Annotated in this window: 65 protein-coding genes (1 of these 65 cut by a window edge); 49 read left to right on the forward strand and 16 right to left on the reverse strand. The window is 61.9% G+C overall.

Going from position 1 to position 53,614, the window contains the following annotated elements; genetic code table 11:
• Positions 1–13 precede the first annotated feature (13 nt).
• Positions 14–1,204 (forward strand): elongation factor Tu, encoded by a 1,191-nt coding sequence (gene tuf / locus HY17_RS08410; RefSeq protein WP_034765806.1) that lies wholly within the window; start codon positions 14–16, stop codon positions 1,202–1,204.
• A gap of 88 nt (positions 1,205–1,292) precedes the next feature.
• Here the strand turns inward: tuf and HY17_RS08415 are convergent, their stop codons facing one another.
• Entirely contained in the window at positions 1,293–2,567 is a 1,275-nt protein-coding gene (locus HY17_RS08415) for a glycosyltransferase family 2 protein (protein ID WP_081813054.1), read from the reverse strand.
• Between the two features lie 416 nt (positions 2,568–2,983).
• Between HY17_RS08415 and rpsJ the strand changes: the two genes are divergently transcribed.
• The 31 genes from rpsJ (at position 2,984) to HY17_RS08570 (ending at position 22,262) form a co-directional block, all read left to right on the forward strand.
• On the forward strand, positions 2,984–3,304 hold the full coding sequence (gene rpsJ, locus HY17_RS08420; protein WP_034765807.1) for a 30S ribosomal protein S10: 321 nt from the start codon (positions 2,984–2,986) through the stop codon (positions 3,302–3,304).
• Positions 3,304–4,065, forward strand: coding sequence for a 50S ribosomal protein L3 (gene rplC, locus HY17_RS08425; RefSeq protein ID WP_034765808.1), 762 nt, complete (start codon positions 3,304–3,306; stop codon positions 4,063–4,065). The genes rpsJ and rplC overlap by 1 nt, the downstream gene beginning before the upstream one ends.
• Positions 4,065–4,703 carry a 50S ribosomal protein L4 gene (rplD, locus tag HY17_RS08430; RefSeq protein WP_034765809.1) on the forward strand — a complete coding sequence of 213 codons (639 nt, stop codon included), beginning with the start codon at positions 4,065–4,067 and terminating at the stop codon, positions 4,701–4,703. The genes rplC and rplD overlap by 1 nt, the downstream gene beginning before the upstream one ends.
• 5 nt (positions 4,704–4,708) lie before the next feature.
• Positions 4,709–5,008: a 50S ribosomal protein L23 gene (locus tag HY17_RS08435; RefSeq protein ID WP_034765810.1), complete on the forward strand. Its 300-nt coding sequence runs from the start codon at positions 4,709–4,711 to the stop codon at positions 5,006–5,008.
• 18 nt (positions 5,009–5,026) lie between these two features.
• On the forward strand, positions 5,027–5,857 hold the full coding sequence (rplB, locus tag HY17_RS08440; RefSeq protein ID WP_034765811.1) for a 50S ribosomal protein L2: 831 nt from the start codon (positions 5,027–5,029) through the stop codon (positions 5,855–5,857).
• A gap of 15 nt (positions 5,858–5,872) precedes the next feature.
• Positions 5,873–6,151, forward strand: coding sequence for a 30S ribosomal protein S19 (rpsS, locus tag HY17_RS08445; protein WP_034765812.1), 279 nt, complete (start codon positions 5,873–5,875; stop codon positions 6,149–6,151).
• 3 nt (positions 6,152–6,154) lie between these two features.
• A complete protein-coding gene (gene rplV, locus HY17_RS08450) occupies positions 6,155–6,544 on the forward strand; it encodes a 50S ribosomal protein L22 (protein WP_034765813.1) in 390 nt (129 codons plus the stop codon).
• Entirely contained in the window at positions 6,544–7,281 is a 738-nt protein-coding gene (gene rpsC, locus HY17_RS08455) for a 30S ribosomal protein S3 (protein WP_034765814.1), read from the forward strand. Before rplV ends, rpsC begins: the two co-directional genes overlap by 1 nt.
• 2 nt (positions 7,282–7,283) lie before the next feature.
• Positions 7,284–7,700, forward strand: a complete 417-nt coding sequence (rplP, locus tag HY17_RS08460) for a 50S ribosomal protein L16 (protein ID WP_034765815.1) — start codon at positions 7,284–7,286, stop codon at positions 7,698–7,700.
• A 2-nt stretch (positions 7,701–7,702) separates the two neighbouring features.
• Entirely contained in the window at positions 7,703–7,921 is a 219-nt protein-coding gene (rpmC, locus tag HY17_RS08465; RefSeq protein WP_034765816.1) for a 50S ribosomal protein L29, read from the forward strand.
• Between the two features lie 11 nt (positions 7,922–7,932).
• On the forward strand, positions 7,933–8,178 hold the full coding sequence (gene rpsQ, locus HY17_RS08470; protein WP_034765817.1) for a 30S ribosomal protein S17: 246 nt from the start codon (positions 7,933–7,935) through the stop codon (positions 8,176–8,178).
• Complete coding sequence (gene rplN / locus HY17_RS08475) at positions 8,175–8,543, forward strand: 50S ribosomal protein L14 (RefSeq protein WP_034765820.1); 369 nt, start codon at positions 8,175–8,177, stop codon at positions 8,541–8,543. Before rpsQ ends, rplN begins: the two co-directional genes overlap by 4 nt.
• Position 8,544: 1 nt before the next feature.
• Positions 8,545–8,862 carry a 50S ribosomal protein L24 gene (gene rplX / locus HY17_RS08480; protein ID WP_034765822.1) on the forward strand — a complete coding sequence of 106 codons (318 nt, stop codon included), beginning with the start codon at positions 8,545–8,547 and terminating at the stop codon, positions 8,860–8,862.
• Entirely contained in the window at positions 8,855–9,409 is a 555-nt protein-coding gene (gene rplE, locus HY17_RS08485; protein WP_034765825.1) for a 50S ribosomal protein L5, read from the forward strand. The genes rplX and rplE overlap by 8 nt, the downstream gene beginning before the upstream one ends.
• A gap of 19 nt (positions 9,410–9,428) precedes the next feature.
• Positions 9,429–9,734 carry a 30S ribosomal protein S14 gene (rpsN, locus tag HY17_RS08490; RefSeq protein WP_034765827.1) on the forward strand — a complete coding sequence of 102 codons (306 nt, stop codon included), beginning with the start codon at positions 9,429–9,431 and terminating at the stop codon, positions 9,732–9,734.
• A 15-nt stretch (positions 9,735–9,749) separates the two neighbouring features.
• Positions 9,750–10,145, forward strand: coding sequence for a 30S ribosomal protein S8 (rpsH, locus tag HY17_RS08495; RefSeq protein WP_034765830.1), 396 nt, complete (start codon positions 9,750–9,752; stop codon positions 10,143–10,145).
• A 9-nt stretch (positions 10,146–10,154) separates the two neighbouring features.
• Positions 10,155–10,766, forward strand: a complete 612-nt coding sequence (rplF, locus tag HY17_RS08500; protein ID WP_034765833.1) for a 50S ribosomal protein L6 — start codon at positions 10,155–10,157, stop codon at positions 10,764–10,766.
• A 4-nt stretch (positions 10,767–10,770) separates the two neighbouring features.
• Complete coding sequence (gene rplR, locus HY17_RS08505) at positions 10,771–11,133, forward strand: 50S ribosomal protein L18 (RefSeq protein WP_034765836.1); 363 nt, start codon at positions 10,771–10,773, stop codon at positions 11,131–11,133.
• An 11-nt stretch (positions 11,134–11,144) separates the two neighbouring features.
• A complete protein-coding gene (gene rpsE / locus HY17_RS08510) occupies positions 11,145–11,720 on the forward strand; it encodes a 30S ribosomal protein S5 (RefSeq protein ID WP_034765838.1) in 576 nt (191 codons plus the stop codon).
• A gap of 20 nt (positions 11,721–11,740) precedes the next feature.
• Positions 11,741–11,926 carry a 50S ribosomal protein L30 gene (rpmD, locus tag HY17_RS08515; RefSeq protein WP_034765840.1) on the forward strand — a complete coding sequence of 62 codons (186 nt, stop codon included), beginning with the start codon at positions 11,741–11,743 and terminating at the stop codon, positions 11,924–11,926.
• Positions 11,927–11,984: 58 nt separating this feature from the next.
• Positions 11,985–12,464 (forward strand): 50S ribosomal protein L15, encoded by a 480-nt coding sequence (rplO, locus tag HY17_RS08520; protein WP_034765841.1) that lies wholly within the window; start codon positions 11,985–11,987, stop codon positions 12,462–12,464.
• An 88-nt stretch (positions 12,465–12,552) separates the two neighbouring features.
• Entirely contained in the window at positions 12,553–13,911 is a 1,359-nt protein-coding gene (gene secY, locus HY17_RS08525) for a preprotein translocase subunit SecY (RefSeq protein WP_034765843.1), read from the forward strand.
• Complete coding sequence (locus HY17_RS08530) at positions 13,908–14,477, forward strand: adenylate kinase (RefSeq protein ID WP_034765846.1); 570 nt, start codon at positions 13,908–13,910, stop codon at positions 14,475–14,477. The genes secY and HY17_RS08530 overlap by 4 nt, the downstream gene beginning before the upstream one ends.
• 148 nt (positions 14,478–14,625) lie before the next feature.
• Positions 14,626–14,994, forward strand: coding sequence for a 30S ribosomal protein S13 (rpsM, locus tag HY17_RS08535; protein ID WP_034765849.1), 369 nt, complete (start codon positions 14,626–14,628; stop codon positions 14,992–14,994).
• A gap of 13 nt (positions 14,995–15,007) precedes the next feature.
• A complete protein-coding gene (rpsK, locus tag HY17_RS08540; protein WP_034765851.1) occupies positions 15,008–15,397 on the forward strand; it encodes a 30S ribosomal protein S11 in 390 nt (129 codons plus the stop codon).
• A gap of 67 nt (positions 15,398–15,464) precedes the next feature.
• A complete protein-coding gene (locus HY17_RS08545) occupies positions 15,465–16,502 on the forward strand; it encodes a DNA-directed RNA polymerase subunit alpha (RefSeq protein WP_034765854.1) in 1,038 nt (345 codons plus the stop codon).
• Positions 16,503–16,551: 49 nt separating this feature from the next.
• Positions 16,552–16,971, forward strand: a complete 420-nt coding sequence (gene rplQ / locus HY17_RS08550; RefSeq protein ID WP_034765855.1) for a 50S ribosomal protein L17 — start codon at positions 16,552–16,554, stop codon at positions 16,969–16,971.
• 361 nt (positions 16,972–17,332) lie between these two features.
• Positions 17,333–18,544: an RtcB family protein gene (locus HY17_RS08555; protein WP_034765856.1), complete on the forward strand. Its 1,212-nt coding sequence runs from the start codon at positions 17,333–17,335 to the stop codon at positions 18,542–18,544.
• A 282-nt stretch (positions 18,545–18,826) separates the two neighbouring features.
• On the forward strand, positions 18,827–19,888 hold the full coding sequence (locus HY17_RS08560) for a hypothetical protein (protein ID WP_034765857.1): 1,062 nt from the start codon (positions 18,827–18,829) through the stop codon (positions 19,886–19,888).
• Between the two features lie 117 nt (positions 19,889–20,005).
• Positions 20,006–21,586 (forward strand): amino acid permease, encoded by a 1,581-nt coding sequence (locus HY17_RS08565; protein WP_034765858.1) that lies wholly within the window; start codon positions 20,006–20,008, stop codon positions 21,584–21,586.
• 73 nt (positions 21,587–21,659) lie between these two features.
• Positions 21,660–22,262: an HD domain-containing protein gene (locus HY17_RS08570; protein WP_034765861.1), complete on the forward strand. Its 603-nt coding sequence runs from the start codon at positions 21,660–21,662 to the stop codon at positions 22,260–22,262.
• Between the two features lie 75 nt (positions 22,263–22,337).
• Here HY17_RS08570 and HY17_RS08575 read toward each other — a convergent pair whose 3' ends face one another.
• Positions 22,338–22,733, reverse strand: a complete 396-nt coding sequence (locus tag HY17_RS08575) for a Kazal-type serine protease inhibitor (protein WP_034765864.1) — start codon at positions 22,731–22,733, stop codon at positions 22,338–22,340.
• Between the two features lie 66 nt (positions 22,734–22,799).
• Positions 22,800–23,723, reverse strand: coding sequence for an SDR family NAD(P)-dependent oxidoreductase (locus tag HY17_RS08580; protein WP_034765866.1), 924 nt, complete (start codon positions 23,721–23,723; stop codon positions 22,800–22,802).
• 139 nt (positions 23,724–23,862) lie between these two features.
• On the opposite strand from HY17_RS08580, the gene HY17_RS08585 reads away from it, so the two are divergent.
• A complete protein-coding gene (locus HY17_RS08585) occupies positions 23,863–24,231 on the forward strand; it encodes a VOC family protein (RefSeq protein ID WP_034765869.1) in 369 nt (122 codons plus the stop codon).
• A 34-nt stretch (positions 24,232–24,265) separates the two neighbouring features.
• Here the strand turns inward: HY17_RS08585 and HY17_RS08590 are convergent, their stop codons facing one another.
• The gene (locus HY17_RS08590; RefSeq protein ID WP_051599850.1) at positions 24,266–25,768 is read right to left on the reverse strand and encodes a serine hydrolase domain-containing protein; all 1,503 of its coding nucleotides are present in this window, start codon (positions 25,766–25,768) and stop codon (positions 24,266–24,268) included.
• Between the two features lie 30 nt (positions 25,769–25,798).
• Positions 25,799–27,349, reverse strand: coding sequence for a S10 family peptidase (locus HY17_RS08595; RefSeq protein WP_034765872.1), 1,551 nt, complete (start codon positions 27,347–27,349; stop codon positions 25,799–25,801).
• Positions 27,350–27,611: 262 nt separating this feature from the next.
• Here HY17_RS08595 and HY17_RS08600 point away from each other — a divergent pair, with 262 nt between their 5' ends.
• From HY17_RS08600 to HY17_RS08615, 4 genes are all read left to right on the forward strand, one after another.
• Positions 27,612–28,910, forward strand: a complete 1,299-nt coding sequence (locus HY17_RS08600) for a NupC/NupG family nucleoside CNT transporter (protein ID WP_233348719.1) — start codon at positions 27,612–27,614, stop codon at positions 28,908–28,910.
• 95 nt (positions 28,911–29,005) lie between these two features.
• Positions 29,006–29,755 (forward strand): sulfite exporter TauE/SafE family protein, encoded by a 750-nt coding sequence (locus tag HY17_RS08605; RefSeq protein ID WP_034765875.1) that lies wholly within the window; start codon positions 29,006–29,008, stop codon positions 29,753–29,755.
• Between the two features lie 109 nt (positions 29,756–29,864).
• The gene (locus tag HY17_RS08610; RefSeq protein ID WP_081813055.1) at positions 29,865–31,952 is read left to right on the forward strand and encodes a TonB-dependent receptor; all 2,088 of its coding nucleotides are present in this window, start codon (positions 29,865–29,867) and stop codon (positions 31,950–31,952) included.
• Positions 31,953–31,974: 22 nt separating this feature from the next.
• Positions 31,975–32,589: a glutathione S-transferase family protein gene (locus HY17_RS08615; protein WP_034765880.1), complete on the forward strand. Its 615-nt coding sequence runs from the start codon at positions 31,975–31,977 to the stop codon at positions 32,587–32,589.
• Here HY17_RS08615 and HY17_RS08620 read toward each other — a convergent pair.
• Entirely contained in the window at positions 32,586–33,584 is a 999-nt protein-coding gene (locus tag HY17_RS08620; RefSeq protein ID WP_034765881.1) for an MsnO8 family LLM class oxidoreductase, read from the reverse strand. The genes HY17_RS08615 and HY17_RS08620 overlap by 4 nt on opposite strands.
• A 52-nt stretch (positions 33,585–33,636) precedes the next feature.
• On the opposite strand from HY17_RS08620, the gene HY17_RS08625 reads away from it, so the two are divergent.
• On the forward strand, positions 33,637–36,312 hold the full coding sequence (locus HY17_RS08625; RefSeq protein ID WP_051599851.1) for a M1 family metallopeptidase: 2,676 nt from the start codon (positions 33,637–33,639) through the stop codon (positions 36,310–36,312).
• A 12-nt stretch (positions 36,313–36,324) separates the two neighbouring features.
• Here the strand turns inward: HY17_RS08625 and HY17_RS08630 are convergent, their stop codons facing one another.
• Entirely contained in the window at positions 36,325–37,113 is a 789-nt protein-coding gene (locus tag HY17_RS08630) for an SDR family NAD(P)-dependent oxidoreductase (protein ID WP_034765882.1), read from the reverse strand.
• On the reverse strand, positions 37,110–37,556 hold the full coding sequence (locus HY17_RS08635) for a PaaI family thioesterase (RefSeq protein WP_034765883.1): 447 nt from the start codon (positions 37,554–37,556) through the stop codon (positions 37,110–37,112). The genes HY17_RS08630 and HY17_RS08635 overlap by 4 nt, the downstream gene beginning before the upstream one ends.
• A 102-nt stretch (positions 37,557–37,658) precedes the next feature.
• Here HY17_RS08635 and HY17_RS08640 point away from each other — a divergent pair, with 102 nt between their 5' ends.
• The 5 genes from HY17_RS08640 (at position 37,659) to HY17_RS08660 (ending at position 41,221) form a co-directional block, all read left to right on the forward strand.
• Positions 37,659–38,819: an acyl-CoA dehydrogenase family protein gene (locus HY17_RS08640; RefSeq protein WP_034765884.1), complete on the forward strand. Its 1,161-nt coding sequence runs from the start codon at positions 37,659–37,661 to the stop codon at positions 38,817–38,819.
• Between the two features lie 94 nt (positions 38,820–38,913).
• Positions 38,914–40,149: a serine hydrolase gene (locus HY17_RS08645; RefSeq protein ID WP_034765886.1), complete on the forward strand. Its 1,236-nt coding sequence runs from the start codon at positions 38,914–38,916 to the stop codon at positions 40,147–40,149.
• Positions 40,150–40,152: 3 nt separating this feature from the next.
• On the forward strand, positions 40,153–40,611 hold the full coding sequence (locus tag HY17_RS08650) for an NUDIX hydrolase (protein ID WP_034765888.1): 459 nt from the start codon (positions 40,153–40,155) through the stop codon (positions 40,609–40,611).
• Positions 40,608–40,868, forward strand: a complete 261-nt coding sequence (locus HY17_RS08655; RefSeq protein WP_034765891.1) for a DUF3253 domain-containing protein — start codon at positions 40,608–40,610, stop codon at positions 40,866–40,868. Before HY17_RS08650 ends, HY17_RS08655 begins: the two co-directional genes overlap by 4 nt.
• Entirely contained in the window at positions 40,868–41,221 is a 354-nt protein-coding gene (locus tag HY17_RS08660; RefSeq protein WP_034765893.1) for a TfoX/Sxy family protein, read from the forward strand. Before HY17_RS08655 ends, HY17_RS08660 begins: the two co-directional genes overlap by 1 nt.
• 99 nt (positions 41,222–41,320) lie before the next feature.
• On the opposite strand, the gene HY17_RS08665 is transcribed toward HY17_RS08660, so the two are convergent.
• From HY17_RS08665 to HY17_RS08675, 3 genes are all read right to left on the reverse strand, one after another.
• Positions 41,321–41,824, reverse strand: coding sequence for a histidine phosphatase family protein (locus HY17_RS08665; RefSeq protein ID WP_051599853.1), 504 nt, complete (start codon positions 41,822–41,824; stop codon positions 41,321–41,323).
• Positions 41,821–42,309 carry a DUF3291 domain-containing protein gene (locus tag HY17_RS19330; protein ID WP_051599854.1) on the reverse strand — a complete coding sequence of 163 codons (489 nt, stop codon included), beginning with the start codon at positions 42,307–42,309 and terminating at the stop codon, positions 41,821–41,823. The genes HY17_RS08665 and HY17_RS19330 overlap by 4 nt, the downstream gene beginning before the upstream one ends.
• Positions 42,310–42,394: 85 nt before the next feature.
• Positions 42,395–43,189, reverse strand: a complete 795-nt coding sequence (locus tag HY17_RS08675; protein ID WP_034765896.1) for an enoyl-CoA hydratase/isomerase — start codon at positions 43,187–43,189, stop codon at positions 42,395–42,397.
• A 160-nt stretch (positions 43,190–43,349) separates the two neighbouring features.
• Between HY17_RS08675 and HY17_RS08680 the strand changes: the two genes are divergently transcribed.
• Positions 43,350–44,786 (forward strand): coniferyl aldehyde dehydrogenase, encoded by a 1,437-nt coding sequence (locus HY17_RS08680; protein ID WP_034765898.1) that lies wholly within the window; start codon positions 43,350–43,352, stop codon positions 44,784–44,786.
• Between the two features lie 74 nt (positions 44,787–44,860).
• On the opposite strand, the gene HY17_RS08685 is transcribed toward HY17_RS08680, so the two are convergent.
• From HY17_RS08685 to HY17_RS08695, 3 genes are all read right to left on the reverse strand, one after another.
• Positions 44,861–46,459: a DEAD/DEAH box helicase gene (locus tag HY17_RS08685; RefSeq protein WP_034765901.1), complete on the reverse strand. Its 1,599-nt coding sequence runs from the start codon at positions 46,457–46,459 to the stop codon at positions 44,861–44,863.
• A gap of 182 nt (positions 46,460–46,641) precedes the next feature.
• Entirely contained in the window at positions 46,642–47,325 is a 684-nt protein-coding gene (locus HY17_RS08690; protein ID WP_034765904.1) for a zinc ribbon domain-containing protein, read from the reverse strand.
• A 42-nt stretch (positions 47,326–47,367) separates the two neighbouring features.
• Positions 47,368–47,976, reverse strand: a complete 609-nt coding sequence (locus HY17_RS08695; RefSeq protein WP_034765907.1) for a superoxide dismutase — start codon at positions 47,974–47,976, stop codon at positions 47,368–47,370.
• Positions 47,977–48,040: 64 nt separating this feature from the next.
• Between HY17_RS08695 and HY17_RS19335 the strand changes: the two genes are divergently transcribed.
• Entirely contained in the window at positions 48,041–48,691 is a 651-nt protein-coding gene (locus HY17_RS19335; RefSeq protein WP_158531468.1) for a squalene/phytoene synthase family protein, read from the forward strand.
• Here HY17_RS19335 and HY17_RS08705 read toward each other — a convergent pair.
• Positions 48,688–49,083: a MerR family DNA-binding protein gene (locus HY17_RS08705; protein WP_034766332.1), complete on the reverse strand. Its 396-nt coding sequence runs from the start codon at positions 49,081–49,083 to the stop codon at positions 48,688–48,690. The two genes, HY17_RS19335 and HY17_RS08705, sit on opposite strands and share 4 nt — an antisense overlap.
• Positions 49,084–49,160: 77 nt before the next feature.
• Here HY17_RS08705 and HY17_RS08710 point away from each other — a divergent pair, with 77 nt between their 5' ends.
• A complete protein-coding gene (locus HY17_RS08710; protein ID WP_034765909.1) occupies positions 49,161–49,901 on the forward strand; it encodes a MauE/DoxX family redox-associated membrane protein in 741 nt (246 codons plus the stop codon).
• A 9-nt stretch (positions 49,902–49,910) separates the two neighbouring features.
• Here HY17_RS08710 and trmFO read toward each other — a convergent pair whose 3' ends face one another.
• Positions 49,911–51,314 (reverse strand): methylenetetrahydrofolate--tRNA-(uracil(54)-C(5))-methyltransferase (FADH(2)-oxidizing) TrmFO, encoded by a 1,404-nt coding sequence (trmFO, locus tag HY17_RS08715; protein ID WP_034765919.1) that lies wholly within the window; start codon positions 51,312–51,314, stop codon positions 49,911–49,913.
• A gap of 78 nt (positions 51,315–51,392) precedes the next feature.
• Here trmFO and HY17_RS08720 point away from each other — a divergent pair, with 78 nt between their 5' ends.
• The 3 genes in view from HY17_RS08720 to HY17_RS08730 are tightly spaced (at most 54 nt apart) and all read left to right on the forward strand, a layout consistent with a single transcriptional unit that may run on beyond the window.
• Positions 51,393–52,211, forward strand: a complete 819-nt coding sequence (locus tag HY17_RS08720; protein WP_139068903.1) for a hypothetical protein — start codon at positions 51,393–51,395, stop codon at positions 52,209–52,211.
• 54 nt (positions 52,212–52,265) lie between these two features.
• Positions 52,266–53,240, forward strand: a complete 975-nt coding sequence (locus tag HY17_RS08725; RefSeq protein WP_034765922.1) for a hypothetical protein — start codon at positions 52,266–52,268, stop codon at positions 53,238–53,240.
• A gap of 11 nt (positions 53,241–53,251) precedes the next feature.
• A protein-coding gene (locus tag HY17_RS08730) for a hypothetical protein (RefSeq protein WP_034765925.1) crosses the window boundary here: on the forward strand, positions 53,252–53,614 show its beginning. Its footprint extends 582 nt past the window's final position; only the first 363 of its 945 coding nucleotides appear in the window; it begins with the start codon at positions 53,252–53,254; its stop codon lies off the right edge, out of view.

Consider the following 53,614-nt stretch of genomic DNA (forward strand, 5'->3'; position numbering starts at 1 on the left):
AAGGAGAGGCCCGATGGGCAAGGCAAAGTTTGAGCGTAACAAGCCGCACGTGAACATCGGCACGATCGGCCACGTTGACCACGGCAAGACGACGCTGACGGCAGCGATCACGATGGTTCTGGCGGAAGTCGGCGGTGGTGAGAAGCGCTCGTATGAAGACATCGACTCGGCGCCGGAAGAGAAGGCTCGCGGTATCACGATCAACACCGCGCACGTGGAATACGAGACGGCCAACCGTCACTACGCCCACGTCGACTGCCCCGGACACGCTGACTATGTGAAGAACATGATCACCGGTGCTGCCCAGATGGACGGCGCGATCCTGGTTGTGAACGCAGCTGACGGCCCGATGCCGCAGACTCGCGAGCACATCCTTCTGGCCCGCCAGGTCGGCGTGCCGGCGCTGGTCGTGTTCCTGAACAAGGTTGACCAGGTCGACGACGAAGAGCTGCTCGAGCTCGTCGAGATGGAAGTGCGCGAACTTCTGTCGTCCTACGAATTCCCGGGCGACGACATTCCGATCATCGCCGGTTCGGCGCTGGCGGCTGTGGAAGGCCGTGACGATGCGATCGGCAAGGACAAGATCCTTGAGCTGATGGCGGCTGTCGACGAGTACATCCCGACGCCGGAGCGTCCGCTGGACAAGCCGTTCCTGATGCCGGTCGAAGACGTGTTCTCGATCTCCGGCCGCGGTACGGTTGTGACCGGCCGTGTGGAGCAGGGCATCATCAAGGTTGGCGAGGAAATCGAGATCGTCGGCATCCGCCCGACTGTGAAGACGACCTGTACGGGCGTTGAAATGTTCCGCAAGCTGCTCGACCAGGGCCAGGCTGGCGACAACATCGGCGCCCTGCTGCGTGGTGTGGACCGTGAAGGCGTTGAGCGCGGCCAGGTTCTGGCCAAGCCGGGCTCGATCACGCCGCACGCCAAGTTCGAAGCCGAGGCCTACATCCTGACCAAGGAAGAAGGCGGCCGTCACACGCCGTTCTTCACGAACTACCGTCCGCAGTTCTACTTCCGTACGACGGACGTGACGGGCATCGTGACGCTTCCGGCTGACAAGGAAATGGTCCTGCCGGGCGACAACGTGAAGATGGACGTCGAGCTGATCACCCCGATCGCCATGGACCAGGGCCTGCGCTTCGCGATCCGCGAAGGTGGCCGCACGGTCGGTGCCGGCGTCGTCTCGGCCATCAAGGACTAAGTCCTGAAGGCAAACGCCTCATAGAACCGAAAAGGCCGCCCAATCCGGGCGGCCTTTTTGCTTTGGAGTGGCTGTCCGGATCGCCGGATTACTTGCCCGGCTTTGGCAGGCGGATGAAAGAGGCCAGGAAGGCGGCAGCTGCGAGCTGGACGCTGATCGCGACGGAGGTCAGCGACAGGGAAAACCAGCGCAGGGTCGAATTGCCAACAATGTCGCCGAAACCGGAAGCGGCCCAGCCGGAGAAGGCAGCGCCTGCACCGGCGAGGCCCGCAAGACAAAGCACGGCTGCCAGCTGCAACTGACGCTCCAGCGTGAGGAAGGGCAAGATGCGATTGAGGTGCTTCGACTTCGGCAGGACGCCGAACTCACCAGCATAGACCCGGGTCAGCAACGAGAAGGTCAAAAGCTGGATGCCGAGGATCACCGAGAAGCAGGACGCGACAAGCGTCAGCAGGTCCAGCCGTATGCCGGCAATTTCCAGCGGACCGCCGATCAGGGCGGCAATGCCGACAAGGCCCGCGCCGAGCAGGGTCGAGCCCGGCACACCGAACAGCCATTTCGGGCTATGCAACAGAAGGAAGCGGAGATGGCGCCAGCCATCGCGCCATGTGCGCAGGTGAGGGGCCCGTGACCGGCCGTCCTGCGACAGGGTGGTCGGCACTTCGCGGATGTCGAGATCATTGAGGGACGCCTTCACCACCATCTCGCTGGCGAACTCCATGCCGGGACTCGAGAGTTTCAGGTCGCAAATGGCGTCGCGGTTGAAACCGCGCAGGCCGCAATGGAAGTCGCCGACCGGGATCTTGAAGAACAGGCGACCAATGAAGGACAGGACAGGGTTGCCGAGCATCCGGTGGAGGAAGGGCATCGCGCCGGGGGCGATGCCGCCCTGGAACCGGTTGCCCATGACCAGCTGGGCCCCTTCACGCAGTTCCCACACAAATGCGTCGAGACTGGAGAAATCATAGGAATCATCGGCGTCGCCCATGATGACATACTTGCCGCGGGCCGCACGGATCCCGCCGATCAGTGCTGCTCCATAGCCGCGTGCCGAAACTGGCTGAACCCGGGCGCCTTCTGCCTTGGCAATTTCGCGGGAGCCATCGGTGCTGCCATTGTCGGCGATGAGGACTTCGCCCTTGATTCCCGAGCGTTCGAGATAGTCGAGCGCCTTGCGGATGCAGGACGCGAGAGTTTCAGCCTCATTCAGGCACGGCATGAGGATGGTCAGCTCGAGATCCCGGGCTGTCTGGCCTTCGAATTCCGACCGCAGATGCTTCAGCAGTTCGAATGCGCCAACGCCCTCTGCCGGTTCCGGAGCGTGTTCCGGCCAGTTCGCTTCGATTTTTCTGACTGTATTCATTGTCTGCCCTGCCATCCTGTTTGTCCCGACCATCTCAGGAATCCGGAAAATTTCGGTGAAGATTGCTGGAAACGCCTGACGATTTCCTTGGAATCTCTTCGGATTCCGGTCCGGATCCGTTAACCACGTTCGGAACCTGCTTCACCCTTGCTTCCGGGCAGCAACATTGGCCGTGGGGAAGGGGGCGTCTGTGGGGGGTGCTAAACCGCCCGTGGCCACTGCAGATCAACAGCAAAAATAAGCGGGGCAGGAGTTGACGGCGCGGTGACTATCCCATAGACCGCCCACTTCGCCGGGATGGCAGCGCTTTTTATCAGCGAACGCTCCCTCGAAACAGACAATTCAATCCCACGGACGCCCGGGCGCATGCTGATTTGCCCACGGGCGGATGTGTTTTGTGCGGACGGACCGAGACGATGGAACGACAAAATATCCGGATCAGGCTGAAAGCCTTCGATCACCGCGCCCTCGACATGTCGGCGAAAGAGATCGTGAACACGGCAAAGCGCACGGGCGCTGAAGTCAAAGGCCCGATCCCGCTGCCGACACGTATCGAGCGCTTCACCGTGAACCGCTCGCCCCACATCGATAAGAAATCCCGCGAACAGTTCGAGATCCGCACGCACAAGCGCATCCTCGACATCGTGGACCCGACCCCGCAGACCGTCGATGCCCTCATGAAGCTCGACCTGTCCTCCGGCGTTGGTATCGAAATCAAGCTTGAGGGAGGCCGTTAATGGCTCTGCCAGCAGCCCGTACCGGCGTGCTTGCCCGCAAAGTCGGCATGACACGCGTATTCGATGACCAGGGTCGCCACGTCCCGGTGACCGTTCTGTCGCTCGACGGCTGTCAGGTCGTCGGCGTGCGCACGGAAGACGAGCGCACCGTCACCACCAAGAAAGGCGGCGAAGTCACCCGCACCGACGGCTACAAGGCTGTCATCATGGGTGTCGGCGACAAGAAGGCAAAGCGCACGACCAAGGCGCTGCGCGGCCAGTTCGCGAAAGCCGGCGTTGCGCCGAAGCGCAAACTGAAAGAATTCCGCGTCTCTGGCGACCTGCCGGAAGTTGGCGCGACTGTCCTTGCTGACCACTTTGCTGTTGGCCAGAAAGTCGACGTTGCTGCCCTGACGATCGGTAAAGGTTTCTCCGGTGCCATGAAGCGCTGGAACTTCGGCGGCCTGCGCGCCACCCACGGTGTCTCGATCTCTCACCGTTCCCACGGTTCAACTGGTGCAAACCAGGATCCGGGCCGCGTGTGGAAGGGCAAGAAGATGGCCGGTCACTACGGCGTTGAGCGCGTGACCACCCAGAACATCGAAGTCGTTCGTACGGACGTTGATCGTGGCCTGATCCTCGTGAAGGGCGCTGTCCCGGGTCACGATGGCGCGTTCGTCGAGCTCCGCGACGCTGTGAAGAAGGCTCCGCATGCCGATACGCCGGCGGCCGGTTCGTTCAAGGCCCCTGAAGGCACCACCAATCAAGAGAGCGCCGAATAATGGAACTCGCAGTCAAAACCCTGGCCGGCAAAGCTGCCGGCAATATCACGGTCGACGATGCGATCTTCGGTATCGACGAGATCCGCGACGACATCCTGCAGCGCACCGTTCGCTGGCAGCTCGCTCGCCGTCAGGCCGGTACGCACAAGACCAAGTCGCGTGGTGAAGTGAACCGCACGACCAAGAAGTACATCCGCCAGAAAGGTTCCGGCGGCGCACGTCACGGTTCGCGTAACGCTCCGATCTTCGTCGGTGGTGGTATTGCTCACGGCCCGCGCGTCCGCAGCCACGCCCATGACCTGCCGAAGAAGATCCGCAAGATGGCTCTGGCCCACGCGCTCTCTTCGAAAGTGAAGGGGGAGGCGATCCTCGTTCTGGACGAAGCCGTGCTGACCTCCGCCAAGACCAAGGAGCTGGCTGGCCAGTTCGCAGGTCTCGGTATCGAGAACGCGCTGATCATTTCGGGCTCTGCGGTTGACGAGAACTTCGCCAAGGCGGCTCGCAACATCCCGAACATCGACGTGCTGCCGGTTGCCGGTCTGAACGTTTACGACATTCTGCGCCGCAAGACGCTGGTCATCACCAAGGAAGCTGCCGAAGGTATCCAGGCACGCTTCGACGGATCGAAGGAGGCCTGATCGTCATGGCTGACGTGCAACCCCACCACTATGACGTCCTGCGCCGTCCTCTCATCACCGAGAAGTCGACGCTGGTCGCTGAGCACAACAAGATCGTGTTCGAAGTCGCCATCGATGCCGACAAGAAGCAGATCAAGGACGCTGTCGAGGCCCTGTTCAAGGTCGACGTGACCAAGGTCAACACGATCCTCCAGAAGGGCAAGACCAAGCGCTTCCGTGGCTATGCTGGTCGTCGCAACGACATCAAGAAAGCCATTGTGACGCTTGCTGAAGGCCAGTCTGTCGACATCACGACAGGCCTGTAAGCGGGAAGGACGAATATTATGGCACTGAAGACATTCAATCCGACTTCGCCCGGCCGCCGCCAGCTCGTTCTGGTCGACCGTTCCGAGCTCCACAAGGGCAAGCCGGTCAAGGCACTCACCGAGGGCCTGACCAAGAAGGGCGGACGTAACAACAAAGGCCGCATCACGGCACGCCGTATCGGCGGTGGCGCGAAGAAGCTGTACCGCAAGGTCGACTTCAAGCGTAACCGCTGGGACATTCCGGCGACCGTCGAGCGCCTTGAGTACGACCCGAACCGCACGGCCTTCATCGCGCTGATCAAGTATGAAGACGGCCAGCTGTCCTACATCATCGCGCCGCAGCGCCTGGAAGTCGGCGATACCGTCGTCACCTCCGCAACGGCTGACATCAAGCCGGGCAACACGCTGCCGCTGAAGAACATTCCGGTCGGTACGATCATTCACAACATCGAGCTGAAGCCGCAGAAGGGCGCCCAGATGGTCCGCTCCGCTGGCACCTACGCCCAGCTCGTTGGCCGTGACGGTGGTTATGCCCAGATCAAGCTCACCTCGGGCGAGCTTCGCATGGTGATGGACACCTGCCTGGCGACGGTCGGTGCTGTGTCCAACCCGGACAACATGAACCAGGTGCTCTCCAAGGCTGGCCGCAAGCGCCACCTCGGCAAGCGCCCGTCTGTCCGCGGTGTCGTGATGAACCCGGTCGACCACCCGCACGGTGGTGGTGAGGGTAAATCTTCCGGCGGCCGTCACCCGGTGACGCCGTGGGGTAAGAAGACCCGTGGTCCGAAGACCCGCAAGAACAAGGCTACGGATCGTCTGATCATCCGTCGCCGTAACGCGAAACGCTAACAGGAGCCACGAGACATGCCACGTTCTGTCTGGAAAGGCCCGTTCGTCGACGGCTACCTGCTGAAGAAGGCAGAGGAAGCCCGTTCCTCTGAGAAGCGCACCGTGATCAAGACCTGGTCGCGCCGCTCGACGATCATGCCCCAATTCGTTGGCCTGAATTTCCAGGTCCACAATGGCAACAAGTTCATTCCCGTCACCGTGTCGGAAGAGATGGTGGGTCACAAGTTCGGCGAATTCGCTCCGACCCGCACCTACTACGGCCACGGCGCGGACAAGAAAGCGAAGAGGAAGTAAGCCATGGGAAAGGCCAAGAATCCTCCGAAGCAGGCATCGAACGAAGCACGCGCTGTTCTGCGCATGTACCGTTCCAGCCCGCAGAAGCTGAACCTGCTGGCACAGCAGATCCGCGGCCTTCCGGTCGAGCGGGCTCTGGCGGAGCTGCAGTTCTCGCCGAAACGTCCGGCCAAGGATGTTCGCAAGCTGCTGCAGAGCGCGATCGCGAATGCTGAGAACAACCACAACCTCGACATCGACAGCCTGGTCGTTGCTGAGGCCCACGTTGGCAAGAACCTGGTGATGAAGCGTATCCGGGCCCGCGCCCGTGGCCGCGCGGCACCGATCCAGAAACCCTTTGCGCAGCTCACTATTGTGCTGCGTGACACGAGCATGGAAGCGGAGGCTGCCTGATGGGTCAGAAAGTTAATCCGATCGGCCTGCGTCTTGGTATCAACCGGACGTCTGACAGCCGCTGGTACGCAGACAGCGCCGATTATGGCCGTCTGCTGCATGAGGACATTGCGATCCGCAAGGAGATCCGCAAGCGCCTCAAGCAAGCCGGCATCTCGAAGATCATCATCGAGCGCCCGCACAAGAAATGCCTCATCACGATTCACACGGCTCGCCCGGGTCTCGTGATCGGCAAGAAGGGTGGGGACATCGAGACGCTCCGCAAGGACCTGTCGAAGATGACCGACGACGAAGTCCGCGTGAACCTCGTCGAGATCCGCAAGCCGGAAATCGACGCGACGCTGATCGCTGACGACATCGCCCGCCAGCTCGAGCGCCGGGCATCGTTCCGCCGCACGATGAAGCGCGCCATTCAGTCCGCGATGCGCCTCGGTGCAGACGGTGTGAAAATCATGGTTTCCGGCCGCCTTGGTGGCGCCGAAATCGCCCGCACCGAGAAGTATGCTGAAGGTTCCGTGCCGCTGCACACGCTGCGCGCCGACATCGACTACGGCACTGCCGAAGCCGAAACCACCTATGGCATCATCGGGATCAAGGTCTGGGTCTACAAAGGTGAGATCCTGGAGCACGACCCGATGGCACAGGACAAGCGCCTGGAATCGTCCGGCCAGTCCCGTGCACGTGCAAATGCTAACCAGCGCGGCCCGGCAACGGGCGCACAGACCGCCGGAGCATAGAGATGCGTCAACCGAAGCGAACCAAATTCCGCAAGGCCTTCAAGGGCCAGATCCGCGGGAACTCCAAGGCCGGTTTCTCGCTGGCATTCGGCGAGTTCGGCCTGAAGGCACTCGAGCCGGAACGCGTCACCGCGCGCCAGATCGAAGCAACCCGCCGGGCCATTACCCGCGAGATGAAGCGTCAGGGTAAGGTGTGGATCCGCGTTTTCCCGGATGTGCCGGTGTCGGCCAAGCCGATCGAGGTGCGTATGGGTAAAGGTAAGGGCTCCGTGGACCGTTGGGTCTCCCGCGTTGCCCCGGGCCGTATCCTGTTCGAGATCGACGGCGTGCCGGAAGACATTGCCCGCGAAGCCCTGCGCCTCGGTGCAGCCAAGCTTCCGATCAAAACCAAAATCATCAAGCGTATTGAGGGGATCTGATCATGGCTCGCAAGACCAAAGCACGCCTCGACGACTTGAAGGCGAAGTCGGCTGACCAGCTCAAGGACGATCTGGTCAAGCTCAAGAAGGAACAGTTCAACCTGCGTTTCCAGGCGGCTACCGGCCAGCTGGAAAAGACTTCCCGCGTTTCTGAAGTCCGCCGCGACATTGCTCGCGTGAAGACTCTGATGCGCGAGAAGGCTCAGGCAGGTCAGGCGTAAGGAGAGGGATCATGCCCAAGCGTATCATGGAAGGCGTCGTGGTCTCCGCCAAGCAGAACAAGACCGCAATTGTCCGCGTCGAACGGACTTTCACCCACCCGGTGATGAAAAAGATCGTTCGCCGCTCGAAGAAGTATCACGCTCACGACGAGGGCAATGTCGCCGTCGAAGGGCAGACAGTCACGATTCAAGAGTGCACGCCGAAGTCGAAGCTGAAGCGTTGGGAACTCGTTACCGGCGAAGGGAGTGACGCATGATCCAGATGCAGACCAACCTGCGGGTGGCTGACAACTCCGGCGCGCGCCGCGTCCAGTGCATCAAGGTGCTGGGTGGCGCAGGCCGTCGTTATGCCTCCGTCGGTGACGTGATCGTGGTCTCCGTGAAGGAAGCGATCCCGACCGGCCGCGTGAAGAAGGGTGACGTCCGCAAGGCCGTCGTCGTTCGCGTGGCAAAAGACATTAACCGCCCGGACGGCTCCACCATTCGTTTCGACACGAACGCTGCCGTCCTGATCAACAACAATGGCGAGCCGATCGGCACCCGTGTGTTCGGCCCGGTTCCGCGTGAACTGCGCGGCAAGAACCAGGTCAAGATCGCCAACATGGCCCCGGAGGTCTTGTAAGATGGCTGCGAAGATCAAAAAAGGCGACACGGTTGTCGTGATCGCTGGCCGCGACAAGGGCACCACGGGCGAAGTCCTGAAGGTGATCCCGGATGAGAACCGCGTCGTCGTGCGCGGCGTGAACGTTGTGAAGCGTCACCAGAAGCCGTCCCAGATGGATGCCGGCGGTCTGAAGACGTTCGAAGCACCGCTTCACGTCTCGAACGTGGCGCTCACCGATCCGCGCGATGGCAAGGCTGTCCGCGTGGGTTTCAAAACCGACGAGCATGGTCGCAAGACGCGCTATGCCAAACGCTCTGGGGAATCCATCGATGTCTAAGGCATACGAACCCCGTCTGAAGACGAAGTACCGCGAGCAGATCCGCACCAAGCTGCAGGATCAGTTCAACTACTCGAACCCGATGATGATCCCGAAACTGGACAAGGTCGTGATCAACATGGGCGTCGGCGAAGCCGTTGCGGACTCCAAGAAGATCAAGTCGGCCCTGGCCGAGCTTGAGCGGATCGCCGGTCAGAAGCCGGTCGCCACGAAGGCCCGCAAGTCGATCGCAGGCTTCAAGCTTCGCGAAGGCATGCTGATCGGCTGTAAGGTGACCCTGCGCCGCGACCGCATGTATGAATTCCTCGATCGTCTGACCAACATTGCCCTGCCGCGCGTGAAAGACTTCCGTGGTCTGAACGGCAAGAGCTTCGATGGTCGTGGCAACTACGCCATGGGTCTGAAGGAACACATCGTGTTCCCGGAGATCAATTACGACGAAGTCGATGACATCCGCGGTATGGACATCATCGTCTGCACCACCGCCGCAACGAACGAAGAAGCCAAGGCACTCCTCGCGGAGTGTGGCTTCCCGTTCCGCAACTAGCGCCCAGGAGACTGCTGATATGGCAAAGAAGAGCGCAATCGAGAAGAACGCGAAACGCCAGAAGCTGGTGGAGCGCTACGCTGAGAAGCGCGCGAAGCTGAAAGCGGCGGCGATGGATGAGAACCTGTCGCTGGAAGAGCGCTACAAGGCCCGCCTGAAACTGGCTGAGCTGCCGCGCAATTCTGCACCGAACCGTGTTCGTAATCGCTGCGAGGTGTCCGGGCGTCCGCGCGGTTACTATCGCAAACTTAAAATGTCGCGGATCGCGCTGCGCGAGCTTGGCTCGAACGGTCAGATCCCCGGCCTCGTGAAGTCCAGCTGGTAAGAGAGGAGGGTACACATGAACATTTCTGATCCCCTCGGCGATATGCTGACCCGCATCCGCAACGCTCAGATGCGCGGCATGTCTACAGTTGTCACTCCGGCTTCCAAGCTCCGGGGCCGCGTTCTGGAGGTTCTCCAGTCCGAAGGCTACATCCGTGGCTACACGGAAATCGAGAAAGACGGTCACAAGAACCTGGAAATCGAGCTCAAGTATTACGAAGGCCAGCCGGTCATCTCGGAGATCAAACGTGTCTCCAAGCCCGGCCGCCGCGTGTACTCTTCGGTCTCCGACATTCCGCTGGTGCGTAACGGCCTCGGCATCTCCATCCTTTCGACTTCGAAAGGTGTGATGTCCGATAACGTCGCCCGCGCCGAGAATGTCGGTGGCGAAGTGCTCTGCCGGGTCTTCTAGGAGAGCACCATGTCACGTATTGGAAAACTCCCGATTGAGATCCCAGCCGGCACCACGGTGACGGTCGAAGGACAGACGATCAAGGCAAAAGGCCCGAAGGGTGAACTCTCCCTGACGGTTGCCGAAGTCATCACGCCGAAACTGGAAGGCAATGAGCTGACCGTTTCGCCGCGCGAAGACATCATGAAGGCTGCCAACGATCGCATCGAAGCCGAGAAGGCCCGGGGCAAACGTCCTCCGACGCTCGCTCAGGCCATGGATCCGGTTGCCCGCACCCAGTGGGGCACTGCACGTTCGCGCGCTGCCAACATGGTTGAAGGCGTGTCGAAGGGTTACGAAAAGACGCTCGAACTGGTCGGCGTCGGTTATCGTGCCCAGATGCAGGGTAAAGATGTGAAACTGGCCCTCGGCTTCTCGCATGATGTGGTCTACGCGGCGCCTGAAGGCATCACGCTGTCTTCATCCAAGCCGACGGAAGTCGTCATTGCCGGCGCTGACAAGCAGGTTGTCGGCCAGGTAGCTTCCGAGATCCGCAAGTACCGCTCGCCGGAGCCTTACAAAGGCAAGGGTATCCGTTACGCGGGCGAATATGTCCGCCGTAAGGAAGGCAAGAAGAAGTAACGCCATGAAAAGCTCACGCGAAAAGATGCAGCGCCGCGCCCAGCGGGTCCGCACCAAGCTCCGGAAGGTCGCCGAAGGCCGTCCGCGTCTGTCGGTTGCGCGCAGCCACAAGAACATCTCCGCCCAGATCATCGACGACGAGAAGGGCATCACGCTCGCTTCGGCTTCGACGCTGGAAAAAGACGTTCTCGGCGGTGCCAAGACCGGCGCTGACACGTCCGCAGCTGCGCAGGTCGGCAAGATCCTGGCAGAGCGCGCCAAGAAAGCCGGTGTTGAAGACGTTGTCTTCGACCGCGGCGGCTACATGTTCCACGGCCGGGTGAAAGCCCTGGCAGACGCCGCCCGTGAGGGCGGTCTCAAATTCTAAGGAGAGGCCCTATGGCTGAAGAAAGAGGAAGAGGCCGCCGGAATCGCGATCGCGACGAGGAGCAGTCCGAATTCGTCGACAAGCTGGTTGGCATCAACCGCGTCGCAAAGACGGTGAAGGGTGGTAAGAACTTCGGTTTCGCAGCTCTCGTCGTTGTGGGTGACCAGAAGGGCCGCGCCGGCTTCGGCAAGGGGAAAGCCCGCGAAGTGCCGGAAGCCATCCGCAAGGCAACGGAAGAAGCCAAGCGCAACATGGTCCGCATCCCGCTGCGCGAAGGCCGCACGCTTCACCATGACGGCAAAGGCCGTTGGGGCGCTGGCAAGGTCGTGCTGCGCGCAGCCCCTCCCGGTACTGGTGTGATCGCCGGTGGTCCGATGCGTGCCGTGATGGAAGTGCTGGGCGTCCAGGACGTCGTCGGCAAGTCGATCGGCTCCTCGAACCCCTACAACATGGTTCGTGCAACGTTTGATGCTCTGAAGGAACAGGCCAGCCCGCGTTCCGTCGCTTCCAAGCGTGGCCTGAAAGTTCAGGACGTGGTTGGACGCCGCACCGATGGTGCGTCGGAAGCCGGCGTCGTTGAAGCCTGAGCCTAGGGAAGGGTAACGACATGTCGAAATCCAAGCTTACCGTCCGCCAGACCGGCAGCCCGATCGGCCGCAAGCCCGAACAGCGTCAGACGCTGGTTGGCCTCGGCCTGAACAAGGTTGGCCGGACCAAGGAACTCGAAGACACTCCGGCTGTGCGCGGCATGATCCGCAAAGTGGCCCACCTGGTCGAGGTGGTCGGCGAATAAGGCCTCCGTGCCACATCGCCGCCGCCCCAACCATCAAGACGTATCGGAAGATAGAACGATGAAACTCAACGAACTGTCCCCCGCTGAAGGCTCCACCAAGCAGCGCATGCGCATTGGCCGCGGCGTCGGCTCGGGCAAAGGCAAAACGGGTGGCCGCGGTGTTAAAGGTCAGAAGGCCCGTTCCGGCGTTGCCATCAATGGCTTCGAAGGCGGCCAGATGCCGATCTACATGCGCCTGCCGAAGCGGGGCTTCACTCCGCGCGGCCAGAAGACGATGTCCTGGGTCAACCTGGGCCGCGTCACCAAGGCGGTCGAAGCCGGCAAACTGGACGCTTCCAATGTGACGGAAGAAACGCTGGTCGCTTCCGGCCTCGTGCGCAACGTCCGTGACGGCGTTCGCCTGCTGGCCAAGGGCGCTGCCCCGAAAAACCTCAACATCACAGTGACCGGTGCCTCCAAGGCTGCCATCGAAGCCGTTGAAAAGGCTGGCGGCAAGGTGACGGTTACGGGTGCCGCGAAAGACACGGCTGCAGAATAAACAGCGGTTTTTACCCGGAACCCCTTCACAAACACCGTGACGCCGCCGATTTTGGCGGCGCACGCATTTTCAGGGAGATCGAGCGTCGATGGCCAATGCCGCAGAACAGATGGCTCGCAATGTAAATCTGGGAACCTTTGCCAAGGCCAAGGACCTCCAGAACCGCATCCTGTTTACTCTGGGCATGTTGCTGCTCTACCGGCTCGGCACATTCGTCCCGATTCCGGGCCTCGACCCGATCGCTTATGCCTCGATCTTCGAAAGCCAGTCCGGCGGCCTGCTGGGCAACATGAACATGTTTGCCGGCGGGGCAGTGGAGCGGATGGGCATCTTCGCCCTGAACGTGATGCCGTACATTACTGCCTCCATCATCATCCAGATGATGACCCAGGCCTCCCCGACGCTTGAGAAGCTGAAGAAGGAAGGCGAAGCCGGCCGCAAGCAGATAAACCAGTATACCCGCTACCTGACGCTGGCATTTGCGCTGGTTCAGTCCTTCGCGATCTCATCCGGCCTGTCGCATGTCCGGATCGATGGCATCGCCGGGCCGTTCTTCATCCTTACCGGTGTGGTGACCCTCACGGGCGGCACGATGCTGCTGATGTGGATGGGTGAGCAGATCACCGCCCGCGGCATCGGCAACGGCGTCTCACTGATCATCTTCGCCGGCATCGTGGCCGAGCTGCCCAAGGCGATCGTGAACCTGATCAGCCAGGCGCGTGCGACCTCGGTGAACGTGGTGTTCGTCATCGCGATTGCGGCCATGGTGATCGCTCTGGTCGTGTTCATCGTGTTCATGGAGCGGTCGCAGCGGCGGTTGCTGATTCAGTATCCGAAACGGCAGCAGGCGCATGGTGTGGCGCAGGGGCAGAAGAGCTTCCTGCCGCTGAAGATCAACACTGCGGGTGTGATTCCCCCGATCTTTGCTTCGGCCCTGCTGATGCTGCCGCTCACCGTTGTGGGCTTCATGGGCGGCAATGCGGCCGGTGCAGCGACGGACACGGAAGTGAATGGCATTCTTTCCTGGCTCGCTGCGAACTTCTCAGCCGGCACCTGGACGCACATCATCTCCTATTGTGTGCTCGTGATCTTCTTCACCTTCTTCTACACCTCGATCATGTTTAATCCCGAGGAAACGGCGGATAACCTCCGGAAATATGGCGGTTTTATCCCGGGCATCCGGCCGGGCTCCAACACGGCAGCCTACTTCGACTACGTCCTGACTCGCCTCACCGTGATCGGTGCGCTGTATTTGACCTTTGTCTGTGTTCTGCCCGAACTGCTTCGGCGTTATTACCCCGAGATCCCGTTTTACATCGGGGGTACGTCGCTGCTGATCGTGGTGTCGGTGACAATGGACACCGTGACGCAGATACAGTCGCATTTGATTGCGCATCAATATGAAGGCATGATCAAGAAGTCGAAGCTCGGGGGCCGGAAGAAATGAATCTAATACTGTTCGGGCCGCCTGCGGCCGGGAAAGGTACGCAGGCGAAACGCTTGGTTGAGGAGCGCGGTTTCATCCAGCTCTCCACAGGCGACATGCTGCGCGCCGCTCGCGCATCAGGCTCTGAACTGGGCCAGCGCGTTGCGACAATCATGGATGAAGGCGGCCTCGTTTCCGACGAGATCGTGATCGCCCTGATCGACGAACAGCTGACCGCCAACAAGGGGGCTGCCGGCTTCATTTTTGATGGATTCCCGCGCACGGTCGGTCAGGCCGGCGCCCTGGACGAGCTGCTGAAGTCCCGTGGCACCGAAGTGAACCGGGTTATCCGTCTGGTCGTCGATGACGAGCAGCTTCTGGCGCGCGTCACGAAGCGTTTTGAAGAGCAGGGGCGCAAGGACGACAATCCGGAAACCTTCTCGAAACGTCTTGAGAAATACTATGAGGACACAGCGCCTCTGGTGCCGATTTACGCTGAGCGGAGCATCCTGACGGAAGTCGACGGGATGGCCGCGATCGACGAGGTCGCAAAGCAGATCGACGCTGCGCTGAAAGAGACGGCATAAAGCTGGGATTCCGCTGTTGACGCGTTAATTTCCACGGCTATAAGCCTCCATTCTTAGCTTAAGGCTTAATCGCCGGCGCGCGAGGCGGACCGTATTCCGGCTCGGCGCGCTTTTAATGTTTGAACAGTCCGCTTGAGGAGAACCGGCATTGGCCCGTATTGCAGGCGTAAATATCCCGACCAATAAGCGCGTCGTCATTGCGCTGCGGTACATCCATGGCATTGGTCCGGCCTTCGCACAGGAAATCTGCGAAAAGGTGGGCGTCGACGCATCTCGCCGCGTGAACGAACTGACCGACGCTGAGGTCATCAAGATCCGCGAAACGATCGACGCCGATTACATGGTCGAGGGTGATCTGCGCCGTGACACGTCCATGAACATCAAGCGCCTGATGGACCTTGGCTGCTACCGTGGCCTTCGCCATCGCCGTAAGCTGCCGGTTCGCGGTCAGCGGACGCACACCAACGCCCGTACCCGCAAGGGTCCGGCCAAGCCGATCGCCGGCAAGAAGAAGTAAGGGGTAGTTCGTCATGGCTCGTGAGACGACCCGCGTCCGCCGCAAGGAACGCAAGAACATCACCTCGGGTGTTGTTCATGTGAACTCCAGCTTCAACAACACGATGGTCACCATCACCGACGCACAGGGGAATACCATCTCCTGGTCTTCGTCGGGTACGATGGGCTTCAAGGGTTCGCGCAAGTCGACCCCGTATGCTGCCCAGATGGCGGCAGAAGATGCTGCCAAGAAGGCCATGGAGCATGGCCTGCAAACCGTCGAGGTTCTCGTCCGTGGTCCGGGTTCGGGCCGTGAGAGCGCGCTTCGTGCCCTTCAGGCTGCTGGCCTGACGGTTACGGCGATCAGCGACACGACGCCGATCCCGCACAATGGGTGCCGCCCGCCGAAACGCCGCCGCGTCTAAACGGATTGAACCTTCCCGGTGGCGCGACCATATCGCGCCGCCATCCGCTTTTTGAGGATCGCCACACATGGCCGAGAACACCGCCGTCAACGACCGTAACTGGAAAGAACTGATCCGCCCGAACCGCCCTGTGGTTCAGGCTGGATACGACCCGAAGCGCAAGGCGAAGCTCGTGATCGAGCCGCTGGAGCGTGGCTATGGTACGACGCTGGGCAACGCCCTGCGCCGCGTGCTGCTGTCCTCGCTGCAAGGGGCTGCCATCATTGGCGTCCAGATCGACAACGTCGTTCACGAATTCTCCGCCATTCCGGGCGTGCGTGAAGACGTCACCACGATCGTCCTGAACCTGAAGCAAGTCGCCATCTTCATGGAAAGCGACACCACCAAGCGCATGGTCCTGAAAGCGACCGGCCCGGGTGAAGTGAAAGCTGGCCAGATCGAGACCTCGGGCGATACGAAGATCCTCAACCCCGATCACGTGATCTGTACCCTCGATGACGGCGCTGAAGTCCGCATGGAATTCACCGTTGCTACCGGCAAGGGGTATGTCCCGGCCGAGGCACACCGTCCGGAAGACGCCCCGATCGGCTATATCCCGATTGACGCGATCTATTCACCGGTCCGCCGCGTCGGCTACCAGGTGGAAGACACGCGTGAAGGCACGAAGCTGGACTTCGACAAGCTGACCCTCGACATCGAAACCGATGGCTCGGTCACGCCGGAAGATTCCGTCGCTTACGCCGCTCGCATCCTGCAGGACCAGCTGCAGCTCTTCATCAACTTCGAAGAGCCGACGCTGGAAGCCGGCACCCAGACGGAAGAAACCGACCTCGGCTTCAACCCGGTCCTCCTCAAGAAGGTGGACGAGCTGGAACTGTCCGTGCGTTCGGCAAACTGCCTGAAGAACGACAACATTGTTTACATCGGTGACCTGATCCAGAAGTCGGAAGCGGAAATGCTGCGTACCCCGAACTTCGGCCGCAAGTCGCTGAACGAAATCAAGGAAGTCCTCGCTGGTCTTGGCCTGCACCTCGGCATGGAAGTGCCGGATTGGCCGCCGGAAGACATCGAAGGCCTTGCCAAGAAATACGACGACCACCTCTAGGACCCGAAAACAGCCGGGGGCCTGACCACCTCCTGTAAGGATTGAAACCATGCGCCATCGCCTTGGATACCGCAAACTGAACAAGACGACTTCGCACCGCAAGGCGATGTTCGCCAACATGGCCGCAAGCCTGATCGAGCATGAGCAGATCGTTACGACGCTGCCCAAAGCGAAGGAAATGGCGCCGCTGATGGACAAGCTGGTGACCCTGGCCAAGAAGGGCGATCTTGCTGCCCGCCGTCAGGCTCTCTCCAAGGTCCGCGACGAAGAGGCTGTCCGCAAGCTGTTCGACGTGTTCGGCGACCGCTACAAGGACCGCAACGGCGGCTACACCCGCGTGCTGAAAGCCGGCTTCCGCCATGGCGACAACGCACCGGTTGCTGTCCTGGAAATGGTCGACCGGGATGAGTCCGCCAAAGGCGCCGCCGACAAGGCCCGCCACGAGGCTGAACTCGAAGCCGGCGAATAATCCGCGCAAAGAATTTTCCGCAAGAAAATCAAAGAGCCCCGGAGTTTTCCTCCGGGGCTTTTTGTTTTTGCGGTTGACGCTTTTTCTCCGATCCATCATACGGCGCCTCCACTCAGCAGCGGAGAGTTCCGATGAATTATCGGTTCCCAAGTCAGACACGGAAGGACGGCGCCTTGGTTCAAGGACGCGATCCGTTCCGCATGGAGGTTGCTGGATAGGGCTGATGGTCAGCCCGATGGCCTGAAGGTCATATGCCGCCCTCCGCGCGTTCCGCCCGGAGGGTTTTCTTTTCTCTCTCACCCAAAGGGATTCGCGCGGAGGGCTTGTCAGGAGGAGTCTGCGGGCAGCAGACTGCGAGAAGATGAGTGAGTTTGAAGTGTTCGAGACCTTCGCCGGGGGCCGTATCAAGGCCTGGGTAAAAGGCGTGCCGCTCGAAGAGGCCGCACGTGAGCAGCTGGAAAATGTTGCCGGGCTGCCGTTCGTGCACTCGCACCTTGCCGTCATGCCTGACGTGCATTTCGGGCGCGGCGCGACGGTCGGCTCCGTCATTCCGACGAAAGGCGCGATTATTCCGGCCGCTGTCGGGGTCGACATCGGCTGCGGGATGATGGCGGTACGCACCAGCCTGACATCGAACGACCTGCCGGACAGCCTCTCGGCCGTCCGCAGCGAGATCGAGCGGAAGGTGCCGGTTGGCAACGGACCGGGCGGGAACCACAAGGATACCCCGTCGCGTGCGGCCTCGGCCCTGCGCCGGTCCGGGCTCGACGAGCGGCTCGAGGCGATCCTGGTGAAGCACAAGCGCATCCAGCGCACGAAGTTTGCGACGCAGCTCGGCACGCTCGGTGGCGGGAACCATTTCATCGAACTTTGCCTCGATGAGGTGGACCGTGTCTGGGTCATGCTCCATTCCGGTTCGCGCGGGACGGGCAACATCCTCGGCACCTATTTCATCCAGGAAGCCCGCGAGGCGCTGGAGAAGCGGGTGCTCGGCTATCACGTGCCGGACAAGGATCTCGCCTTCTTCGTGGAAGGCGAGGAGTTGTTCGACGACTATGTCATGGCTGTCGGCTGGGCGCAGGACTATGCGCGCCTCAACCGCGAGGTGATGATGGACCGTGTACTGATCGCCCTGCGTGATCTGCTCCCGGCCTTCACGCTCGGCAAGATGGCTGTGAACTGCCACCACAATTATGTGGAGCGGGAACACCATTTCGGCGCTGATGTCTGGGTCACCCGCAAGGGCGCCGTGCGCGCCGGCGCGGGGGAGTTTGGCATCATTCCGGGCTCGATGGGGGCGAAATCCTTCATCGTGCGCGGAAAGGGCCATGCGGAGTCGTTCTGCTCGTGCTCACATGGGGCAGGGCGGACCATGTCGCGTGCCGAGGCCAAGCGCACCTTCACGGTGGATGATCACCTCGCCGCAACGGCGGGTGTAGAATGCCGCAAGGACGCGGGCGTCATCGACGAAACGCCGATGGCCTACAAGGACATCGACGCCGTCATGGCCGCCCAGTCGGACCTTGTGGACATCGTCCACACGCTGAAACAGGTCGTGTGTGTCAAAGGCTGATCGAATAATTTTCGGCGCAGCCTTGACAGTTAACTGTGGCTCGTCTTATACGCCTCCTTCTTCTTGAGCAGCCATCCGGATACGGATGGCTGCTCAAACCAAACAACGGACCAAACAGATGAAGCACGGTTGTACAGCAACAATCCTGCTCCTCAGTCGATGGGGAGCGCAGTCAGCGTCCCCCGCGCGTTTGCCGGTGGGCGCCTGACCTCAAATTTTTCTGACTTCAATCTGTCCGTGCCCGGCATCCTGGTCGGCGGACGATCTGGAAGGAGGTGGATCATGGGCAATCCCATGACCCGGCGCCCTGTGCGGCCACTCGGCCGTACCGGTGCCATGACGCCCTTGCTGCGGTTCCTTGCTGGAACGCACGCAGAAGCACTGGCCATCGTATGGCCTGCGCCGCATGCGGGTTTTCTGGCCCTGCCGTCCGCCCGCCGCCACGCGGCGGCGATCCTGCTTGCTCGTGATCTCGAACTGAACGAGATCGCCCGTCTTGTGGAATTTGGACGCGACGGGGATGTTGCGAAACATCTCATGCATGGCCAGGCAGCTGGCGGACTGATGAAGTCGCTGTCCCGGCTGGGCGAGACCCTGTGGGAGGCATCCGACTATAATCTGTTCCTGTCCCTGTTCTCCGAGGAGAACACGGCGCAGGTGCTTCGGCACACGGACGAGATTCGTCCGGAACAGCTTCATCTGATCCGCAGGCTGCCGGTCCTGCTCCGGGTGCCGAAAATTCTTCGGCATATCCCGGACAGTAAGGGCGCTGTCGATGACCTGGCCGAAGCGTTCCGACTTGCCGTGCGCATGCGCGGCAAGGATCAGGCGGCGTCGGTTGCCCGCCGGTGGGAGCGGGCTGCATCGTCCGAACGCCTGTTCGACATGGCGGCGGAAGACCTGCAGCCCGTCCACTTCGGCAACATGCTGGCCCCGCCGGACCTGCCGACTGCCTTCTTCCGGGTCGGCGACAGGAAAACGCTGGAACAGGTCGCGCTGGAATTCCGCAATTGCCTGCGGGATTTCACCAGCGACATCGCGGCCGGGCATATGGCGGTCTACGTCCTGCGTGATGGCGTGGAACGGGCCGTCCTGGCCCTGCGCCGGGATACGGCTGGCTGGCGGCTCGCCGAGGCGAAAGGCAAGGACAATTCGGACCTGCGCGAGGAAACGCTCCGGTTCATTGTCGATGCCGTGGAACGGGCAGGCGGGCGGACAGGCGAGTCCAGCTGGGTTCTTGCCCGCCGGCTGCATGAGCATGTGTGCGACCGTTGCGGTCCGGCGCATGTCCCGGTGCGGGAAACCTGGGAAGAACGGTTGATGCTGGGCTCTCTCTGGGACTGATCCGGGCGCCCGAAGGGAGGCGCCTCTCCGGAAACGGGGAGGCGTCTTCTCACGGAAGTATCTTGTACAGTCCGGAATTGCGGATAGGCTCAGCGCCGCCTATCGGAGCATTCCCCCATGATATTCGACCGTATCAAGCCGCTCGACGCCATCCTTGCGACTGCGGAAAAGAAGTCCCTGCACAGATCCCTCGGCGCCTTCCAGCTGACCATGCTCGGCATCGGCGCGGTGATCGGGACAGGCATTTTCGTGCTGACCGCCGCGGCGGCCCAGAAGGCCGGACCGGGCATGATGTTCTCTTTCGTCATCGCCGGGTTCGTCTGCGCGGTGGCGGCCCTTTGTTATTCAGAGCTCGCCTCCATGGTGCCTGTGTCGGGCTCTGCCTATACCTACACCTATGCCGTGATGGGGGAGCTGCTGGCCTGGATGGTCGGCTGGGCGCTGATCCTCGAATATGCCGTGGCAGCCTCGGCCGTGTGTGTCGGCTGGTCCGGGTACGTCATGGGCCTCGTCGAGAACTTAACCGGGTTCACCTTACCCGCGGCGCTCAGTAGCGGCCCGGCCTGGGGCTTTGCAGGCGGCATTCCGAGCGTCGACTTCAGCCATGGCGTGGTGAACCTGCCGGCCATCGTGGTGGCGGCCGTCGTCACGTGGCTGCTGGTCATCGGCACCAGCGAAAGCGCCTCGGTGAATGCCGTGCTCGTCGCCATCAAGGTCACGGCCCTTACGGCCTTCATCGTGCTGAGTTTACCGATCCTGAAGGGAGAGAACTTCACGCCGCTGATGCCAACGGGCCTCCTCGGCCATGACGGCCTCGGCGTCGTCGGAGCGGCGGCGACCATCTTTTTTGCCTATGTCGGCTTCGATGCAGTTTCGACAGCTGCGGAAGAGACCAAGAACCCGCAGCGCAATGTACCGATCGGACTGCTCGGCTCTCTGGCCATCTGTACCGTGTTTTATTTCCTCGTGGCAGCGGGTGTGGTCGGCACGGTTGGGGCCCAGCCGGTGCGCGATGCCGCCGGCGCGGTCCTGCCACCGGATGGGGCAGGTTTTGCCGCGCGCTGCGCCGAACTCCGGGCGGTGGGCGAGGCCCCCATCGTCTGTTCGGACGAGGCGCTCGCCGAAACGCTCCGCACCATCGGCTTCCCGGTGATCGGCAACCTTGTCGGCCTCGCGGCCTCCATCGCGCTGCCTTCGGTGATCCTGATGATGATCTATGGCCAGACGCGGATCTTCTTCGTCATGGCCCGCGACGGCCTGCTGCCCGAAAACCTCGCCGATGTGCACCCGAAGTTCAGGACACCGTGGAAGATGACCATCTTCACCGGTATCTGCGTGGCCATTGCGGCGGCCTTCTTCCCGGTTGGCCAGCTGGCGGACATTTCGAACTCCGGCACGCTGTTCGCCTTCTTCATGGTGGCGATTGCGGTGATGATGCTGCGTCGGACGGATCCGGACCGGTTCCGCCCGTTCCGCACGCCGTTTGTCTGGATCATCGCGCCGATCGCCGCGATCGGTTGTCTTGGCCTCTATCTGAACCTGCCCTTCGTGGCGAAAATGGTTCTGCCGGTCTGGGGTGCCATCGGGCTCGCGATCTATTTCTTCTACAGCCGCAAACGCAGCCATGTCGGCCTTGGCCTGATCGAAGTACACGAGGAAGATTCCGACGTACCGCCCTCGGCGGCGCCGCCGATCTGACGGAACGGGGATTGGAACTCTCTCGCGGCGGGGCTATCCTGCTGCGGGACAATAAGAAACCGGAGGAAATGAGATGGCTGACGGACACGCCGGCGGCGAACGCGCAAAATTCCGCGAAATGCTGGAAGGCACCAAGGAAGACTGGGATATCATCGCGGAGAATTCCCGCATCTTCAATAAGGGCCTCGCCAAGCGGGTGCTGGACCACCTCCGCCTGCTGGATGGCGATTTCGGCGGCTTCCCGATCGACCGGCTTGAGCACTCGCTGCAGACGGCGACCCGCGCCCACCGGGACGGGCGAGACGAGGAATATGTCGTCTGCGCCCTGCTACACGATATCGGCGACACGCTGGGCAGCATGAACCATCCGGACGTGGCTGCCGCGATCCTCAAGCCGTTCGTTTCCGAGGAAAACCTCTGGATGGTCGCCAATCATGGCGCGTTCCAGGGCTATTACTTCTTCGAGTATCTCGGCCTCGACAAGAATATGCGCGAACAGTTCAAGGACAGCCCGCACTACCAGCGCTGCGCCGAGTTCTGCCACAAGTATGATCAGGCGGCTTTCGACCCGGATTATGAAAGCGAGCCGCTGGAATTTTTCGAGCCGATGGTGGAGCGCGTCTTCTCTAAGCCGAAGAACTCCATGTATCTGAAAGCCATGAAAAACGCGGAATAGTCCGCAGGCAGACCGCCAAAAAGGCCCGTATCCAAAGGATACGGGCCTTTTTTCATGCAGTTGCCGGGGTTTGCGTCAGCTTTCCTTCACTTCGCATTTGCCCGGATAGGCGACACTGACGCCTTCGGCATAGGCTTCGCAGCGGTTGCCATAGGTCTTGCCGTCGCAACCGCAGACCGGGCGGTATTCCTTGGTGCAGATCGGGCCCGTCTTCCGGCAGACGCCGGCAGCATCCGCGATCGAGTGGCATGCGCCATCTTCAAAGATGCAGGTCAGGCCGTCATCGCACTGGAAGGCGGCGATGCCACCGCACATAGCGCCTTCGCCGGTCGCGGAGGCTTCCGCGGGGGTCTCCACGGGTGCGGCCACTTCGTCGGCTGGAACGGCCCGGTCAGGCACAACGCCCGGTTCGAGAAACCAGGCGCAACCGGCGAGAAAGATTGAGGAAAATAAAAGGATGGCGAGGCGCATGGGATTCTCCTTTCGGGAGAACAGCCTGCGCCTCGCCATCATTTTTGGCAAGTCTGGAGCCGGGGCTTAGCCCTTGGCTTTGCCTTCAGCGACGAGCGAGAACATGTTCTGGCCGTGCTGGCCGCCGGAAGTGAAGGCCGGCAGTGTCTTGCTGGTGTCGGTGATCTCGTCCCACTTGGCCGCAACGGCTTCGGCGGTCAGCTCTTCGCCCTGGCCGACATAGGCGCCGCGGGTTTCGACGATGCGGGCCATCGAGAAGGCACCGGCGCCAGCCGACAGGATCAGGCCGGTCGGAGCGTCGTCTTTCACCAGGTTCATCACGCCCGGCGTGACATATTCCGGCTTCAGCTGTTCCAGCGCTTCCGGCGGCATCAGGCCTTCGGTCATGCGTGTCGCGGCGACCGGGCAGACGGCGTTGATCTTGATGTCGTTCTTCGCGCCTTCGATTTTCAGGGTGTTCATCATGCCGACCACGCCCAGCTTGCCGGCGCCATAGTTGGCCTGGCCGAAATTGCCATAGAGGCCGGTGGAGGAGGTGGTCACGACGATACGGCCGTAGTTCTGGGCTTTCATGATGTCCCAGGCAGCATGCACCGGCAGGAACGTGCCGCGCAGATGAACGGCGAGAACCAGGTCGATGTCCTGGGTCGTCATTTTCGAGAACGACTTGTCGCGCAGGATACCGGCATTGGCGATGATGATGTCAATGCGACCCCATTTTTCCATGGTGTCGTCGATCATTTTCTTCACGCCGGCTTCGTCAGCGACGGACGAGCCGTTGGAGATGGCTTCGCCACCCATGGCTTCGATTTCCTTCACCACGGCTTCTGCGGCGTCGGAGCTGCCGCCCGAACCGTCCATCGATGCGCCGAGGTCGTTGATGACGACTTTTGCGCCGCGGCGGGCGAGTTCGAGGGCGTGGCAGCGGCCAAGACCGCCGCCGGCACCCGTAACAATGGCAACGCGACCGTCAAAACGGATGTCAGACATGGGCTTTCTCCTGAAAAGTTTGGGGGTTTCACACCAGACGCTCACGTCAACGTCAAGCACATCCCTTACGTCAGCCCTTGCGCGTGTTGTCGCGGTGTGTATCCGTTCCATTCTGGAATTCACCAGAGGAGGAAACATCATGCTCGCTTATGTCACGCTCGGCTCGAATGATACGGTCAGGGCCTGCGCCTTCTATGACGCGGTTCTCGGCGAAATGGGGGCCAAGCAGGTCTTCAATAATGGCCGACTTCACTTCTACGGCACGGGGCCGGGCGCGCCCATGCTGGCAATCGGCGGCCCTTACGACGAGAAGGCGGCGACCTGCGGCAACGGCGTGATGCCGGCGCTTGCCTGCCCGGACAATGCGACGGTCGACAAGGTCTACAAGAAGGCCATCGAACTCGGTGCCAAGGACGAAGGCGAACCCGGCAATCGCATGCCGACCTTCTACGGTGCCTATTTCCGCGACCCGGACGGCAACAAGATCTGCGTCTGCAAGCTGGGCTAAGTGGTTTCGTCTCCTCTCCGGTGGGGAGGGGACGTCACCTCGCTCCGGATATCTGTTCGAGCCGCGCATTGGCGTTTTGGCACCAGTGACAATCCACGTCGGGGGCGAGTTGGAGCGCCCGCCTGAAGGCATCTGCCGCCTCAGCCTCATGGCCACAGGCCAGCAGGCCTTCCCCCAGACTGTCCCTGAGATTGCCATCGTCGGGAAATTGGCCAGCATTCAGCCGCAGCAGGGCGGTCGACCAATCGCAATCATCTTCCCTGAGCCGTTGGAAACCGATGCGGTTCAGGATGGCGGGGTTTTCTAAAGGCCGGCCAAGCCCGGCTTCCATGAAGGACAGCAAGATGCCGGCCTCTGATGCCGTATGGCTGTCCATGAATCGGTAGACGAGTTCATAGCTCAAAGGAGCGATCGGCGGCGGCACATAGCTCTCATCGCGGGCCAGTCTGGCGACGCGCCAGGCGATCGAGTCGACAGCTTCCGGCAGGGACACATTTGTCAGGAACACGACGACCAGGTCCTCGTCCACAAACCGGATGAGATCTGCGAAGAAGAGGCCATTCGACCCATTGTGCGTGACAATGCGCCGGCCATCGTTCGTGCTCTGAATACTCCAACCATAGCCATAAAATGTCGTGCCGCCTTCAGTCTCCGGAACATGAGGTGCCTGGAGCAGGGCGACGCTTTCTCGGCTCAGCACCGTTCCGTCACGCAGGGCCTTGTGCCAGTTGTAGAGATCGCCGGTCGTTGAGTGCAGGTCGCCCTTGCCAATGCCGAACCAGGTGACCGGACCGTTGCCCCATTGCCGGAAAGTGGTTCCCCAGCTTTTCCAGGTGGCGGTCTCCAGGTCGAAATAGTATCCGTTCGCGATCCGGTCCGCGCGCCAGTCCGGCTGCAGATACCCGGTCTGGCTCAAGCCAGCTGGTTCCAGAAGGTGTTGTTGAAGATAGTCCTCAAAGGGTTGGCCGGACGTTTGCTCCACGATCGCCGCCAAAAGGGTATAGCCGGTATTGGCATACTCATGACGGGTGCCAGGTTCGGTTGCGAGGGTTGAGGCAAAGAAGGCCGTCAGGAAGTCTTCCTTGCTGGCTTCATCATAGCGAAAGCCAAGATCCTGACGGGAGATGCCGCCTGTGTGGGTCAGCAGCTGGTGCACCGTGATCCCAGCCTTGTCTTTGGGGGTGTCGTCAAACAGATCCCCAAGCGTGTCGCCGAGGTGGAGTTTGTCCTGTTCTACAAGTTTGAGAATGGCTGCCGCGGTGAACTGCTTGGTGACCGAGCCGATGTTGAACACGGTCTCCGGCGAAACCTTCACGCCCGCCTCATAGTCAGCATACCCATATCCTCTGGATAAAAGCACCTCATCGCCCTTCGCGACCAGGACAGCGCCCGAGAAATGATGAGGCTCGGCAGCTGACAGGAAGGCGTCGATCCGTTGCGCGAGACGGGAGTCGTCTTCGGCAAAGGCCGGACACGGCAATACGAATGCCAGCACAGGGATCGCCAGAACGACGAGCCTTTTGAGGATATTTGGCAATACCTTACTCCGGTATCAGGATTGAACTGATCAGTCCGGCCGCTGGTCTTCCAGCTGCCCGGCATAGAAGCTGCGAATGTCCTTCACCAAAGCGTCCAGCGCACCCTCGTTCAGGTACATCATGTGGCCGCCCTGATAGTAGGTCATTTCGACCCGGTCCTGCGGGATGCCATAGCGGGCGAAGGTGATCTCCGCGTCGAAGAAGGGGCAGATCAGGTCGTAATAGCCGCTCGCGACCATGACGTTCAGGCTGGTATTGTGGCGCATCGCCGTGGTCAGCTTGCGCCCCGCATTCACATAGTGCGGCTCCCAGTACTGGCCTTCCGGCACATCGCGGAAATTCCACTGCTCGCCGGCCTCCGGGCTGGAGACCATATAGGGCCGGTTCATCTCAACGCCGAGGTCGGTGGCGAGATACTGGTTCATCAGGGCCGAATAGGCCGAGCTGACCGCATAACTCGACACGTCATCTTCCGGGCCTTCGGCGATGTCGTCGGCCTCATCCCCCAGATAACGCCCGTCGAGCCGGCCAAGTGCCACCCCCTCATCCCGCAGCAGCTCTTTCTGGAACCGATGCATCAGGATGCGAAGGTTCGAGGTCTCGATATATTGCGGGTCGAGCCCTGTAAAAAAGACGAGCTTGTCGCGGATATAGGTGCGCTCCTCCGGGCTCAGCCGGTCGCCTTTCCAGAGGGCGGGGCCGTATTCGTCGCGGGCGAAGGCGCGGGCCTCTGCCAGGAACTCCGCTTGCGGAATGCCTTGTCCGGCGCGGCCGTGATACTGTGCCACTGCGGCCATCGAGGGCAGGTAGGTGACATAGGAATAGACATTGTCATGGACGGAGGTGGATCCCTCATAGTCCAGTGCCTGCGAGATCAGCACGATGCCGTTGAGGGCAATGTCCACGTCGCCCACCGTCAGCTCATCGGCCAGATAAGCCGCGCGCGTCGTGCCGAAGCTTTCACCGATCAGGTATTTCGGGGCGTTCCAGCGCTTGTGCTTGGTAATCCAGATGCGGATGAATTCCGCGATGGATTCCTTGTCGCCCGCTTCGCTCCAGTAATCCTTGTTCTCGCCTTCGCCGATGGCCTGGCTGAAGCCGGTGCCGACCGGGTCGATGAAGACGAGATCCGTCATGTCCAGGATGGAGAGCGGATTGTCTACCATCCGATAAGGCGCGGCGCCATCATCCTCGTCGGCGTCGCTGGCCACCACAACGCGCTTCGGGCCGAGCAGGCCAAGATGCAGCCAGACCGAGGCAGAGCCCGGCCCGCCATTGAATACGAACGTCACCGGCCGGTCGGACCCGGCCTTCTCCTGAACGTAGGAGACCGTGAACAGGCTCGCCGCGGGCTTGCCATCTTTATTCTTGATCTGCGTCTCGCCCGCCTCGACCTTGTAGGACATTTTCTGCCGGCCGAACGTGCCGGAATGCTGGGTGACGAACATCACCGGCTCGGGCACGGGCCTGGAAGTTGTATTGGCTTCGGCTTCCTTTGCCGCTTCGGCGCTGTCGGTTTCGGCAAAGGCAGGGGCGGTCATGGCCATCAGGGCAGCCATGAAAAGAGCGCGCAGTTTCATTTGGGTCACTTCTCCTCGGCATCGGGCGGGCCGTCTCCCAGGAGATGGCGCCAGAGGCCTGAATACTAAGGCGAAAACCTATCCATCGCTTTTCGGGACGTCAAATGAAGGTTGAACCGGGTGTGCGATTGGCGGGCGCCCTGCCTGCCGGTTCGCCGCCTGCCTGGCATCGCATCCGGCGCGCACATGAAAGCTTCCCCTGCGGCGATGTCACGTTTAATCCATATGGCTGATATCTTTGGGGAAGGGAGACTGGGCCGGGATGAACATCATGGGTTTCGAATGGGGCTGGGACAACGCCCGCGCGTTGCTTGGCATCGCCATGATCTATGGCCTGTGCTGGGCCTGGTCTGAAAAACGGAAGCTCTTCCCGTGGAAAGTCGTGATCGGCGCCACGGTGATGCAGTTCGTTTTCGCGCTGATCCTGTTTGGCATCCCCTTCATCCGCTCCATCCTTTTCCGCGCCAATGATGTGGTCGACGGCCTTCAGGCCGCCACCCGCGCGGGCACGGGCTTCGTGTTCGGCTATGTCGGGGACAATGTCGCCGGCGCCGAGCTGATGGATGGCACGCCGCCGCCGCTCTTCTTCTTCCAGATCCTGCCCATCGTGATCGTCGTGGCCGCCCTGTCGGCCATGCTCTGGCACTGGGGCATCCTGAAATGGATCACCAATGGCTTCGCCTTTATCTTCCGGCGCGGCATGGGCCTTGGCGGCGCGACGTCGCTGGCTGTCTCCGCCAATGTCTTCATGGGCATGACCGAGGCGCCGGTTCTGATCCGGCCCTACATCAAGGGCATGACCCGCTCGGAACTGCTGATCATGATGACGGCCGGTTTTGCCACCATCGCGGGCTCCGTTCTCGTGGTTTACGGCTCCTTTCTGGAAGGCAAGATGGCGAACCCGTTGGCCCAGCTGCTGACCGCCTCCATCATGGCCGCGCCTGCCGCCGTCGCCGTCGCGCTCACCATGATCCCGGAAACCACACCCGCGACCGAGCGGATGAAGGAGCCGGACTTCAACTACGCGTCCACCATGGACGCCTTCTCGCGCGGCGCGACAGACGGCCTGCAGATCGTGTTCAATATCGCAACCATGCTGATCGCGGCGCTGGCGCTGCTCTGGCTGGTCAATGCCGGGCTTGGCGCCCTGCCGGATGTCGCCGGTGCACCGCTCTCCATCGAGCGCGTCCTCGGCTGGATCTTCGCCCCGCTGATGTACATGGTTGGCGTGCCGATGGAGGAGGCCGCGAAGTCGGGCTCCCTTATGGGCGTGAAGACGGTGCTGACCGAATTCGTCGCCTTCCTCCAGCTGGCCGAAGTGCCGCCGGATGCGATGGACCCGCGCACCCGCATGATCACCGCCCATGCGGTTTGCGGTTTTGCGAACTTCGGTTCCATGGGCATCCTGATCGGGGGCCTCTCGATCATCGAGCCGAGCCGCCGGGATGACTTCCTCTCCCTGTCCTGGCGCACGCTGGTGGCGGGCACCTTCGCGACCTGCCTGTCGGCAGCCGTCGTCGGCGCGTTGCCTTACCAGCTCTTCGCCGGGCATGCCGGTTGATCCGTATGGGGCTGAGTTTAGAAACGCTCTCTTCTCAGGTCGCCCTGCAACGTAGTAAGTAACAGCCGTCGGCGAGGTCCGGCGGAGCAACTTGCTTGATTGACGAACTCTTCCTGTGGTTTGTCCTGATCGGATTTATCGCACAGCTGATCGATGGCGCCCTCGGCATGGCCTATGGCGTCATCTCCACAACTTTCATGATCGCGCTCGGCATGCCGCCCGCCTATGCCAGCGCCAATGTCCACGCCGCGGAAGTGTTCACGACGGCGGCGTCCGGCATATCCCATTCCGCGGCGAAGAATGTCGACTGGCACGTCTTCTGGCGCCTCGCCCTGTTCGGGTCGGCCGGGGGCATCGCCGGGGCGTTCCTCGTCAGCCATCTTCACACAGACACCTTCCGCCCCGTAATCGCGGCCTACCTTTTCGGCATGGGCGTGGTCGTTATCTGGAAGGGATTGCGGCCGCGCATACAGGCACCGCGCCTTCACCGGGTGCGCCTGCTTGGCCTGTTCGGTGGTATGGCGGATGCGATCGGCGGCGGTGGCTGGGGGCCGGTCGTCGCGTCGAACCTCATCGCCCGGGGCGGCGATCCCGGCAAGATGGTGGGTACGGTAAACCTTGCGGAGTTCTTTGTGACGCTGGCCGTCTCCGGCGCTTTCCTGCTGGCGCTTGGCGCCACATTCGGTAAAGCGGCGCTGGGCCTGTTGGTCGGCGGCGTGCTGGCCGCGCCGGTGGCGGTGTTCGCCGCGCGGCGTATCCCGCGGAAACTGTTCACGATGGTTGTTGGCGTTGCCATCTGCCTTATCAGCGCCTGGAACCTCTGGCGCAGCCTTGCCGGACTGTGACCGGCAGGCTTTCCTGACAGGTGCCTGACACACAGGCGTGACCGGCTGCCCCTTGCGTGCCGCTGCGGCACGTACGAAACACAAGGCTTCCGCTTGGGAGGAAGCGTTCATGCAGAGTCACACAGACCGTAAAACTCACGGGAACGCGAAGCGTTCGTCCGTAATAACTCGTTCCGCGCTTTTGTCCGCGACAGGCGCCGCACTGGTGTTGTGTGCGCTGCCGGCGCAGGCCGATGAGGAAACTGCCACGCGCGAAGTTCTCTCGCCGATTGAAGTCTGGGGGGATCGGAATGCCAACGACCCCGGAAGCTATGCGGCACTTGATGCTTCCGAAATCGCTGCCACCGCTGCCGACCACCCAGCTGAAATCCTGAACCAGCTGCCCGGCGTGAACGTGCAGATGAATTCCGGGCAGGAGCATTTGATCGCTATCCGCTCGCCGGTGCTGACCGGTGGGGCCGGGCAGGGCAGCTTCCTGATCCTCGAGAACGGTGTCCCCACCCGCTCCCCTGCCTTCGGCAATGTGAACTCCCTGATCGAACCGCACCACGAGATCGCCGACGCGATCGAAGTCGTGCGCGGGCCGGGCAGCGCGAAATATGGTTCCAACGCGGTACACGGATTGATCAACGTCATCCTGCCGGAACCGGGCGAAGGCAGCGAGTTCCGCGCCTCCTATGGCACGCTCGGTCGCTGGCGCACAGACATGAAGCTGGACGAGGGGCAGCACTGGTTGTTCAATCTCTCCCTCCAGAAAGACACAGGCTGGCGCGACAATACCGATGTCAGCCAGCAGAAACTCTCCGTTGTCGGCAAGTTCAATCCGGGCCTCTGGGACGCGACCGTCTGGCTGTCCGGCCAGAACCTCGAACAGGAATCCGGCGGCTATATCGTCGGCGCCGATGCCTACAAGGACGAGGACATCGCAAAGACGAACCCCAATCCGGATGCGTACCGCAATGCCTGGTCCGCCCGGGTAGGCGCGCGGCTCGAACGGCCCCTGTTTGACGGCACTCTGATCCTGATGCCCTACGCGCACTCGCAGGCAATGATCTTCTCCCAGCACTTCCTGCCGAATGGCGGCGTGGAGAAGAACGGCCATACCGGCGGCGGCGTCATGGTGCGTTACGAACAGCCGCTTTCCGAACAGCTCACCTGGCGCGTCGGCACAGACCTCGACGCGGCCAGCGGTTACCTGCGCGAAATCCAGCCGGACCCGTTCGGCTTCTTCCCCGGCGACTCCCGCTTCCCGCAAGGCGTCCACTATGACTATGACGTCGACACGACCGTTGCGGCGCTGTGGACCGAGCTGGAATGGACGGTTTCGGAGGATTTCCGCATCCTTGCGGGCCTGCGCGGCGAGAGCCATGACTATGACTATTCGACCAAGGTGCCCGCCGGCATCAATGGCCGCTTCAACGTGCCCGCCGACCGGTCGGATTCCTATGAGTTCGTGACGCCGAAGCTAGGCGCTGTCTGGTCAGTCTCCGACACGTTCGATCTCTATGCCAACTATGCCCGCGGCGCCCGTGCCCCGCAGGTGTCAGACCTCTACCGGCTGCAAAGCCTGCAGGTCGTCGGCCAGATCGACACCGAAACGCTGGACAGCGTGGAAATCGGCGCACGCGGCGCCGCCCTGGACGGACGCCTCGTCTTCGATGTCGCCGCCTACTGGATGGACAAGGAGAATTTCTTCTTCCGCGACTCCGACGGCCTGAACGTGCCCGACGGCTCGACCGAGCATAAAGGCGTCGAAGGCTCCGCCGCCTACGACATCACCGACACGCTGTCCCTGTCAGGGAATGTGTCATGGTCCGACCAGACCTACACATTCGACCGGATCGTCGCGTCCGCCTCCAGCAGCATCCTCGATGGCAACGAGATCGACACCGCGCCGGAATGGCTCGCCAATGCGCGGCTGGACTGGCAGGCGACCGACCGCCTCGCCCTGTCGCTGAATGTAGAACATGTCGGCGAATACTTCACCGACCCGGGCAACCAGAACACCTATCCGGGGCACACCTTGCTTGGCGCCCGTGCGGCCTGGGCCTGGACGGACACGCACACGGTCTGGATCAACATCCGCAATTTGACGGACGAGCGCTATGCCGACCGGGCGGACGTTTCCTTCGGCAATCCGCGCTACTTCCCCGGAGAGCCCGTAAATGCCACTGTGGGGATCAGCAGAACATTCTAGGCAAGAATTCAGGAGGAACCCCATGAAGCTCTATCACAGCCCCAAGGCACCGAACCCGGACCGTGTCGTCTATTTCCTGCGTGCCAAGGGCAAGCTGGACGCGGTGGACCTCCAGGAAGTCTCCATCATGCAGCAAGAGCACAAGACCGCGGAATACCGCGAAGTCTCGCCCTTCTCGCAAGTCCCTGCGCTGGTTCTGGACGACGGCACCAAGATCACCGAGAGCCGGGCGATCTGCACCTATTTCGAAGGTATCTTCCCGGAGCCGAACCTGATGGGCACAGACCCGAAGGAAAAGGCGCTGATCGAGATGTGGGACCGGCGCGTGGAACTGATGTTCTTCATGCAGTTCGCCACCTGGTTCCGTAACGCCCATCCCATGATGGCGCCGCTGGAAGTGCCGCAAAGTGCCGAAGCCGCCGCCAAGGGCGAGAAGGCCGCGAAGAAGATGGCCGAGCGGTTCGATGCGCATCTCGCCGACAATGAGTTCCTCGCCGCCGGCCGCTTCTCCATCGCGGACATCACCCTCTTCATCGGCTGCGGTTTCTGCGGCGTGATGAAATGGGCGCCGCACAAGGAACACGCCAATCTCGGCCGCTGGTTTGAAGCCATGAAAGCACGCGGCTTCGCGGGCTAGGCCATCGACTCCGCGATCAGCTGGTAGGAGCGGATACGGTCTTCGTTCCGCTCTGCCAGCGTCAGGATGAACAGCTCGTCGGCGCCATGCTCGCCCGCAAAGGCAGTGAGGCGCCCGGCCACATCATCCGCCGCGCCGATCACGCCGCGTCCCTCCGCCGCCGCCAGCGCTTCCGGCGACGCGGTCGCGATCACGGCATCGGCCTCCGTGGACGGAACGAAGGCGCGGAAGTCGCCCGCGCTGCGGGCGAGGTTCCAGGCGATGGCGGGTTTCGACAAGCGGCGGGCTTCCGCCTCGGTCTCTGCAGCGAGGGCCACAAGGCCGACGGCGGCGCAGGGCTCTGACGCGAAGGGCGACGGCTCGAAGGTTTTCCGATAGGCCTCAAGGGCTGCGCCCGCCGCGCCCGGTGCCAGGAAATCGGCAAAGGCGAGCTTCAGGCCCATCGCCCCGGCAAAGGCGGCGGAGTCCGGCGAGGAGGACAGCATCCAAAGGTCCGGGCGCTGACCCCGCGGGCCGACATGAATGCCCGTTGCCCGATGGCCCTCAGGTAGGGGCACCTCGCAGCTCGCATCCAGCATCCAGTCCATCAGCATGCGCAGCATGGTCGGGAAGGCCTGCGCGCCCGGGCCGAGCAGGGCAGCTGACGTGCGCGGGTCGGCCCCGGTCGCCCGGCCGACGCCCAGTTCGATCCGTCCCGGTGCCAATGCTTCCAGCGCGCAGAACTGTTCGGCGACCTTCAGCGGCGAATAGTTCGGCAGCATCACCCCGCCCGAGCCGAGCTTCAAATGCTGGGTGCGCTGGGTCAGCGCCGCGATCAGCACTTCCGGTGCAGAGCCGGCAAAGCTGCGCGCATTGTGATGCTCCTGCACCCACAGGGACCGCCAGCCCCGCCCGTCCAGCGCTCCGGCCAGCGCGAGCGTGTTCGCGAAAGCGTCCGCCGCGGTCTGGCCCTCGAACAGGGGCGAGGGATCAAGTATCGACAGGGCTGGTTTCATAGCCCCCGTGATGCGCTATGCAGGGGGGCGAAACAAGACAAGGAAACGATTCATGCGGATCTTAGCGGCGTCCCTTCTCCTGCTCCTGACGGCCTGTGCGCAGGCCTCCTCGTTCGGCCCACAGGTCCGGGCCGTGCCGATGGACGAGTTGAAGGCCGCCGCGCCCGCCGGCCAGCTGTCAGGTGTCGCCCAGCCGGTGGCCTACCGGGTGGAGATGATGGTCGATCCGCGCGAAGCCGCTTTTTCCGGTCATGTCCAGATCGACGTAAACCTGATGACCTCTGCTACGGGTATCTGGATGCACGGGGCCGATCTCGACGTGTCGTCGGTTCAGGTCACTGCGGGCGGCGAGACCCGGCCGGCCAGCTGGACAGAAGTCGATCCGACCGGCGTCGTCTGGGTAGGTTTTCCGAACCGAGTTCATGCGGGCGGCATCACGCTGACCATCGACTACACGGCAGCGTTCGATGCAAACCTCGCCGGCCTGTTCCGGGTGGATGAAAAGGGCGAAGCCTATGCGCTGGCCAAGTCGGAGAGCATCCAGGCCCGCCGCTTCCTGCCGAGCTTCGACGAGCCGGGCTTCAAGGCGCCGTTCGACATCACGCTGACCGTGCCGGAAGACATGCTCGCCATCGGCAACACGCCGGTCGCCTCTCGCGTCCCGGCAAGGCCCGGCTTTGATCGCGTGACCTTCCTGCGCACCCGTCCGCTGTCGACCTATCTCCTGTCGGTCGCCGTCGGCAATTTCGAGAAGGTCTCTGCCGGCACGATCCCGGTCAATGCCTGGCGCGACTGGCCGGTGCCACTCAGCGGTTACGCGCGCATGGGCAAGGGTGATGAGCTCGAAGCGATCCTCTCCATCACGCCGGCCATGATCGAGTTCTTCGAGGAAGCGCTGGAACAGCCCTATCCCTATGAGAAGCTGGACATCATCGCCGCGCCGCAATGGCCGTCCGGCGCGACGGAGCTTGCCGCAGCGATCACCTACCGGGAAAGCCGCATTCTCGCCAATGAGAAGTCGGGCGCGATGTTCCTGCGGTCGATGAAAGGCGTGCATGCGCATGAGCTGTCGCACATGTGGTTCGGCGATCTCGTGACCCCGCCCTGGTGGGATGATCTCTGGTTGAAGGAAGGCATTGCCAGCTGGGCGGAACCGGCAGTGCTGGGCACGCTCGAGCCGAATGGAGGGCACGACATTCAGGCCGTTGTGGATACGATTTCGGCAATGCAGCTGGACAGCCTGGCCAGTGCACGCGCCGTGGCCCAGCCGATCACGGAGAATGCCGATATCCGCAACGCCTATGATGCCATCACCTATAACAAGGGCCTCGCCGTCCTCGGCATGGTGGATGCGTGGTTCGGACCGGAACAATTCCGCCCGGCGCTCGGCAAATATATCGCCCAATATGCCGACAAGGCGGCCGACAGCGAGCAGTTCTTCCGTGCCATCGGCCGCACGACCGGCAATCCGGACATTGGCCGGTCGCTGAAATCCTTCGTGACGCAGAATGGTGTCCCGCTGCTGGCGACAGAACTTCAGTGTACGAGCGCTGGCGCGAAGGTGGTTCTGGAACAGAGCCGGTATCGTCCGCTTGGATCCGACGCGGACCCGGACCGTAGCTGGATCATTCCCGTCTGCGTCGCCTGGCACGAAGGCGAAGACAGAGGCCGTTCGTGCACACTGATGAAATCCCACCGCAAGGTGCTGCCGCTGGAAGGCGCGAGCTGTCCCGATACCTACCACCCGAATGCCAACGGCACCGGCTATTACCGGTTCAATCTCGCCGGCGATGGATGGGACAAGCTGATCGCTGCGCTGCCGGAGCTGAGAGCCACCGAAGCACTGACTGCCATCGACAGCGCGGAGGCGGACTTTGCGGCCGGAGAAATGGGCGCGGCCACGTTTCGGAGCCTGCTGTCGGCAGGTGCGCAGCATGACGACGCGGCCGTCGCCTCGGCTGTACTGAGCATTTATGCGGATCTGATGGACCGGCTGGAGGGCGCAGACGCGGCTGGCCTGCAGGCCGATGCGGAGTTGGCGTCTACCCGCCTGCACACACGCATCGCCGAAGGTGACGAAGATCCGGAACTGGAAGCCGCCTTGATCGAGTTCGACGCCACAATCCTGAAGCAGGAAGCGGCGCGGACGGAACTCGCCTCCGAAATGGACAAGTGGCTGAATGATCCGGAAGCGGACGTGAACCTGTCCAGCGATCTCTATGCGTCCGGGCTTCTTGTCCTGCTGGATGAAGGCGGGCAGGCGGCATATGACCGTGTGCTGCAGGCTTATGACGAGATCGACGATCCGGCCTTTGGCCAGTCGGTTGCGATCGCCCTCGGCAATGTGACGGATCCGGATCAGGCGGCCCGCACGCGCGGCCTGATCGCCTCGGCGGAGCTTGGCCCGCGCGAAACTTACACGATGGCACTGCTGCAGATGCGGACGCCGGAAACGCGTGAGGCGATGTCGACGTTCCTCGAGGCCAATTTCCCGGCCTTCCTGAAAGCGATCCCGGCACAGTGGAAGCGCCGCACGCCGGGGCTCGCCGCCTATTTCTGCGATACTGACGGACTGGGCGCGCTGAACGCCCTATTCGAGGAATATGGCGATCTCGCCGAAGGCCACGAACGCGCGCTCTCGCAGGCGCGGGAGCAGATCAGTCTCTGCATCGCGCAGAAGGCCGCGACGCAGGCAGACCTTGAAGCCGCCTTCGCCGCTGCACCTTGATAGGCGTACGCTCTAAGCGTTCTTGATCGTCAGGCCGCCATCGACCGGGATGAACACGCCGGTCATGAAGCTGGCGGCCGGCAGCACGCAGGACAGGGTGATGTTCGCCACCTCTTCCGGAATGCCATACCGGCGCAGCGGCACGCGGCGCTTGGCGTAGATTTCCTTGTGCTCGTCCGGAATGCCGGCAGTGATGCCGGTGCGGATCGGTCCGGGACAGATGCAGTTCACCGTGATGCCTTCCCGGCCAAGGTCCACGGCGAGGCCGCGGGTCAGGCCGATGACGCCATGCTTTGCGGCAACGTAGGGGCTGTTGCCCGGCGTGGCGCCGAGGCCTTCCGTAGACGCCACATTCACGATGCGGCCATAACCGGCCTTGCGCATATAGGGCAGCGCCGCGCGGATCGCCCGCTGGTGCGAGGTCAGCATGACATTAATGCTGGGCCCCCAGCTGTCCTCATAGCTTTCCTCGGCGATGTTGGCAGGAATGGCGAAGCCGGCATTGTTGACCAGGATTTCCAGCCCACCGAAATGGGCCGCCGTTTCGTCGATCACACGCTTGATCATGTCGGCATCGCCAACATCCATCGCCCAGCCTTTGACATGGTCGACCCCCGCGGCCTTGATCTCTTCGACCACGGCATCGACGGCGTCCTGCTTCAGGTCCGTGACGGCGACGTTTGCGCCTTCGCGGGCGAAGAGGTGGGCGGTAGCCCGGCCCATGCCGCTGGCGGCGCCGGTGATGAGGGCGGTCTTGCCTTTGATCGAGCGCGAAAGCGCTTCATAGGGCGGCTGGCTCATGGCTGTTTCCTTCTTTTCTTGATTGTTCCGGAGAAGTTGAGGACAGGACGTCCGTTTTCTCCGCTTATGATTCCCCGGACGAAGCTCAGCGAGCCGCCCTTGCGCAGCACGTCGCCGCGCGCTTCCAGGCGCTCGCCTTCGACCGCGCCGTCGATGAATTCCGACGTGAAAGCGACCGTGACGCCGTAGGAGCCTTCCATCGCCTCATGGCCGAGGGCAAACAGAGAGAAATCCGCAAAGCTCATCAGGCAGCCGCCATGGACGACGCCGCCGGCATTCATGTGCTTGCGCTGCACGCGGAACGCGGCGACCGGCCCCTTTTCGTCGACCCTGAAATAGAAAGGCCCGGCCGTCTCATACTCGAACGGCTCCTCCTTCCAGGTTGTCCAGCCCGCGAATTCTCCCGATTCCTCGATTGTCGTGCTCACATTGCCTCCCTGCATTACGGGCGGCACGATACCGCACGGTTACCCTTCGACAAGCGTGCCGTTGGGGAATAGATTGCGCGGGCGAAAAGTCAGAATGAATTGAAAAGGAAGCAGACCATGGCCTTCGACGCCGAGATCCGGGACGCCCTCATCGAACAGGTGCGCCGCTTCGTGAACGAGAAATGCGTGCCCGCCGAAGCCGAAGTCGCAGAGAATGACGAGGTGCCGCAGTCCATCGTCGACGAGATGAAGAATCTCGGCCTGTTCGGCATCGCCGTGCCGGAAGAATATGGCGGCCTGCAGCTGGACATGGAAACTGAATGCCTGGTCGCGTTCGAGCTTGGCCAGACGTCCCCGGCCTTCCGCTCTGTCGCAGGCACGAACATCGGCATCGGCTCTCAGGCCCTCGTCCTGTTCGGCACCGAGGAGCAGAAAACGAAATGGCTGCCGGGCGTCGCCTCGGGCGACCTGATCGCCTCCTTCGCGCTGACCGAGCCGGAAGCCGGTTCCGACGCCGCAGGCCTCAAGACGAAAGCCATCCGCGATGGCGACCATTACGTCTTCAACGGCACGAAGCGCTACATCACCAATGCCAACAAGGCCGACATCTTCACCGTCATGGCCCGCACCGATCCGGACACGCCCGGTGCCAAGGGCGTCTCGGCCTTCGTGGTCGAGCGTGACACGCCCGGCGTCTCGGTCGGCGTGCCGGAGAAGAAGATGGGCCAGCAGGGCGCCCATATCTGCGACGTGATCTTCGAGGATGCCCGCGTACCAGCGTCCAACATGATCGGCAAGGAAGGCGAAGGCTTCAAGGTGGCGATGAGCGTGCTCGACAAGGGCCGCCTGCACATTTCCGCCGTGGCGACCGGTGTCTCCAAGCGCCTGATCCGCGAAATGGTAAACTACGCCATGGAGCGCAAACAGTTTGGCAAGCCGATCATGGAACACCAGATGATCCAGGCGATGATCGCCGACAGCCAGGCCGAGACCTACGCGGCCGAGTGCATGATCATGGACGCCGCCCGCCGCCGCGATGCAGGCGAGGACGTGACCCTGCTCGCCTCGTCGACGAAACTGTTCGCCACCGAGGCGTGTGGCCGCGTCGCCGATCGCGCGGTGCAGGTATTCGGCGGCGCCGGTTATGTTGCCGACTATGGCATCGAGCGCTTCTATCGCGACGTCCGCATCTTCCGCCTCTATGAAGGCACCAGCCAGATCCAGCAGATCATCATCGCCCGTGAACTGGCCCGCGCCGCCAAGACCGGTAAGCTCTAGGCGTGATCTTTTCCTCGGCGGGGAGACCGGCGGTTTGCGCTTCTCCCCGCTGGGGCCATAATGAGAATAACCGGGAAACAGGAAACGCACGCAGATGTTCGAACACGACCCAACCGACCCGCATGAAGTTGGCCTCAATGCGGAACGCCTCGCGGCGGTTCCGGCCTTCTTCGAGAAGAACTATCTCGACACCGGCAAGTTGCCTTGCATGGCGACGCTGATTTCGCGCAATGGCGAGATCGCGCTGGAAGACTATCGCGGGACGACCGAACTCGGCGGCGGCAAGCCCATCGGGCCGGAGACGATTTTCCGCATCTATTCGATGACGAAGCCGATCACGTCGCTGGCCGCGATGATGCTGTTCGAGGAAGGCAAGCTGCGCCTGGACCATGACGTCGCCCGCTACATCCCGGAATTTGCCGATGTCGAGGTTTTCGACAGCGGCAGCCGCGAAGACTACAAGACGCGCAAGCCCGACCGGCCGATGAAAGTGCTGGATCTCTTCACACACACGTCCGGCCTCACCTATGGCTTCATGATGCAGTCGGAAGTCGATGCCCTCTACCGCAAGGAAAAGATCGGCCGCCCGGACGAGACACTGCAGGAGATGGCGAAACGCCTCGCCAAACTGCCGCTGGAATGCTCGCCGGGTGATGAGTGGTGGTACAGCCATTCGACCGACGTGCTGGGCGCGATTGTCGAAATCGCCTCCGGCATGGAGCTGGACCAGTTCTTCCGGGAGCGGATCACCGGGCCGCTCGGCATGGTCGATACGGACTTCTGGGTGCCCGAAGACAAGATCGACCGTCTCATGGCCTGCTATGAGAAAAACGCAATCACCGGCGAAGTTAAACAGTCGGACGGCGCCGGCGCGTCGTCGAAGCTCTATTCGAAGCGGCCGAAACTGCTGAACGGCGGCGGCGGGCTTGTCTCGACGGTGCGCGATTATCACCGCTTCTGCCTCATGCTGCTACGCGGCGGCACGCTGGATGGGGCCCGCATCATCAGCCCCAAGACCTGGGAGTTCATGCGCCAGAACCATCTGCCCGGCGGGCAGACGATCCGCGACATGGGTCGCTCCCTGTTCAGCGAAGTGATCACAGGCGGCACGGGCTTCGGCCTCGGCGGCTCGGTCGTCACCGACGTTGTGGACACACAGCAGCCGGGCAGCGAAGGTACGTTCAGCTGGGGCGGCCTCGCCTCCACCTTCTTCTGGGTCGATCCGGAAGAGGAAATCATCGGTATCCAGATGACCCAGCTGATGCCGTCCTCGACCTATCCGATGCGGCCACAGTTCCAGCAACTCGCCTATGCGGCTGTCGATTGGTAAACAGTGCCGGATGAGGCTGCTCCGCGACGAAGGCCCAGCGCACGCCTCGTCATTCTGGATGGATTGGGACGGGCGCTCCTGTTCCGGTTCCGCTTTCCCGACCGTACCTTCTGGGCGACCCCCGGCGGTGCGGTAGATGAAGGCGAGACATTCGAGGAAGCAGCCTACCGGGAACTACATGAAGAGACCGGATTTCGCGGCACGCTCTCGGCGGAAGTGCACCGCCGCTACACTGTCTTCACCGGACCCTCGGGGAACAGTGTGGAGGCGGATGAGCGCTATTTCTGCCTGCGCGTGGAATCTGGCGCTGTGAACAGGTCCGGCTGGGAACCGGTCGAGCAGGAAATGATCCAAAAGGTCGCCTGGCTGTCCCCCGATGACATCCGGGCCTTGCAGGAACCTGTGTTTCCAGAGAACTTCGCTGACCTTGTCGATTATTTGAAAGAAGCGCCACACACATGAGCGAACACGTAAACCCCGTCCGCGAGGCGATCCTGGACCTGACGGAGGCGGCCGGTCCCGGCAAGTCGATCAGTGCGGAGCAGGCGGCCCGGGCTGTCAGCGAAAAGAACTTCCAGCGCGTCCTCAAGGATGTGCGCGCCGAGGCGATCCGCCTGCACAAGGAAGGCACCGTCCTGATCTACCGGAAAGGCAAGCCGGTGGAAGATCCGAACGCCTTCAAGGGCGTCTACCGGCTCGGACGTCCGGCGGCGAGCTGATGGCCAAGCCGCCGGATCCGTTCCATGAATTCGTCATGGAACTGTTCGCGCCGATGGGGCCGGTCAGCGTCCGGCGCATGTTCGGCGGCGCCGGCGTCTTCAAGGACGGGCTGATGTTCGCGTTGCTGGCGGATGACGTGATTTATTTGAAAACCGACGCGGGCCTGCGTACGGAGCTGGAAGCCGAAGACTGCGAGCCCTTCATCTGGACCCGACCGAGCGACGGCAAGCAGACCGACATGGGCTATGTCAGCCTGCCGCCGGATGCGATGGACGAGGCAGACCTCGCCAGCGAATGGGGCCGGAGGGCCTTCGCCGTCGCGCTGGCCGCAAAAGCGAAAAAGCGCAAATAGGGCCCGTCAGACGCCGCTATACATGGTCTATTCATTGGATAATTCATGGTCTGAAGGTCGGCTTAGCCAACACCGGAGTTCCCTTTAAGGTAGTGAGAGCTATCCTCCGTAGCGGCGCAGCTCGCTCTTCACACGGCCTTTGGTCACCGTCACGACGTAGAGCCGGTCATACTCTGTGGCCTCCACAATCGGGGCGCCGGCTTTGCCGCCCAGCAGGTCCACAAGGTCCGGAATCGTATTGGAATGGCCGACAACCAGAATGGCGCCGGGGGTGGCCTTCAGCTGGCTCGCGAAGGCTGCCTGCCGGCCGGCGTCATAGATTTGGATGGGCAGACCGGTGCGCCTCGACGTCGGCTTTGCCGTCTCGATCGTCCGGGTCGTGTCGGTCGACCAGATCGCTCTCAGGCCTGCATCCTGCAGTTCCCGCGACAGGATGTCGGCGCGGGCACGGCCCACGACGGTCAGGTCCGGATCCGGGCCGGTCTGCTTCTCCGCGTGACGGACAAGATAGATTGTCGTGTCTGGAACGGCAGGCGCGCTGGCGCAGGCGCCGAGGGCCAGGAATGACAGCGCGGCGAGGGTGCCGCGGCGGGTCAGGCTCATGCTGCGACGGGGCGATCCATCGGATCGTCCAGGGAGAAGGCTTCCGGTGTGGAACCGTGTTCTCTCAGGTGCTGCAGTTTCTGCCATCCGTCCTCCAGGGTCACTTTCTCTTCCTTCGGTGACCACCACATCACGAAACTCGGGCCCGCGGAACGGTCGATTTCCGCTGCCAAGCGCCGCATGCTCGGCGGGTGGGTCTTTCCGGAATAGGAAAATTCCCTGAGGCGCTCAAGAGAAGCCCAGCCCCCCATCGTTGACACATCCGGCGCCCCCATGCCTTCCGGATATGGAAAAATACCGTCCAAAGGCATCCACACACCATCGGGGCGGCGCACGCCGTGACGGTGGAAATGCAGGCCTTCAAACGCAACAGCATCCGCAAAAACGCGCGGCATGATGCTGACGAAAACTCGAATAAATTCATTTTCAAGACTGAACGCCCCAAGTGGGCGCGCACAGTTAAAATGAATAAGGCGATAATCCATCCCCAGCCTCCTGAAAGAACAGGAGATACCCAGAAGGAATTACCCTATTCTTAAAGGTCAGGCAGCAACCTAAATAAATCTTAGGTTACTTTCCGTGGAATTCGGCCTGGCGCTTTTCGAGGAAGGCTTTCACGCCCTCTGCGAAGTCCGCCGTCCGGCCGGCGGTGCGTTGAGCCATGCGCTCTGCGTGCAGGGCGTCGCCCATTCCGGTTTCGGTGGCGTCCCAGATCAGCTTGCGCATGCCGGCCAGGGCCACGGTCGGGCCGGTCGACAGGGTCTCGGCCCATTCCATGGCGGCTGCCATCAACTGGTCATCCTCGACCACCTTGTTGATCATGCCCCACTCCAGAGCCTTGTCTGCAGGGAGTTTTTCGCCGAGCAGCGCCATCTCCATGGCGCGGACACGGCCAACATTGCGGGCCAGCAGCCAGGTTGAGCCGCCATCCGGCACCAGACCGATACGGCGGAAGGCCTGCATGAAGTAGGCGCTCATCCCGGCCACGATCAGGTCGCCCATCAGGCCGATGGAGCAGCCGACACCGGCAGCGGCGCCGTTGATTGCAGTGATCACCGGATGGGGATGTTCGCGGATGGCGACGATCATCGGATTGTAGTGGGTATCCAGCGGACGGCCGGCATCTGGCTTGGAGCCTGGATGGCTAAGCGACGGGCCCGAAACCTTGCCGAGATTGGCGCCCGAGCAGAAGCCGCGGCCATTGCCGGTGATGACGGTGCAGCGGGCCTCGTCGGCGGCTTTTTCGAGGGCGTGCAGCATCTCCTGCGCGGTATCGACGCCGCAGGCATTCATCGTTTTCGGGTCATTGAAGGCGATGACGGCGATATTGCCCTTCAATTCGTAGGAAATCAGCTCGTAGCTCATTGTCGCCCTCCCTTTGGCGTGTCTCGTGATCTGACGGCAATCTAGCCGTCCCACGCCGCTTGTGAACGCCTCACCCGGCGGCAAGCCCAATCTCCCATTGTTAAGCCCTGAACGTGCGCTACACTGTTCAGAACAACCGATAAGCAGGGAGATCGGATCCATGGCCCTCGATAGCGCCTCCACCGCCGGCATGGCCGGCATTCTCGCGCGGCAAAAGGCTGCCCACATTCGCGATGGCATTCCCTCCGCGGCCAAGCGGATCGAGTGGCTCGACAAGGCGATCGACCTTCTGATCACTTATAATGACGAATTGGTCGATGCGATGTGCCAGGACTTCGGGCACCGCTCGAAGGACCAGTCGGGTTTCACCGATATCGCCGGCTCCATCGGTGCGCTGAAGCATGCGAAGAAACATGTCGCCAAATGGATGCGCCCGGAAAAGCGCAAGGCGGAATTCCCGCTCGGCCTGCTCGGCGCGAAAGCCCAGATCCAGTACCAGCCGAAAGGCGTGATCGGCGTCATCAGCCCGTGGAACTTCCCGGTCAATTTGACCTTCGCGCCGCTGGCTGGCGTGTTCGCCGCGGGTAACCGTTGCATGATCAAGCCGTCGGAGTTCACCGAACTCACGTCGGAAGTGATGAAGAAGGCGATCGAGCAATATTACGACGAGGAAGAAGTCGCCGTGATCACCGGTGGTCCGGAAATCGGCGCCGAGTTCACGAAACTCGCCTTCGATCACATCCTCTTCACCGGCGCGACGTCCATCGCCCACCACGTCATGCGTGCCGCGGCAGACAACCTCGTTCCGCTGACTCTGGAACTTGGCGGCAAGAGCCCGGTTGTGCTCGGCCGGTCAGCGGACTTGCAGAAGGCGGCGACCCGCATCATGGCGGGCAAGACGCTGAACGCCGGGCAGATCTGTCTTGCGCCGGACTATGCTTTCGTTCCGAAGGAAAAGACATCCGACTTTGTCGCCGCTGCGACCAAGGCGATCGAGACGATGTATCCGAGCGGCCTGAAGGACAATGACGACTACACGTCCATCGTGAACCAGCGCCACTTTGACCGCATCATGGGCTATATCGATGAAGCAAAATCGAAAGGCGCGGAGGTCATCGAGATCAATCCGACCGGAGAGAACTTCTCCCAGCAACCGCACCACAAAATCCCGCCACACATCATCGTCGACCCGTCCGACGACCTGAAAGTGATGCAGGACGAGATCTTCGGCCCGATCCTGCCGATCAAATCCTATTCGGACACAAAGGACACGATCGCTTACATCAACACCCACGACCGCCCGCTGGGGCTCTACTATTTCGGTGAAGACGCAGCGGAAAAGGACATGGTGCTCAACAACACCACGTCCGGCGGTGTGACCGTGAACGACGTGATCATGCACGTCGGCCAGGAAGACCTGCCCTTCGGCGGTGTCGGCCCGTCGGGTATGGGCTCCTATCATGGCCGGGAAGGCTTCCTGGAATTCAGTCACAAGAAATCTGTCTTTACACAGACGGGTAGCGAAATGATCTCGATGATCCGTCCGCCCTATGGCGAGAAATTCCGCAAGCAGATCCAGGGCAGGCTGAAGCGCTAGCCTCCCGCAACAGACCAAGAAAAAGGCCCCTCATCCCTTGCGGACGAGGGGCCTTTTTTCTGGCCGGTGGACGCTTAGCGTTTCAGGAAGGCCGGAATGTCATTGCCGAAGCCTTTGACGTTCTCCGGCGCTGGATCCAGGATGAGGTCGTCATCCTTGCGCTTGCGGTCACGCTTCGGCTTTTCCTTGCGCTCGGCGCGCTCGCGCTTCGGCTTTTCAGCCTTTTCAGCTTTCTCGGGCTTTTCAGACTTTTCGGCCTTCTCAGCCTTGTCGGCCTTTTCAGCTTTTTCCGGCTTGTCTGGTTTTGCCGCGGTTTCGGGCTCGGCTGGTGCGTCCTCTTTCACAGGCGTATCCGGCTGTTCGGAAACCGTCGTGGTTTCCGCGTCGTCCTTCTGCGTTTCCTCACGGCGGCTACGGCTGCGGCCACCGCTCGACCGCTCACCACGTCCACCCCGGCTGCGTACGCCATCGCGGCTGCTGCCACGGCGCCCGCGCCCGGACTTTTCCTCTGGTGGCAGGTTTTCGATTTCTTCGAGCAGGCCTTCCGGCATGAACTCTTCGACATCCTTGTCGATCATCTTGAGAACGAAGCCCCAGGATTTCTCATCGGCGGGCGAAACCAGCGTGTAGCTCTCGCCGGTGCGCCCGGCGCGGCCGGTACGGCCGATCCGGTGGATATAGTCTTCGTCCTTTGGCGGCGGGCCGTAATTGAACACGTGGCCGACATCCGGGATGTCCAGCCCGCGGGCCGCGACGTCGGACGCCACCAGCAGTTTCAGGTCGCCATCGCGGAACTTCTGCAGCGTCTCGGAACGCACCGATTGCGGAAGGTCGCCGTGGATGGGTGCAGCGTCGTGTCCGTGCTTGCTGAGCGAGGCGGCCACGATGTCCACTTCGACTTTGCGGTTGCAGAAGACGATGCCGTTTTTCACGTCGCAGGCTTCGATCACCCGGCGCAGCGCTGTACGCTTGGCCTTGGCATCATTGGTCGGCAGGTGAACGACATGCTGCGTGATCGTTGTTGCCGCATCGGTCGGGCGCGCCACTTCGATCTTGATCGGGTCCTGCTGGAAGGTTTTCGCAAGACGCTGGATGTCGGACGGGAAGGTCGCCGAGAACAGCAGGGTCTGGCGCCGCGGCGGCAGCTTCGTGCAGATTTTCTCGATGTCTGGGATGAAGCCCATGTCGAGCATGCGGTCGGCTTCGTCGATGATGAAGTATTCCACGCCCATCAGCAGCAGCTTGCCGCGATCAAACTGGTCGAGCAGGCGGCCGGGCGTGGCGATCAGGACGTCGACCCCGCGCTGCAGCAGGCCTTCCTGTTCCTTGAAGCTGACCCCGCCGATCAGCAGCGCCATGGTGAGCTTCAGATACTTGCCGTATTTCTCAAAGTTCTCGGCGACCTGCGCCGCGAGCTCACGCGTCGGACAGAGAATGAGACATCGCGGCATGCGGGCGCGGGCGCGGCCACGGGCCAGGCGGTGAATCATCGGCAGCACGAACGCGGCCGTCTTGCCGGTGCCGGTCTGCGCAATGCCTGTGACGTCGCGGCCTGCAATAACGTTGGGGATGGCTTCGGCCTGGATCGGTGTAGGGGTCTTGTAACCCGCTTCGTCCAAGGCCTTGAGGATATTCGGGCCGAGCCCGAGGTCGGCGAAAGTTGTTTCAGTCAATGTCTGTCGTTCCTGAGATGGAAGTTGTTACCCGGTGCGGCCCGTATGGCCGCCAACATTCCGCTTTCCGTACACCCTTGTACGTTCCGCGGACCGGGCGCTTTCCATGCCCGGAGCGTCTTGTGCGCTGCACATAGTGTATTTCGAGCGTCAGGTGAAGGGGCTGCGTTCAGGGGGCGGAGTCAGCCAGCACGGGGTGTGTCCCGGTATTTCATGACATCTTCGATCAGCATGCTCAGGACACGTTTGGACTGGCCCATGTCCGACAACTGCCCCGGCACGGTGATGCCGCCCGTCAGCAGGGTGCCGGCTTCCTGCGCTTCCAGCGTGATGATCAGATCACCTTCCCACGACCAGATGGACGAGAGCATCTTCGAGCGGATGATGCAGCCATTCTCGGCATCGGTGATGTGTTCAACGGGCTGGCTGCGGCTGGCGAGGGAACAGAGCACGGCCGCCAAGGTCTCGCCGAACGTGTTACGGAAGCCCTGCGTAATATCCCGGCTGGTCTTCATACCCAGTTTTGCGGAGATCGGCAGGGAAATATCCTTGATCAGCTGCAGAGGCGGGGCGGGGCCTGCGCCGGTGATCATCATCACCGGGCGGGCAAACTTGTAGAACTGTTCCGCTGAAATGCCCTTGGGGTTGGCGCCTGTGACGGCCTCGATCCGGGCGCGTACCTCAGGGTGCCCCATGATCTCGCGCGGATTCATGGACGCGCGCCAGTCTATGGAGGGGTCGGATTCGGGCGGAGATGTTGCCGGGGTCGGCGCGTCGCCGGAATCGGCGTTTGCTTTTGGTGCGCCGCACTGGGCGCAAAATCTGTCAGTCTCACCGAACTTTCGGCCGCACTGCGTACAGAACATGGTCGGGTCCCCACGACATTTGTCGCAGGGACCCTACCTTAATTATGCGCCCGCGTCAGCGAGGTTCTGGTTCACGAAGTCCCAGTTCACCAGGCTCGTCAGGAAGGTGTCCATGTAGTTCGGACGGGAGTTCTGGTAGTCGAGATAGTAGGCGTGTTCCCACACATCCATGGTCAGAAGCGGAGTGGTGCCCTCTTCGGTCAGCGGGGTTTCAGCGTTCGGCGTCTTGGTGATCGCCAGCTTGCCATCCTTCAGGACCAGCCAGGCCCAGCCGGAACCGAACTGGCCGCCGCCAGCAGCCTTGAACGCTTTGACGAACTCGTCATAGCCGCCAAGGTCGCGGTCGATCAGCTCAGCGGCCTTGCCATGCGGCTTGCCGCCGCCACCCGGTTTCATCGAGTGCCAGTAGAAGGTGTGGTTCCACACCTGGGCGGCATTGTTGAACATGCCGGCCTTGGAGGCGTCCGCTGCGGCAATCTTGACGATCTCTTCGAGCGACTTGCTTTCGAGGTCTGTGCCTTCGATCAGGCCATTCAGGTTGGTGACATATGCCTGATGGTGCTTGCCATAGTGAAAGTTCAATGTCTGTTCGGAAATGTGCGGGGCCAGCGCGTCACGCCCATAGGGAAGATCGGGAAGTGTGAATGCCATCTGGAAATCCTTTCTTGCAGGTATGTATCTGGTAGATAAGCGCGTCATCCGACATATGGGTTCCATGCCGAACAAGACCACCCCCCTTTCCAAAACACAGTGGGCCGCAATCGACAAGCGGGTCCGCAAGGTTGATGAAGACCGCTGGATCTCCAGCCGTTATGCGCCCGCGGCCCAGCGAAAGGCCCTGACAGCGCTCTATGCGCTCGCCTATGAGCTGGCCCGTGTGCGGTTGGCGGTTTCAGAGGAAACGCTCGGCCTGATTCGCTTTCAGTGGTGGCGTGAAGCGCTGAGCGAGCTGGAAGAGGGCAAGGCGCCCCGCGAACACGATGTCTGCCTCGCGCTTGCGGAAGAGGTTGCGGCTGGCCGTTTGAAGCCTGCCGCCATGCAAAGGCTGGTCGATGGCTATGAAGCGGCCTTTGTCGCGGAGGATCGCAGCAAGGAACCTGAAGCCTGGCTCGCCCTGATCGCGGCCAGCATGCTGACCAGCCACCATGACTGGGCAGAGGAAATCGGCGAAGTCGCGCCGGCCTATGCCGCGCTGCGCCGCTCAGAGACGAAAGCTTTCGGCCCGCACGTGAAGCCAGTGCCGAAATCCATCCGCCCGGCCGTCGCCCATTACCGCCTGCGAAAGCACTACAGCGAAAAAGGCGAACCGGACGCGGTCACCAAACGCCTCAGCATCCTGAAAGCCATAAGGACCGGACAGGTCTAGACTTCGAACGCTTTCAGGATCGGGCAAGGGCCGCCGTCGGTGTCGTCGCAACTGTCAGCCAGCCGGTTCAGCGAAGCGCGGGCGCGTTTCAGTTCCTTGATCTGAAGGTCCAGCGCGTCGATCCGGCTGCGGGCCATCTGGCGCACTTCGGCGCGATCGGATGTTGCGTCGAGTTCGATCAGTCGGGCGATCTGCTTCAGCGTAAAGCCGGCAGCCTGGGCAGACCGGATGAAACTCAGCCGCTCTATGTCGGGTGCGCCGTACTTGCGGGTTCCGCCGGATAGGCCGCCTGAAGACGGTCTTGCCGGAAGCGCCATGAGGCCGAGGCGCTGGTAGTACCTGACGGTCTCCACTCCCACACCGCCCGCGCGGGCGAGCTGCCCGATGCTCATCTGATTTTCGTCTTGCAACCGTACCATGGTACGGAACTTATATGCGGCGGAGATGTTCATCAAGCGGAGCTGATCCCATGCCGAATTCCAAACCCGTTGCCGTTCTCTACCGGATGAAAACGCCGGAACACATTTGTCCGTTCGGGCTTCGTAGCCGTGCCTTGCTTCGCCGAAAGGGATTCGATGTGGACGACCGGCTGCTGACATCCCGGGAGGAGGCCGACGCCTTCAAGGCGGAACAGGATGTGAAGACGACGCCGCAAACCTTCATCGATGGACAGCGTGTCGGCGGTCACGAAGACCTGCGGAGATATCTTGGGCTGACCGTCAAGGACAAGAACCGGAAAACCTATATACCGGTGATCGCAATCTTTGCCTCTGCCGCCCTGATGGCCCTGGGCATGAGCTGGACAATGTACGGCACGCTGCTGACGGTTCGGGCGGCCGAATGGTTCATCGCCATCAGCATGTGTTTGCTGGCGGTGCAGAAGCTGCGTGATCTCGATTCCTTCACCAATACATTTCTCGGTTACGACCTGCTGGCGCGCCGCCATGTCCGGTATGCTTACATCTATCCGTTTGCTGAGCTGCTCGCGGGCGTACTGATGATCGCGGGCGCTCTGATGTGGTTCGCTGCGCCACTGGCGCTCTTCATTGGCGCAATCGGGGCAGTCTCGGTTTATCGGGCCGTTTATGTCGAGAAGCGCGACCTGAAATGCGCGTGCGTCGGCGGCAGCTCCAATGTGCCGCTGGGCTTCGTATCACTGCTGGAGAACGTCATGATGGTGGCCATGGCGGGGTGGATGCTGTTGAAATAATTAGCCGACTTATTCAGCAGATACCATCGCCTGCGCCGCCAGCCAGCCATCAATGTGCTGCAGGGCGCGGGCGGCCTGGGCGCCTTTTTTGGCGCGGCCCTTGGCCTTGCCGCGCAGGCGCTTGCCGTTCTCGTCCTTCTTCGGGAAATCCTCGATATCCGGGAAAAGGCCGAAATTGATGTTCATAGGCTGGAAGGTCTGTTTGCCTTCAAGGTGGCCGCCGGTGATGTGCGTGACCAGCGCGCCGAGCGCCGTCGTTGGCGGCGGGGCATCCAGCGTCCAGCCAAGGCGTTCGGCAGCCGCAAAGCGGCCGGCGAGCAGGCCCATGGCTGCGCTTTCGACATAGCCTTCGACGCCCGTGACCTGACCGGCAAAGCGCAGGCGCGGCATGGACTTCATGCGCAGCTGGGCGTCCAGGAGTTTCGGCGAGTTCAGGAACGTGTTGCGGTGGATGCCACCAAGGCGCGCGAACTCTGCCTTTTCGAGGCCGGGGATCATGCGGAAGATGTCTGTCTGCGCGCCGTATTTCAGCTTGGTCTGGAAGCCGACCATGTTCCACAGCGTGCCGAGCGCATTGTCCTGGCGCAGCTGGACCACGGCGTGCGCCTTCACGTCCGGCTGGTGCGGATTGGTCAGGCCGACCGGCTTCATCGGGCCGAAGCGAAGAGTCTCGCGGCCGCGTTCCGCCATCACCTCGATCGGCAGGCAGCCTTCGAAATAGGGTGTATCCTTTTCCCAATCGCGGAACTCGGTCTTCTCGCCGGCGATCAGCGCGTCGATGAAGGCGTTGTACTGGTCTTCCGACAGCGGACAATTGATATAGGCCGCCGTGTCGCCGCCGGGGCCCGGCTTGTCATAGCGGCTCTGGCGCCAGGCTTTGTCCATGTCAATTGAGTCGAAATAGACGATCGGGGCGATGGCATCAAAGAAGGCGAGGTCGTCTTCGCCTGTATGCGCGTGGATGGCCTCGGCGAGTGGCAGGGAGGTCAGCGGGCCGGTGGCGACGATGACGCTATCCCAGTCCTCTGGTGGAATCCCGGCGATTTCTTCCCGCACGATGGTCACGTTTGGATGGGCTTCCAGCTTCGCGGTCACCGCTTCGGCAAAACCTTCGCGGTCGACAGCCAGTGCACTGCCGGCCGGTACCTGATGTTCCGCCGCGGTGGAAATGATCAGCCCGTTCGCCCGGCGCATCTCCTCGTGCAGCACGCCGACTGCATTGGACGTGTGATCGTCGGACCGGAACGAGTTCGAGCAGACGAGCTCGGCGAGCTTGTCGGTCTGGTGGGCCTCGGTGCCCTTCACGCCGCGCATTTCGTGCAGGATGACGGGCACGCCAGCATTCGCCGCCTGCCACGTCGCTTCCGATCCGGCCATGCCGCCGCCGATGATATGAATGGGTTTGATGCTCATGGGCGGGACATGCGCAGGCCGGCCCGTTCCGTCAAGACGGGGTTTGCGGCTGCGGCCGGGGGCGGTAAGGCATTCTGTATGGATTCAAATACTTCCTCCCCGGCGGTATCGCCTTCGATTCCGGACCTGATCGCTCAGGCCTGGCGCCTCGCTGCACAGGCCGCGCTGCCGAGCTTGCCATGGCTGGCCCTGCTGGCCTTGATGGGCGGTTTCTACAAATGGGCGCTCAACACAGGCGCGGGCGGCACAATGCTGACGCTGGCGGCGCTCGTTGTTCTCTTCCTGTCGGGGGTACAGGCCTCGCTTATGATTTACCGGGCGATGATTCCGGAAGCGAAAGGGGCGTTCATGGCCCTGATGCACATGAACCTCGCCGTATATCTCGCCTTCTTCTTCATCAGCTTCTTCATATTTTTCTTCGTCGGCATCTTCGGCGTGGTGATGCTGCAGCTGTCCGGTCTGGTGGATCTCGCCGCTGAGGGGGCCGACGAGCAAATCCCCGCCGCGCTGGCGGGCATGATGTCGATGCCATATGGCTGGGCGCTCTCCGCTGTCTATGCCACCGGACTCGGCGGGCTGGCCTTTCTGGCTCTGCGTCTTCTGCTGGCAGGCGCCGCAACGGTGCAGACGGGGCGGGTCATGGTGTTTCGCACCTGGCGCTGGACCAAGGGGGATGTGCTCCGACTGGGTGCAGCAAGCCTCGCCACGCATGTGCTGCCGTTCCTGGCCGGGTATGTCGCCAATCTGGTGATCGTCGGTGCAGCGGGTCAGGGGGAAGTTGCCACATTCGCAACCGGGGTCACCGGCCTGTTCCTGCAGGCACCGTTCATTCTTGCGGGTCATGGTCTGGCTGTGGCCGCGTTGCGGGCCGCGCATCCTCCTGCAAACGTTGCCTAAGCCCCCGAAACCGGCTTAATTTCCCGCTTGAGGGGCAAATCAGAGGGACGCAGCATGGCCAGCCGGTTCACTTTCGACGGGGCGCTGATGTTCGGCTTCCGCGCGGCGCATGCGCGGGCCTTTCCCTGGAAATACGCGCTTGCTTTTGCGGTCGTCAGCACAGTGCTTTCGGCCGTGTTCGCCTGGGTGGTGAAGGATACGCTGTTCGGATTCATCCGTTCGGTGGAACAGCTGGATCAATCCGGGATAGATGATCCGGCGATCATCTTCCGGGCGATGTTCAACATGTTCGGCAGCCTGATCCCGACAGCCGTCATTGCAAGCCTCGTCAGCCTCGTCGTCTGGGCCATGTTCATGACCGCCACGCAGCGCCGCTATATCCGGGATGAGGACTTCTCGATCCGTTTCGGCCCGGATGAGTTACGTATGATGGGGGCAGGCTTCGTATGGTTTGCCGCGCTTTCGGTCGTCTACATCGTGCCGCTGCTGGTCATGTTGCCGGTGTTCGGCCTGATCACGGATTTCTACCACGGCGACATCACCGAGGAGCAAATGGCGATGTCCATGCTCGGCCGGGCTGGTATCGTCTCGGTGTTCTTTCTGGTGACGCTGCCGGTCTATGTTTTCTTCGCAACGCGATTTTCGCCAGTGTTCGCCATGACGTTCAAGGAAGGCAAGATCACCTTCGGTGATGCCTGGATTGCGTCGCGCGGCCGGTTCTGGCCGATCCTTGGGGCTTACCTGATCATTGCGATCGTCGGCGGCATGGCTGTCGGCTTTGCTTCGACCATTCTGGAAATGCTGGTCACGCCCGTATGGGTGAATTCACTGGGCGTTGTGGATGACGTGTCTGACCTGGAGAGCCTGTTCACGCCTGCCGTCATCGCCGGGCTGCTCGTTTACACCTTCATCCGCTATTTCCTGTCAGGATTGCTGATGCATTTTGTGAACGGCCCTGCAGCTTTCGCCGCCCGGCATGACCCGCGCGGCAGTGTGGATGACGCGCTGAACGTGTCAGAATTCGACTGAGGCGAAGGCCAATGAACCCCATCCAGTTCAATTTCGGAAACGCGGTCACCCATTTCACCAAGACGGATGGGCCAGCGGGATTCCTGTGGAAATTCGCGCTGGCTTACGCCGTCTGTGCGTGTCTGGTACAGGCCGTCTCGGTCGTCCTGCAATGGCCGGTGTACGAGGCCTATGTCCAGCTGTTCACAAGCGGTGGAGACTTTGATCGCTACGCTGAAGACCTTGAAAACGTGTCTGTCGCGACATCGCTGGGAGGCCTGCTGGTCATGCCGCTCGGTGTCCTGCTCTGGATCGTGTTCGAAGGGGCGAACCAGCGCCGCTATATGCGGGGAGAAGAGTTTGGTTTGCGGATCAGCGGTGACGAAGGGCGTCTC

The organism is Hyphomonas sp. CY54-11-8 (assembly GCF_000682735.1).
GTDB lineage: Bacteria > Pseudomonadota > Alphaproteobacteria > Caulobacterales > Hyphomonadaceae > Hyphomonas.

What these genes read in the sequence shown, in the direction of transcription:
- HY17_RS08565 (WP_034765858.1), top strand. Translation starts at nt 20,006, where the DNA reads ATGATATTCGACCGTATCAAGCCGCTCGACGCCATCCTTGCGACTGCG.
- rpsQ (WP_034765817.1), top strand. Translation starts at nt 7,933, where the DNA reads ATGCCCAAGCGTATCATGGAAGGCGTCGTGGTCTCCGCCAAGCAGAAC.
- rpmD (WP_034765840.1), top strand. Translation starts at nt 11,741, where the DNA reads ATGTCGAAATCCAAGCTTACCGTCCGCCAGACCGGCAGCCCGATCGGC.
- rpsE (WP_034765838.1), top strand. Translation starts at nt 11,145, where the DNA reads ATGGCTGAAGAAAGAGGAAGAGGCCGCCGGAATCGCGATCGCGACGAG.
- rpsJ (WP_034765807.1), top strand. Translation starts at nt 2,984, where the DNA reads ATGGAACGACAAAATATCCGGATCAGGCTGAAAGCCTTCGATCACCGC.
- HY17_RS19335 (WP_158531468.1), top strand. Translation starts at nt 48,041, where the DNA reads ATGCCGAACAAGACCACCCCCCTTTCCAAAACACAGTGGGCCGCAATC.
- HY17_RS08690 (WP_034765904.1), bottom strand. Translation starts at nt 47,325, where the DNA reads ATGTTCTGTACGCAGTGCGGCCGAAAGTTCGGTGAGACTGACAGATTT.
- HY17_RS08580 (WP_034765866.1), bottom strand. Translation starts at nt 23,723, where the DNA reads ATGTCTGACATCCGTTTTGACGGTCGCGTTGCCATTGTTACGGGTGCC.
- HY17_RS08675 (WP_034765896.1), bottom strand. Translation starts at nt 43,189, where the DNA reads ATGAGCTACGAGCTGATTTCCTACGAATTGAAGGGCAATATCGCCGTC.
- HY17_RS08665 (WP_051599853.1), bottom strand. Translation starts at nt 41,824, where the DNA reads ATGAGCCTGACCCGCCGCGGCACCCTCGCCGCGCTGTCATTCCTGGCC.
- HY17_RS08610 (WP_081813055.1), top strand. Translation starts at nt 29,865, where the DNA reads ATGCAGAGTCACACAGACCGTAAAACTCACGGGAACGCGAAGCGTTCG.
- HY17_RS08645 (WP_034765886.1), top strand. Translation starts at nt 38,914, where the DNA reads ATGTTCGAACACGACCCAACCGACCCGCATGAAGTTGGCCTCAATGCG.
- HY17_RS08680 (WP_034765898.1), top strand. Translation starts at nt 43,350, where the DNA reads ATGGCCCTCGATAGCGCCTCCACCGCCGGCATGGCCGGCATTCTCGCG.
- HY17_RS08695 (WP_034765907.1), bottom strand. Translation starts at nt 47,976, where the DNA reads ATGGCATTCACACTTCCCGATCTTCCCTATGGGCGTGACGCGCTGGCC.
- rplO (WP_034765841.1), top strand. Translation starts at nt 11,985, where the DNA reads ATGAAACTCAACGAACTGTCCCCCGCTGAAGGCTCCACCAAGCAGCGC.
- rplV (WP_034765813.1), top strand. Translation starts at nt 6,155, where the DNA reads ATGGGAAAGGCCAAGAATCCTCCGAAGCAGGCATCGAACGAAGCACGC.
- HY17_RS08660 (WP_034765893.1), top strand. Translation starts at nt 40,868, where the DNA reads ATGGCCAAGCCGCCGGATCCGTTCCATGAATTCGTCATGGAACTGTTC.
- HY17_RS08600 (WP_233348719.1), top strand. Translation starts at nt 27,612, where the DNA reads ATGAACATCATGGGTTTCGAATGGGGCTGGGACAACGCCCGCGCGTTG.
- HY17_RS08415 (WP_081813054.1), bottom strand. Translation starts at nt 2,567, where the DNA reads ATGAATACAGTCAGAAAAATCGAAGCGAACTGGCCGGAACACGCTCCG.
- rpsC (WP_034765814.1), top strand. Translation starts at nt 6,544, where the DNA reads ATGGGTCAGAAAGTTAATCCGATCGGCCTGCGTCTTGGTATCAACCGG.
- rpmC (WP_034765816.1), top strand. Translation starts at nt 7,703, where the DNA reads ATGGCTCGCAAGACCAAAGCACGCCTCGACGACTTGAAGGCGAAGTCG.
- rplB (WP_034765811.1), top strand. Translation starts at nt 5,027, where the DNA reads ATGGCACTGAAGACATTCAATCCGACTTCGCCCGGCCGCCGCCAGCTC.
- rplE (WP_034765825.1), top strand. Translation starts at nt 8,855, where the DNA reads ATGTCTAAGGCATACGAACCCCGTCTGAAGACGAAGTACCGCGAGCAG.
- trmFO (WP_034765919.1), bottom strand. Translation starts at nt 51,314, where the DNA reads ATGAGCATCAAACCCATTCATATCATCGGCGGCGGCATGGCCGGATCG.
- HY17_RS08725 (WP_034765922.1), top strand. Translation starts at nt 52,266, where the DNA reads ATGGCCAGCCGGTTCACTTTCGACGGGGCGCTGATGTTCGGCTTCCGC.
- HY17_RS08710 (WP_034765909.1), top strand. Translation starts at nt 49,161, where the DNA reads ATGCCGAATTCCAAACCCGTTGCCGTTCTCTACCGGATGAAAACGCCG.
- rplC (WP_034765808.1), top strand. Translation starts at nt 3,304, where the DNA reads ATGGCTCTGCCAGCAGCCCGTACCGGCGTGCTTGCCCGCAAAGTCGGC.
- HY17_RS08560 (WP_034765857.1), top strand. Translation starts at nt 18,827, where the DNA reads ATGGGCAATCCCATGACCCGGCGCCCTGTGCGGCCACTCGGCCGTACC.
- rplD (WP_034765809.1), top strand. Translation starts at nt 4,065, where the DNA reads ATGGAACTCGCAGTCAAAACCCTGGCCGGCAAAGCTGCCGGCAATATC.
- HY17_RS08705 (WP_034766332.1), bottom strand. Translation starts at nt 49,083, where the DNA reads ATGAGCATCGGGCAGCTCGCCCGCGCGGGCGGTGTGGGAGTGGAGACC.
- rplF (WP_034765833.1), top strand. Translation starts at nt 10,155, where the DNA reads ATGTCACGTATTGGAAAACTCCCGATTGAGATCCCAGCCGGCACCACG.
- HY17_RS08530 (WP_034765846.1), top strand. Translation starts at nt 13,908, where the DNA reads ATGAATCTAATACTGTTCGGGCCGCCTGCGGCCGGGAAAGGTACGCAG.
- rpsK (WP_034765851.1), top strand. Translation starts at nt 15,008, where the DNA reads ATGGCTCGTGAGACGACCCGCGTCCGCCGCAAGGAACGCAAGAACATC.
- secY (WP_034765843.1), top strand. Translation starts at nt 12,553, where the DNA reads ATGGCCAATGCCGCAGAACAGATGGCTCGCAATGTAAATCTGGGAACC.
- HY17_RS08640 (WP_034765884.1), top strand. Translation starts at nt 37,659, where the DNA reads ATGGCCTTCGACGCCGAGATCCGGGACGCCCTCATCGAACAGGTGCGC.
- rpsH (WP_034765830.1), top strand. Translation starts at nt 9,750, where the DNA reads ATGAACATTTCTGATCCCCTCGGCGATATGCTGACCCGCATCCGCAAC.
- HY17_RS08655 (WP_034765891.1), top strand. Translation starts at nt 40,608, where the DNA reads ATGAGCGAACACGTAAACCCCGTCCGCGAGGCGATCCTGGACCTGACG.
- HY17_RS08595 (WP_034765872.1), bottom strand. Translation starts at nt 27,349, where the DNA reads ATGAAACTGCGCGCTCTTTTCATGGCTGCCCTGATGGCCATGACCGCC.
- HY17_RS08635 (WP_034765883.1), bottom strand. Translation starts at nt 37,556, where the DNA reads ATGCAGGGAGGCAATGTGAGCACGACAATCGAGGAATCGGGAGAATTC.
- rplN (WP_034765820.1), top strand. Translation starts at nt 8,175, where the DNA reads ATGATCCAGATGCAGACCAACCTGCGGGTGGCTGACAACTCCGGCGCG.
- HY17_RS08585 (WP_034765869.1), top strand. Translation starts at nt 23,863, where the DNA reads ATGCTCGCTTATGTCACGCTCGGCTCGAATGATACGGTCAGGGCCTGC.
- rpsN (WP_034765827.1), top strand. Translation starts at nt 9,429, where the DNA reads ATGGCAAAGAAGAGCGCAATCGAGAAGAACGCGAAACGCCAGAAGCTG.
- HY17_RS08555 (WP_034765856.1), top strand. Translation starts at nt 17,333, where the DNA reads ATGAGTGAGTTTGAAGTGTTCGAGACCTTCGCCGGGGGCCGTATCAAG.
- HY17_RS08630 (WP_034765882.1), bottom strand. Translation starts at nt 37,113, where the DNA reads ATGAGCCAGCCGCCCTATGAAGCGCTTTCGCGCTCGATCAAAGGCAAG.
- rplP (WP_034765815.1), top strand. Translation starts at nt 7,284, where the DNA reads ATGCGTCAACCGAAGCGAACCAAATTCCGCAAGGCCTTCAAGGGCCAG.
- HY17_RS08545 (WP_034765854.1), top strand. Translation starts at nt 15,465, where the DNA reads ATGGCCGAGAACACCGCCGTCAACGACCGTAACTGGAAAGAACTGATC.
- HY17_RS19330 (WP_051599854.1), bottom strand. Translation starts at nt 42,309, where the DNA reads ATGGATTATCGCCTTATTCATTTTAACTGTGCGCGCCCACTTGGGGCG.
- rpsS (WP_034765812.1), top strand. Translation starts at nt 5,873, where the DNA reads ATGCCACGTTCTGTCTGGAAAGGCCCGTTCGTCGACGGCTACCTGCTG.
- rplR (WP_034765836.1), top strand. Translation starts at nt 10,771, where the DNA reads ATGAAAAGCTCACGCGAAAAGATGCAGCGCCGCGCCCAGCGGGTCCGC.
- HY17_RS08720 (WP_139068903.1), top strand. Translation starts at nt 51,393, where the DNA reads ATGGATTCAAATACTTCCTCCCCGGCGGTATCGCCTTCGATTCCGGAC.
- HY17_RS08575 (WP_034765864.1), bottom strand. Translation starts at nt 22,733, where the DNA reads ATGCGCCTCGCCATCCTTTTATTTTCCTCAATCTTTCTCGCCGGTTGC.
- HY17_RS08570 (WP_034765861.1), top strand. Translation starts at nt 21,660, where the DNA reads ATGGCTGACGGACACGCCGGCGGCGAACGCGCAAAATTCCGCGAAATG.
- HY17_RS08625 (WP_051599851.1), top strand. Translation starts at nt 33,637, where the DNA reads ATGCGGATCTTAGCGGCGTCCCTTCTCCTGCTCCTGACGGCCTGTGCG.
- rplX (WP_034765822.1), top strand. Translation starts at nt 8,545, where the DNA reads ATGGCTGCGAAGATCAAAAAAGGCGACACGGTTGTCGTGATCGCTGGC.
- tuf (WP_034765806.1), top strand. Translation starts at nt 14, where the DNA reads ATGGGCAAGGCAAAGTTTGAGCGTAACAAGCCGCACGTGAACATCGGC.
- rplQ (WP_034765855.1), top strand. Translation starts at nt 16,552, where the DNA reads ATGCGCCATCGCCTTGGATACCGCAAACTGAACAAGACGACTTCGCAC.
- HY17_RS08435 (WP_034765810.1), top strand. Translation starts at nt 4,709, where the DNA reads ATGGCTGACGTGCAACCCCACCACTATGACGTCCTGCGCCGTCCTCTC.
- HY17_RS08620 (WP_034765881.1), bottom strand. Translation starts at nt 33,584, where the DNA reads ATGAAACCAGCCCTGTCGATACTTGATCCCTCGCCCCTGTTCGAGGGC.
- HY17_RS08615 (WP_034765880.1), top strand. Translation starts at nt 31,975, where the DNA reads ATGAAGCTCTATCACAGCCCCAAGGCACCGAACCCGGACCGTGTCGTC.